We start from the raw sequence: 53,086 nt of genomic DNA, 5'->3' as shown, positions 1-53,086 counted from the left end.
GTGAAAATGGATATAGGAGGTTATTATAAACTTGATATTGAAAAAATCACCAAGGCGATGCGACCCAGCGAAACCTTTAATAAAATACTGGCATCAATTTAAAAATATAAAATTGAGGAGTTGATCAACAAAGCGGTGTTTACCGCTTTATTGATTTCAACCAATTAACATGTATTTGAAAAAAAATTATTATCCTGATTATCAATAGATTGGTTTTAGGTTTGATTTTTCGCAATCGATTGTATTTGTTTTTTATTTAAAATGTTCATTTTCAAACCTTTAAATATTTTGGGGAGCGGTATAAATTTGGTATTTTTACAACTATATAAAGTTTAACTATTTATATAATTCAAATTTTGAGAAGTAAATAATTTCTTTTTACATTATAACCAATACAACAATAAATAAAATAACTATGAGCAAAATTAAAGTAGGAATCAATGGATTCGGAAGAATCGGACGTTTGGTATTCAGGGCAGCACAATCCAGAAGTGATGTTCAGGTAGTGGCGATCAATGACCTTATCGATGTAGATTATATTGCCTATATGCTAAAATATGATTCTACACATGGAAGATTTGACGGAAGTGTGGAAGTGAAAGATGGGAAATTAATAGTTAATGGAAATGAAATCAGAGTTACTTCTGAAAAAAGTCCTGCAAATCTGAAATGGGGTGAAATTGGTGCCGATTATATTGTTGAATCTACCGGTATCTTCCTTACCAAAGAAACGGCTCAAGGACATATTGATGCAGGGGCAAAAAAAGTAGTTATGTCTGCGCCTTCCAAAGACGATACTCCAATGTTTGTAATGGGAGTTAATGAGGACAAATATACCACGGATATGAATTTTGTATCCAATGCATCTTGTACCACTAACTGTTTGGCACCTCTTGCAAAGGTTCTCAATGATAATTGGGGTCTTGAAGAAGGATTGATGACGACTGTACATGCCACTACCGCAACCCAAAATACTGTAGATGGTCCATCGGTTAAAGACTGGAGAGGAGGTCGAGGAGCATCACAAAATATAATTCCTTCATCCACAGGAGCTGCCAAAGCAGTAGGGAAAGTGATTCCTGAATTGAATGGAAAACTTACAGGAATGGCCTTCAGGGTGCCTACTCCAAATGTCTCTGTCGTTGATCTGACCGTAAGACTTAAGAAAGGTGCAACTTATGAGGAGATTTGTGCAAAAATGAAAGAGGTGTCAGAAACAAGCATGAAGGGTATTTTAGGATATACCGAAGATGCAGTTGTCTCAACAGATTTCAATGGTGATCCCAGAACTTCAATATTTGATGCAGGTGCCGGAATCCAATTAAGTGATAAATTTGTAAAAGTTGTCGCTTGGTATGATAATGAATGGGGATACTCAAATAAAACCGTGGATCTTTTGGTCTATATGGCGAAAAAATAATTATTAAAAATAGAGGGGCCTTAAAGGCCCCTTTTTTTATTGTCTTTATTTTTTTGGTAAAAGACATATTTTTTGTTATAATGATCGTTGAAATTATTAAGAGTTAAGAGTTATGTATTTAATATTGCTATGGATTTTCTTTATGGGAAATCCGGAATTACCCCAAAGCCATTCAGACAGTTCTTTTAATCACCCCGATCAAGAAAACCCTGAATCTAATAAAATAGTCAAGATAAAGAATAAGGCAATTCCCTTTGCTATTCTTGATCCTGTTTTAAAAGCCTTGTCTTATTTTCCTGAATTGGATGAAGTAGATATTTCATTTGAATTCAAAGAAAAAATATCCGGTGCAGTAATGCAGGCCCAGCCCAAGATATTTTCATTGTTTGTTGATGGTAAGGAAAACAGGAAGTATAAGGTAAAAATCACAAGGGAATTGGCATTTTATAATGGTGATGTTTTGCCAATAGAGGAAGTCCCTTATGATGCATTGGTAGGATGGATTGGACATGAATTGGGGCATATAATGGATTATCTAGATAGGTCATCCACAGATATGATGCATTTTGGGGCCAGGTATTTTATGTCCAAGCAGAAAGTCACAGAAGCTGAATTGACAGCAGATGGATATGCCATAGGCTGTGGAATGGGCCATCAGATTCTCGCAAACAAAAATTATATACTCGACAACGATGGTTTTGAGGATAATTACAAGGATAAGATAAGAACCCTCTATATGTCACCACAAATGGTTCTCACCCTTTACGAAGCATTATCGAAGGAATAGGCATATGCTGATTTTGAAAGGATTTAGGATTCAAAAGCTTTCCTTCAATCAATTTAGCCGGTTTAGTTTTTAATTTTTATTCATAAGAATTTTCTCTCAAAGGGTAACCAAATAGGTTATGTTAAGTTAATGGAACACATGGAGAACTACATTCCTATATTCCCATTGAAGTTGGTTGCATTTCCTGGTGAAGAGATTAACCTGCATATTTTTGAACCTAGGTACAAACAACTGATCACAGACATTGTCAAAAATAAAACTACTATTGGGATAGCAGTTTATTTGGATAAATTAATGCCTTTTGGGACGGAAGTTGAATTGAAGGAGATTTCAAAAGTTTACGAAGATGGGAGAATGGACATAAAAACCATCGGAAAAAATATTTTTGAAATCATAACATTGGACAATCCTATGCCTTTGAAATTGTATGCAGGGGGAAAAGTGCAGTTTTATGAGAATGATCCAAGAATACCTCAAAACCTTTATTCAGAATTTCTTTTTTATCTCAAAGAATTATTTCGGTTAATGAATTATGATGTTGACTTAATTCCCTTAAAAGTAAATTCCTATACCTATGCACACAAAATCGGTCTGAAACTAGAGGAAGAATATGAACTTTTGAAATTGGACAAGGAGGAAGAACGAGTGAAATACCTCATTAATCACTTGCTAAAAGTAATCCCGATACTTCGCGAAGTAGAAGCGGCCAAGAACAAAATAAAATTGAACGGTCATTTTAAAAATCTTGACCCTTTGGATTTTTAGTTTACAGTTGGGTAATGTTCTCTTTTTTTATAAATCCTTTTTGGTTTTCCCATGTAACTTCATACCAAATGTCTTTAGAGGATTTGATGACAACCCGATGTCCAGGGTAGGCGACTTTCAATAATTTCCCGGCTGCTGTAGGCTTATCCATAACCAAAGTAGGACTTCCGGTTACAATCCCGGTATTTGGTTCAGACAAGAAATTGTTCGCAAAAAAAACCAAAATAAGAAGAAAAAAGCTAGGGAGATAGTATTTTGGTTTGTCTGCGGTTTTACTAAAGACAAACAATAAAATGAGAGATAGTATCAGAAGGAATGATAATACAGATGTGATCTCCATTTGAAGATCTGTTAAAAATTTCAAAAACCTATCCCTGTCATTTAGTTCATAACCGATAAGATTACTCTGTTCAGTCAAAGTTTTGATTTTGGTAATTACCCTTGGGTTTGGGTTTAGGTCATAATATTTAGCTAAGTAAAAACTACCGCTGGAGAAATCCCCAATTCCTTCTGAAATAAAAGCCATTTTTAATAGCATGGCAGGAGAGTATGTTTCATCGTTTTGGAGCAAACCTTCATAGATTATCATAGCTTCTTGATAATTTTTGGTCGCAAACAAAGAATCTGCTTTTTGGAGCTTCGATATATCGGCCTGACAATTAAAGCTTTGTAAAAAGGAGATAAAAAATATTATAAATTTTGCAATAAAGATTCGGATTAGGTTTGGCATTTTAAATACAGTGGCTTAAATTTGCAGTCCAATTACGGCAATGATTTAAAAAAAAGCAAATCAAATCCCCCTCTTGTCGGTAATCAATCTCAATACTTATTGGGAACCAATGTGATAAAATATCTTCAAAAGTGAAGAAATAAGCTGCTCATTCAGCATTGGAAAGTAAGGAGAATTAAGATTCCGTATCCCGATGGTTATCGGGATGGTAGAGCAATAAAATAAGATTCCGTAGCTCAGCTGGTAGAGCAATACACTTTTAATGTATGGGTCCTGGGTTCGAATCCCAGCGGGATCACCAAAAATGAAGTCTGAAAAGTCGGGCTTATTAAAAAATTTAAAGTTCGGGGTGTAGCGTAGCCCGGTATCGCGCCTCGTTTGGGACGAGGAGGTCGTAGGTTCGAATCCTGCCACCCCGACTTAATTTATTTCGGTCCTGTAGCTCAATTGGATAGAGCAACTGCCTTCTAAGCAGTAGGTTTCAGGTTCGATTCCTGACAGGATCACTTTGATACAGAGCATCTCTTTGCTGGGATGCTCAATTTATTAGTAGGCCTTCCTAATTATTTGATTCTGTATCAGGGTAATAATTGGGATAGTAGAGCATAAAAATATGATTCCGTAGCTCAGCTGGTAGAGCAATACACTTTTAATGTATGGGTCCTGGGTTCGAATCCCAGCGGGATCACAAAAACCTCCTCAAAAGGGAGGTTTTACTTTTTATTTGTGATAGATTGATTTAAACTCAAATGCTGACTCATTGAAGTGCTTTTTAATTTTAATTTAAAAGAATTTACCTCTTTCCAAATAAATATTTAAAGCAGGTCTATTTTCTTTAATGGCATCAATGACCTCTTTTTTAGTTGATGTTTCATTTAGATATAATTCTTGGAGAGAAGACATCATCAAGATATTCAGAAGGTATCCATCACTGATTTTGGTTTTTGAAAGATCCAATAATTGAAGATTTTTTAATCCTGTAAGCTGTGACAACCCATCACCTTTTATTTGAGTTTGTTGAAGATATAGTTCCTTTAAGGAGGTCATTTGACCTAGATGATAAAACCCATCGTCTGAGAGATCACTCCCTATAAATGAGGCTTTGGTGATATTTTGGAAAATCGGTTGGAGCTTTAATAAATCATTGTCTCCAAAGGAAGATGGTGGGAATTTCATGGAAAGAAAAATGGATTTTTCATCATAAGGGTCAATCGTTAATTCTACATTCCCAATGTTTCCCAATGACTTTATCAGGTTTTCAGTGCTTAGTTTTTGTAAATATCTATCGCGTTGTTGTTTTTCCAGTTCTGACAAATATACATTAACCACTGATTCTATCTCTGGATTTTGAGATGCCTCCACCACTTTAAGCTCAGGGTCTGCACCATTGTCAATCCACCATTTTAGCAGGGAAACTTCATTTTCGTTTAGGGGAGTTTTACCTTCCGGAGGCATAAAATCATCATCATTGACAGGGAGCGTTACCCTTCGGTACACTTCACTTTCGATTGAGGAATTTTTTACCAATGATGGATGCTCCCCTTTTCCTCCTTTTACAAGATCCTCAAAGGAGGTCAATATCAATCCTCCCTTGGCCTTGTTTTCATTATGGCAACTCATGCATTTTCTATCCATAAATCCCACTATGACATCTTCATAAATCAGCATTTCCTCAACAGGTTTTGGCTCCCATTCAGGTTGTTTTGCTTTTATTGGGGAATATTCTGCCAGATATTCTTTTCCATGAGTCAATGAACCTCCTTGATGGCTTGTATAAACCAAAGTTAGGTTTGCCAAAATCAACACGGCGATATAGGCCAGGTAAATGTTTTGGGATTTTATTTGGTGAAAAGACAAAAACAAAAAAACAGCCAGAGAAACTGAAAATGTTAACAGTACCCCACCCCATAAATGCTGCCACACAATTTCCCCGGTGTAATCACCTGTAAGATATAGCAAGAAACCCAGGGTCATTGAAATCAAACAACTCAAAAGACTTGTTCCAAGGATAAGACCTATCAGGAATTTGGGAACCAATAGGATTTTTGTTTTGGCCAAGACTTCAAATATCAAGACCAATAGGATCAAGACTATAGGAAAATGAATGATCAAAGGATGAAATCTTCCCAAGAAATAAACAGTATCAGAATTAACCGTTTCAAAAGGTTTGATCAAAGGCAAAAAAAGAACTGAGGTTGCAATGACTAAAAAAACAAATCTGTACTTTATGGAAATGGATTTAAGCCTGGTCAAGGTTGGAATTGAACGCATCTTTAATCTTTAATTGACCTACACATGGATTTCACATAATTCCCCAGTGCTGTCTGCAAAACATTCAAGAGGCATGTCCAGCACCCTGGCCATGGAAAGATAAAGATTTGCCAATGGTGTGTTTTTTTCAAAATCAAGATTTTGACCGGGCCTCAATCCTCCTCCACCTTTTCCTCCAACCAAAATAGGTAAATTATAGGGTGAGTGGGCATTCCCGTCTCTTAAACCTGAACAGAACATGACCATTGAATTGTCCAAAAGATTACTATCGCCATCAGGAAGCGATTTTAATTTTTCCAGAAAGTATGCATATTGGTTCACATGCCATTCATTGATGATTCTGTACTGTTCCATTTGGTCTTCAAGATTTTGGTGATGGGACAATTGGTGGTGGCTGCCCTGTACACCGGGAAGAAAAGAAAAATTACGGTTACTCACGGAATTACCAAACATAAAAGTTCCAACCCTTGTAGCGTCAGTCCAAAAGGCCAAGGCCATAATGTCAAGCATCTGTCTTGTCTTTTCTGTAATATCTACCCCAATGAAAGTTTCGTTAAACTCATCAATCCGAAGATTGAGACCTACAAGTTCTTTTTGGATTTCAGGAGTGATCTGTTTTTCGAAAGACTTTATCTTTTCTTCATTGTCAATTCTTTTTTCAATTGATCTGATAGATTCAAGGTACTCTTCCAATTTATCCTGGTCTGCCCTGCCCAATTTCCTTTGTAGGGCATCTGCATCCTCTTTGACAATATCCAGAACGCTTTTTTTCCACTTGTCATTCTTGGGTTTTGAGTCGGGGAGGCTGCTTCTAAACAACCTGTCAAACGCCATTCTTGGCTCAATTTCCCTCGAACATGGCTGGGTGGGAGTTTTCCAGGAAATTGTCGAGCCATAAAGTCTAGTAAAGCCAACTGCGCCGTCAATTCCTGCATTGATCCGTTCCATCCCATACTGAACCGAATCAAGCAAAGTGTCCTGACCTTTGTGTTTCGCTATCAATTGATCAAATGAAATCCCTCCACTGTGTAAGTTGTCCCCCACAGTCTGATATATGGGAAGTCCGGTCAAAAGGTTTGCGGTTTTGGCATAGTGTCCGTCGGCTCCTGGGAAAATTGATCCTTTGTTCATGAGATTGTTCAGAATAAGGATGTCGTTTTTCACATTTGACAGGGGTCTTAAAGTAGAAGTCAATTCAAAATTTCTACCATACTGCTCGGGTGTCCAATGGAATTTATTGACACCATTGGGCATAAACAAACAGGCAAACCGGATGGGTTTTTTTGCCATATTGTAAACACTCATGCCAGGAGGGACCATAGCCTGAAGAAAGGGGAGAGCGATGGTTGCTCCCAAACCCTTTAGCATCCGCCGACGTGAAATATGCCAATTTCCCATGATAAGTTAGTTTTTAGCTAATATTTTGAATTTTTCTGCCCCATCATTGACTTTGTATCTGAAAGGGTAGCTTGTTGCCAAAGCAATAATAAATTCTTCGGTATTAAAATCGTTTTCAATCAGGTTCTTAATAAGTCCTTGAATATAAAGCTCATCTTTGAATTCTACATTTCTGCCAATGGCATAGGTAAATGCTTTTTCTGAAAGTGTCCTGGCAAACAAATCCTTTTTTCCCGCCAATATCTTTTTTAATTCACTAGGGCCATTGAATACTTCTCCACTTGGCAAAGTGTCCCATGCCACTATCGGATCAAGACCATAACTATCTCTCCATCTGCCGACGGCATCAAAATTTTCGAGGCCAAAACCAATAGGATCCATTTTTTGATGGCAATTAATACAAGCAGGTTTGGACCTGTGAAAAGTCAGCAAATCCCGTATGCTTGCATTTTTATCGGCAGCGGCTTCTTCAGGTAATTCTCCTGCATCCGGGGGGGGAGGAGGGGCAGGAGTTCCAAGGATTTCCTCCAAAACCCATTTCCCACGAAGTACCGGGCTTGTCCTGATAGGTAATGAAGTAGCAGTCAAGACACTTCCCATGCCCAGGATTCCTCCCCGGGGATTATTGTGTAGGGCCACTTTTTGAAATCCGGCCCCTTCTACACCTTCTATTTCATAATGATTTGCAAGTTCTTCATTCAAAAAAGTATAATCACTGTCAATCAAGTCCAGGAAGTTTTTTCGATCTGTAAGTACATGGTGAAAGTACTCCACCAATTCATTGTACATGGCCTCTCTCAAAGATGCTGTCATCTCAGGATATCTTTCAGGGTCAGCGGTTACGTCTTCTCTGAACCGGTTTACACCAAACCACTGTGTGGAAAAACTTTCAGAAAAGCGTTTGGATTTTTCATCTTTCAACATCCTTTTTACCTGATTTCTGATCACAACAGGATCTTGCAGGTTTCCACGATAAGCCACCTCGAAAAGCTCTTTATCAGGAAAGGTGGACCATAAAAAGAAGGAGAGTCTGCTGGCCAACTCAAAATTGCTCAAGGCATAGGCATGGTCGACAGGCTGTTCTTCTTCATAACGATACAGGAAATTCGGAGAAATCAATACGGCTTTCAGGGTTTCTTTAATAGCTACATTGAATCGGTCATTTCCTTTGGTCCCATCATAAACTTCCTTGAAAAGCGTTAAATAGGTTTGTTTCTCTTCCGGTTTTAGAAACCTTCTGAAGGCATTACTTGCAAATGGAACAATTACTTCCTCAGCAGCTATTTCATGTTTACCGGTATGGTTTTTTCCTAAAAATATATTGGATAACCAGTTGGTGAAGCGGTTCCATAGACTGTCCTTGTAGGGTTTGGAAACTATCCCTTGCCAGATTTCAGGATTTGCATAGGCAAGGTCCATGATCTCTTCAGCGGCATCATAATATCGTTCCATTTTGAGAGGAGTGACAAACAATGTATTTGGGAAATTATCAAATCCAGCACCTCCCGATCCGTCACTTGGGAATCTTGATTTGGCATCAAAGCTGACTCCGACCAGATTCAATATGGTGTATTCATATTCTGTATGGCTCAATCTTCTGATGACAACTCTGCCCGGGTCATTGGCAGAAAGTGATCTGAGCAAAATGGAATTGACAGAATATATAAATGCTTCACGCTCCTTTTGGGTCATATGGGGTTCTCCGGCAGGCGGCATTTCTCCGGATTGTACTGTTTGGATGATGTGTTGCCATACTTTTCCGCCCCGTACTATTCGTTTCTCAAAATCATTAATGCCCATGAAATAACTTTTGACACTCAAACCGCCTGATCGTTTGGTGTCATGGTGGCAAGAAAAGCAATGTTTTTCGGCCAACGGCATCAAGACTTCTATATGATCTACGTCAGATTCTTCTAACACTAAAGCAATGGTATTGCTCAATGTCGCAAAAATAATAAAGGCTGTGAGGTAGATTTGGGTTTTCATTGCGTGTAAAATTACGTAAAAATAGAATATTTTATCTATTTTATTCAGCGTTCTTATTTATGCGGTTATCCATCCTTATGGGTAGATATAAATACTGGCTAAATTAAATTATAATTGATTTTATTCCTTCGGTTTCTTATTTTAAAAAAAATCAGGCAATTGGAAATCATTTAATATTTTCTCTTTCTTTAGGTTATTTCAATACAAAAAATTTACTTGGTAGAGAATTTCAATTGGAGCAAAGACAGTTGCCGGGTGGCTTCCAATTTGACCTTTATAACCCAAATTGTGCTATGCCTAAAAATGAACCCAAAAACCGAAAGCTTAAAGTTGCTATAATTTTGACTGTAATTATTGTAATGATATTCGGTAAAAATATTCTGGAAAGAAAAAACTTCAATGAGCTTGGCGATACTTTTATCTCATTCTATGAAGATAGATTAGTGGTGGAGAGTTATATTTTTTCTATATCCGAAAAGCTCTTCAGGATCAAGCTTTTGGTAAACCACTGTGAGTTTGAAAGCGATTATAGTCATGTGATAGATGAAATCGGTAATTATGAAAATGAAATTCTTTTGCTGGTGAAAGACTTCGAAAATACAAAATTGACAATTTTAGAGGAAGAATTTTTAACTGATTTCAAAAAGATTATTGAGCAAAATCTCAGGATATCAGAATATTCGCTTTTGTATTCAGATGAATCCGGAATTAATATCAAATCTGTGAAAGAATATAATTCATATATCGAAAGGGCAGTTTCCGATCTGGAAAAACTTTCTCAGATCCAAATGGATGAGGGTCAAAAACTCGCTATGAATTCTGATAAAGTGGTCAACCGCTCCAGAATTTGGGCGCAGTTTGAAGTGGCTGCTTTAGTAATTCTATTGATTATTATTTACCTCTTAATTTATACCTCCAGATCGATAAAAGCTGATTTTATTGATTGATCAAAATGAAAGGAACCAACTGATGAAAGGAGTTGTAAATGAAAAATGGTAAACCCCGGCACGATTTACGGAATCAGTGAAGTATTTTGATTAACTTCAAAAAGCGCCGGGGAATTTAAAGTGAAATAAAAATTTCTAAAACACCAGGTTTTTCATAAAAGCAGCATTTTTCTCTGCAGCCTCCATTGGGTTGGTTCCCTCAAACCTTTCCTGTTCTACAATAAAATATTTCATACCATTGTCTTTACCCGCACGGAGGATAGCGGGGAAGTCCATTATACCTTTTCCGACTATAATAGACCCATTTGCTTCTGAAAAATCCAGATCCCCATCTTTGTCTTTGACATGTCCCAAGGTAAATCTGTTTGGGTATTTTTTGATATAGTCTATCGGATCAAAACCAGCGGTATATACCCAATAAGTATCCATTTCAAAATCCACCAAATCCGGATCGGTGTTTTCCATCAAATAATCTTGTGGGATCTGTCCTTCCAATTCATCGAACGTATATCCATGATTGTGATAGGCAAATCTCACACCGTGCTGTTTACATATTTCACCCTGCTTATTGAAATCATCTGCCAATTTCCTGAATGCATCCATCGATTTTTGTGGGCCAACCCAAGGATTGATAAGGTATTTCATACCAATCGCTCCGGCTTGTTCAGCTATGGTATCCAAATTTTTAAAGGTGTCCACATGGGAAGAAATGAAATCCAGGCCAAGGTCATCTGTTAGGGATTTAAATTCCGTGTTTTTCATTCCCCAGAAAATCCCCTTCCCACCATCAAAACCTTCTATTTGGGTATAGCCGTATGAGGCCACTACTTTGATAGTAGCTACAGCGTCTTCTGCCATATTTTCTTTTACTGAATAAAGCTGTAATCCAAAATCATCCAATATCCCACTGGTAGCCCCCAATAATGCTTCTGTATCCTCTTCTGTTGCTTTTTTTGGAGAAGTACAAAACTGAAAGGGGAGTAAGGCTCCTGTCCCTAATACAGCACTCATCTGAATAAATTTTCTTCTATTTTTCATTTTGGGTTTAAATTAAAAAGAGACTGTTCATGTACAGTCTCTTTAGAATATTGATTCATAATCTAAATGGCATAGGCCTTATCTCCCGGCTTATATTCGATACAGCCATCATATCTTCCGGGAGCTTCGATAAATTTCAATTGTTGGGTAGCACCGATTTCAGAGGTAAAATAACCTAATACAGTCAAATCCTGAAGCATTCCAACCACCGCCGGACCTTTTTCTTCGGTTTTGGCAGCTATTGTTTTTAGCTCATTGAGATATGCTGTCCGTTCTTCCACACCGGCATCCATGAAGTTCTTACCTTTGGAGGACTTGAAATCCTTCTTGATATAATTCAGACCATCTATAAAGGTTTGTTGTTGTTCTGCATTGTAGGTGTCTTTGACCATCATTTGCATGAATTCACCGATCTTGGTTTCTTTTGCCCCTGGGGTATCGGTAGTAGGTATGATTGCCTCTCCGATTTCGTCCAGGAATGCGATGTCTTTCTGGGAAAATTCCAGACCTACGATCTGATCATCGGGCGCACATCCTGTGAGGATGGCATTTGCTCCCACCATTGTGCCTCCCATCATTAATGCGAAGCTTTTTATTGCATCTCTTCTATTCATTGCCATAATTCAATTTTATTAGATTATAGATTTCCTTTTTTTAGTTCATTAACTGCAAAGTCAGCAGCCCTTGCAGTCAAAGCCATATATGTCAATGATGGGTTTTGTGCTGCAGCAGAGGTCATACATGCACCATCAGTTACAAAAACGTTTTTGGCATCCCATACCTGATTGTTGCCGTTGAGTACGGAAGTTTTTGGATCTCTGCCCATCCTTGCGGTCCCCATTTCATGGATTCCCTGTCCGAATGTATATCCTGAATCAAAGGTTTTAACGTTTTTCAATCCTGCAGCTTCCAACATCTCAGCAGCATCGTTCATCATATCCACTCTCATTTTCTTTTCGTTTTCTTTGATCTCCGCATCCATTTCCAGAACCGGAATTCCCCATTTGTCTTTCAGATCTTTGCTTAGTTTGATGTGGTTTTCATGATATGGGAGAATTTCCCCAAATGCAGTCATTCCCATGGTCCACGGTCCTGGTTCACTAAGGGCCTCTTTGAGAGGTGCTCCAAAACTCAATTCGGCTATATTTCTGCTCCAACCCGAACGGCTGGCATTTCCCTGATATCCGAAACCTCTTATATAATCCCGTTTATCACCATTTACATTTCGGAACCTTGGGATGTAAATTCCATTTGGTCTTCTACCAAAATAGTATTTATCTTCATAACCTTCTGCTATTCCATTGGCTCCTAACCTAAAATGGTGGTCCATTACATTGTGTCCCAGTTCACCTGAACTACTGCCCAATCCATCTGGCCAAATGTCTGTCGCGGAACGCATCAGAATGGCTGTAGAATTTAAAGCTGATGCACAGAGGAAAATAATCTTTGCATTGTATTCATAGGTTTTATTGTCCTCTCCATCTACAATTTCAACACCTGTGGCTTTTTTAGTATCTTTATCATAAATCAATCGTGTGACGATTGACCATGGTCTTAAGGTAAGGTTACCGGTTTTTTCTGCAGCGGGCAAAGTGGAAGCCTGGGTACTGAAATAGCCGCCGAACGGGCAGCCCAATGAACACTTATTTCTAAATTGACACTGGGTTCTTCCTTCCAATGGCTGGGTCAGGTTGGCAACTCTGCCAATCGTTACCAACCGTTTGCCATCAAACGCTTTCTTGACCCTTTCTGCTACATCCTTCTCCACACAATTGAGTGGCATGGGCGGCTGAAATTCTCCATCAGGCAATTGTGGCAGACCATCTTTGTTGCCGGATATACCTGCAAATTTTTCAACGTAGCTGTACCAAGGATCCAGTTCTTTGTATCTGATTGGCCAGTCGATAGCAATACCTTGCTTCAAATTAGCTTCAAAATCAATGTCCCCTATTCTATAACTTTGCCTTCCCCAAAGAAGGGACCTACCGCCTACCTGATACCCCCGAAACCAAGTAAAAGGCTTTTTTTCCACATAAGGTGAATCCGACTCATGTGCCCACCAATCTAGGTTCAATTCATTCAATACGTAATCCCTTCTCAAATTTGGATGGTTTTCCATCATCTGAAGTGTTCTTCTGCCGCGATGTGGGATTTCCCATGGAGCCAATGTGGCTGTTTTGTAATCTTTTATGTGTTCAACATTGGGTCCTCTTTCCAGCAAAAGTACCTTTAATCCTTTTTCTGTCAATTCTTTTGCTGCCCATCCACCGCTAATACCGGAACCGACAACAATTGCTTCATAAGTTTGATCTGCCATATTATTTACTTTTTCAATTCATTAATTTTTATAAGTCACAAATTCTGATCGCCTGCTCCAAAGAAGCCATTTTGTCTTCTGCTTTGGGAATAAACTCCTGACAGAAATAGCCTTTGTATCCGGTGTCTAATACTGCCCTGACGACAGCAGGATAATATATTTCCTGGGTTTCATCTATTTCATTTCTTCCCGGATTTCCTGCTGTATGGTAGTGTCCGAAATATTGGTGATCTCTTTTTATTGTTCTTATCAGGTCACCTTCCATGATTTGCATATGATAGATATCATATAGCAATTTGAAATTTGGTGAACCGACCATTTTGCAGAGTTCTACTCCCCAGGCGCTTTTGTCGCACATATAGTCAGGATGGTTCACCCTGCTGTTGAGAAGTTCCATGATGACAGTGACTCCGTTTTTCTCTGCTAGGGGCATGATTTTTTTTAATCCCTCAGCGGCGTTTTTCATGCCTGTTTCATCATCCATACCATTCCTGTTTCCGCTGAATGCGATCAGGTTTTTATATCCTGCTTTGCCAACCAAAGGAATTACCTCTGTATATCCTTTAATCAATTGTGCGTGGTATTGTTTGTCATTGAACCCTTTTTCAATCCCCATGTCAGCACCATTGCACATTGAGCATTCTACTTCATATTCCTTTAGGGTTTTCCAGTTGTTTGGACCGACGAGGTCTATGGCATTAAATCCTATCTTTTTGATCCCAATACATAATTCTTCAAGGGTCATAGGGTTAAAAGGCCAATGGCAGACAGCATGGTTGACGTTACCTTTCAGTTGCGATTTAGATTCTTGGGTACAATTTCCCAAAAGTGGGAAACTTCCTGCAGCAGCCGTACCTAAGAGGATTTTTTTCAAGCTATTTCTTCGACTAAGTTGAGTCATGTTTTAATTGTTTTGGTTATAGGTTTTATGTTTTTTAGTTCATCCTTGAAGAGAATCAGAAAGAATAGAACCACTAATATAGCAATACCCGAGGGAATCATCCAGATTGACTTCCAATCATGAGTACCATCGGATTGTAAATATAAATCAGTAACAAATCCTGCAATGCTAAAACCGATCAACATACCTATTCCATAGGTAGCCAGTGTGATAAGTCCCTGAGCAGCAGATTGGAATTTTATTCCTGCTTTGGAATCTGTGTAAATCTGCCCTGATACGAAAAAGAAATCATAACATATGCCGTGAAGTGCTATTCCAACGATCAACAACCATAATCCCCCACCTGCATCTCCTATTGCAAACAGTGCATATCTTACCACCCAGGCTACCATACCCACGAGCAAGGTTGTTTTGAAGCCGAATCTTTTGAAGAAAAAAGGAAGCAACAAAAGGAAGAAGGCCTCGGAAATCTGTCCGATCGTCATTTTGCCTGTGGGGTCAGTCACCCCGATTTCTGCCAGGAAGGGATTAGCATTTTGATAATAAAACGCTAATGGAATACAAATTAATATAGACGCTATAAAGAAAACTGCAAAGTTTCGGTCTTTCAATAACCTGATTGCATCAAGTCCCAATAGATCGGAAACCTTTACTTTCTCACTTTTATCAGCCCTTGGCGGAGTTTTAGGTAGTGTAAAACTAAATATACCTAAAGCGAGTGAGGCAATTGACGCCATCAAAAAAGTGTTTTTCAAAAGGCCATCTTTCATGCTTTCCACCGAATCCCAATAAAAAAGGTAACTGATAGACAGGCCTGCGGCAATCCATCCAATAGTGCCCCAGACCCTGATCGGAGCAAACTCTTTGGCATTGTCTTTCATTTGCCTGAATGAAATGGAATTGACCAAGGCCAGTGTGGGCATATACAATACCATGTACATAAAAATAAATGGGTAGAAGCTTACGAATGAATCGGAACTATAACAAAAATATAATAGTGCAGCCCCGGTTAAATGAAGGATTCCAAGAATCTTCTCGGCATTAAAATACCGATCTGCTATCAGCCCTATAATAAATGGTGCAATGATGGCACCAAAAGATTGGGTCGAAAAGGCTGCGCCAATTTGAGTTCCGGTTGCGCCGAGATTGGCCCCTAAAAAGGTTCCCATGGTTACATACCAAGAGCCCCATACAAAAAATTCAAGAAACATCATGAAAGAAAGCCGGACTTTTATTCCAGGGAGCATAGGAATTTGATTTTGGTTTATTGCAGGCTTTTTTCAAAGACTGAAGTGACAAACTATTTGATTTTATGTTTAAAATTCAGGCTTTTTCGCTTAATTTTAATTTTTGTGGATTGGATGTACAAATAAGGTAATATGAAATTGAGTTCTTAACCATTCATAACATCTTACTGCAATTGATCATTTATTTCATTTCGTTTTTATGGGAATAAGGATGATAAATTATCTTTCGGGAAAATTAAGTCAAAATAATAAACTTTAAAACCAATATATCTAAAAACCAATGGCAACTCAGAAAAAACTGAAAATGGGAATGGTCGGAGGAGGCCCAGGGGCTTTTATAGGTGCTATCCACCGCAATGCCGCCCTAATGGACGGTCTGATTGAACTGACAGCTGGGGCTTTTAGCAGCAATCCGGAAAAATCAAAACAGGCCGGTGAAGATTTGATGCTTGATCCATCCAGGGTTTACAGCTCTTATGATGAGATGATCGCTAAAGAACTTGCTCTTCCCGAATCAGAAAGAATTGATATCATCAGTATAGTCACCCCAAACAATGTTCATTTTGACCCAACTAAGAAAGCTTTGGAAAGTGGATTTCATGTGGTTTTGGACAAACCCCTGACCCTGAATTATGAAGAGGCCAAGGAATTGTATAAGATCATCAAAAAGAGTGATAAACTATTTTGCTTGACCCATACCTACACAGGTTACCCCATGATCAAACAAATGAAGCAGATGATTGCAGATGGGGTGATTGGGGAAGTTAGGAAAGTTTATGTTGAATATCCACAAGGCTGGCTGTTTAAATTATTGGAACATGAAAACAAGCAGGCTGAGTGGAGAACCGACCCGGCGAGAAATGGCAAAGCAGGCTGCTTTGGTGATATTGGAACGCATGCATTTAACTTGGCGGAGTATGTTTCCGGGATCAAAGTGGCGAAAATCTGTGCCGATCTGGATATCAAGGTTGAGGGAAGGCCGATTGATGATGATGGTGCAGTTTTGATGAGATTTGAGAATAATGCATCTGGAATTCTGACTGCTTCCCAGATTGACGCAGGTTGTGAAAACAATCTCAAAATCCGGGTTTTTGGTGAAAAAGCCGGACTGGAATGGCAGCAGGAAGATAACAATACACTGAGACTGAGATGGCCTGAAAAGCCGGATGAAATCTACAGGGCAGGAACAGGTTACCTTGGATCTTTGGCCAATGAAAATACCAGGACACCCGCTGGACATCCAGAAGGATATATTGAGGCATTTGCCAATATCTACCGAAATTTTGCCCGATGTATCTATGCCCTTAGAAACGGCATGGAGCCCAAAGCGGAATGGTGGGATTTCCCTGGAGCAGAAGACGGCATCAGAGGAATGGCTTTTATCGAAAATGTCCTGAAGAGCTCTGCTTCAGATAATAAATGGACACCTTTTGAGGTTGAATATTGAGAAGCGAGAACCGAGAGGCGAGAACCAAGAAACAGAGAAGCAAAGCCTGCCCCGAATATCGGAGAGACAAGACACAAGAAAAGGGAATTACAAATTTCTATGCACTTTATAATAAGTTAGAGGTTAAATCAGAAGGGAAAAGGAGTAGGTGAGAGCTAAAAATGTTGGGAAGTCGGAAGATTAATTTCCCAATCCCAAAACATCGAATCCATGGCCTATTTATAGGATTGAACTCAGGATCATGAATCTTGAATTTACCTGATCCTAACAAGATTTCAGCTTAAAAACCTCTTAATCTTTCAATTATAAAATCTTTCAATCTAAAATATAAACCTATGAAAAATATAAAAGGACCGGCGATATTTCTGGCGCAGTTTGCTGATGATGTAGCGCCTTTCAATAATTTGAAAAGTATTTGTGAATGGATGTCCAATGTGGGCTACAAAGGCGTACAGATCCCGTCTTGGGACGGCAGGATGATAGACCTTCAAAAGGCAGCTGAAAGTAAGACCTATGCTGATGAGATCAAAGGCATTGTGAATGATGCAGGAATGGAAATCACTGAACTGTCCACCCATCTCCAAGGCCAATTGGTGGCAGTTCATCCGGCTTACAATGAGTTATTTGATGGTTTTGCTCCTTCCAATCTTGCCGGAAATCTTAAAGGAAAAGCGGAATGGGCTACACAGCAATTAAAATTTGCAGCCAAGGCCTCAGCCAATCTTGGTTTGAATGCCCATGCAACGTTTTCAGGTGCCTTGATGTGGCATACGGTATATCCTTGGCCTCAGCGTCCAGCTGGTTTGGTCGATACCGGTTTTACTGAATTGGCTAAAAGATGGATACCAATTTTGGATACTTTCGATGAGCATGGTGTTGATGTCTGCTATGAATTGCATCCAGGAGAAGACCTCCATGACGGGATTACCTTCGAGATGTTTTTGGAAAAAGTGAATAACCACAAGCGGGCAAATATCCTGTATGATCCAAGTCATTTCGTGTTGCAATGTCTGGATTATCTTCAATTTATCGATTTTTATCATGATAGGATCAAAATGTTCCATGTAAAAGATGCGGAATTCAATCCAACCGGTAAACAGGGAGTATATGGTGGTTACCAAGGCTGGGTAGAACGTGCCGGAAGATTCCGTTCTTTGGGAGATGGACAAGTAGATTTTAGTAGTATCTTTAGCAAACTTTCCCAATATGATTTTGACGGTTGGGCAGTTTTGGAATGGGAATGTGCCATCAAGCATCCTGAACAGGGTGCCATTGAAGGTGCTCCATTTATTGCAGATCACATCATCAGGGTTACAGAGAAAGCCTTTGATGATTTTGCAGGCAGAGGGGCAGATGAGGCATTCAATAAGAAAATATTAGGAATTTAAATTAACAACAACCTTTATAACAATTATGAAAATTATTCGAACATTAACCATTGGCTTAGTTGCCATTTCAGCTTTGACTTACTCTTGTGGTGGCGGAGGTTCAAGTTCTTCCACCGAAACCAGTACATCAACTCCCCCTCCCGCAGCAGCCCCTGTTAGCTTGGAAGAGAAATATAAGGACGATCCTGTTTTTGTAACAGGTTCAGCCAAAGCCAAGGAAGCAGGCTGTACTGCTTGTCACATGATTCAGAGAAAAATTGTAGGGCCATCCTATGCGGATGTGGCAGCCAAGTATGAAAACAATGCCGAGAACGTCGAAATGCTCACCTCACATGTAATCAAAGGTAATGTGGGTGTGTGGGGTGAAGTGCCAATGCCTGCACATCCTCATTTAAGTAAAGAAGATGTAGAAACTATTGTTAAATATGTCCTGATTCTGAAATAATGAAAAACTGTAAACCTGCATATATATTTTTGGCAATGGCTTTTTCCGCTTTAGCCTGTGGAGAAGGAGAAAAGCAAGTTGAAGAAACTACTGAAACAGTTGTGGAGGAAAGCGATTGGGAAAGCCTTTTTGATGGGCAGACATTTGAAGGTTGGTCCAAATACGGAGGTGGTGATGTAGGGAATGCTTGGAAAGTCCAGGAGGGGGCCATTTACCTGGATGCCAAAAACAAAGCTGATTGGAACGAAGGAGATGGGGGAGACATTGTAACTGATGAGGAATTTGATAATTATCACTTGCAAGTGGAATGGAAAATCGCCAAAAACGGTAATTCGGGCATTATTTTTTTTGTAAGTGATAATGGAGAATATCCACAATCATATATGACAGGGCTTGAAATGCAGGTTTTGGACAATGATGGCCATCCTGATGCAAAAATCACAACCCATCGTGCCGGTGACCTCTATGACCTGATCGAATCCAGTGAGGAAACAGTCAAACCGGTCGGTGAGTGGAACTTAGCTGAAATCATCGCCAGGGACGGAAATCTTGAATTGCATTTGAACGGTGTGATGGTGGTCTCTACCACTTTGTGGACTCCGGAATGGGAAGAGATGGTCGCCAATTCCAAATTCAAAGATATGCCCGGCTTTGGGAAATACAAAAAGGGGAAAATCGCCCTTCAAGACCATGGGGATGAGGTTTGGTTCAGGAATATCAGGATCAAGAGGTTATAATTCTTTAGAAATTTAAAACACAAAACCCGAGCCTAAGGCTTGGGTTTTGTGTTTTAAATACATCTCAAATAATCATTAATTATTTTAAGACTTTTCAGGCCCATTATGTGGTCAATCAATTTTGAAACTGTTTCAACTTCACTAATCCTTATTATCCATTTGACATATTCCCCGTCAATCCCACTCATTTTCCATTGATAGATTTTGGACTGGTATAAAATAAATTTCCCTGATTAATGCCCTATATTAAGGGCCTGAAAACCCCCTAATAACCTAATGGACAGAAGAAAATCACTTAAAATCCTCGGAGGTACAGCCGCTGGAATTGCCGGTCTGGTTCTCGTGGATTGGAAATGGCAACTGGTAGATCAATTGTCCCACAAAGGTTTTTTTACCTTAAGGGAAGTAGAGATGATCTCAGCCATCGTAGATACTATTATACCGGCTGGCCTTCCACCTATAGTACCAACGCTTTCAGCACGGCCAATTGGGGCCTTGAGTACCGGTACTGATAAATATTTAATGAAGGTATTTGAGCATTGCTACGAAAAAGAGACTCAGGATATGATCAAATCCCAGTTGGCATTATTATCTGAAAAAACCAAAAAAGAATTGGGTAAATCATTCGATAAAGCACCACAGGAAGAAAGAGAGAAATTACTTTTATCATTGGCTGAGTCCGACAATGAAGATGAAAAGAAGTTTTTTGACCTGATGAAATCCCAAACCATCACAGGATTCACCACCGTCAAAGAAGTAATGGTGGATTATAGGGGATATCAAGTTGCCCCCGGTTTCTACAAAGGATGTGTGGAAGTAACATCTCAAGCCTAACAAAAAAAAATCATGTTACAGGATTCAAAAGAAAAACGCACCTATGATGCCATTGTTATCGGTTCGGGCGCAAGCGGTGGCTGGGCTGCCAAGGAGCTTTGCGAAAAAGGCTTAAAGACTTTGGTTTTGGAAAGAGGAAGAATGGTCCGCCATGTAGAGGATTATCCAACTGCTTCCAAGGCTCCATGGGAGTTTAAATTCAGAGGTGCAGTCCCAATCGAGCAGAGGTCTGGATTAGGTGCATCGAAATGGGTAAGGGAAGAGACCCTGCATTGGGCAATGGCCGAAGATGAACAGCCAATTATTGAGGAAAAACCTTTCAGGTGGTTCCGTGGATACCATGTAGGTGGGAAATCCCTACTTTGGGCAAGGGCAACCCAGCGGTGGTCAGATTATGATTTTGAAGGGCCAGATAGGGATGGTTTTGCTGTGGATTGGCCTGTACGGTACAAAGACTTAGAACCTTGGTTGGATTATGTGGAAACTTTTGCGGGAATAGCAGGAAGCAGGGATGGTTTGCCTGAATTGCCTGATTCCATTGTGCAGCCGGGATTTGAACTGAGCTGCATAGAGAACTATTACAAAGAACAGTTGAGGGAGAACTTTGTAGATCGGCACCTCATACAGGGCAGGTGTGCCCATCTTACAGACCCACAGGAAATCCATCAAAAGCAAGGCAGGTACAAATGTCAAAATCAGGGCATGTGTAATAGGGGCTGTGTATATGGTGGCTATTTCTCATCAAATGCATCCACACTTCCTTGGGCTGAAAAGACAGGAAATCTGACCATCAGACCGGATGCGGTTGTGGAATCCATCATTTATGATGAGTCCAAAGGTCGGGCCATTGGTGTGAGGATAATTGATAGGGAGAGCAGGGATTCCATGGAGTTTTATGCCAAAATTATTTTTGTCAATGCCTCCACTATTGCCTCCAATGCGATTTTGTTGCATTCAAAATCTTCCCGTTTTCCCAATGGCATCGGTAATGACAATGGTCTGATGGGTAAGTTTCTGGCTTGCCATAATTATAGGGGCAAAGGGAACGCCACTTTTGAAGGGTTTTTTGATAAAGCAACAGCAGGTCGCCATGCAGGACATGCTTATGTTCCGAGATTCAGAAATGTTTTCAGACAAGATACGGATTTCCTGAGAGGCTATTCTATTGGGATGGCCGGCGGTAGGGGATTGGGTTCGGATACCGGCATGATAGGTCATGAATTGAGGGATAATCTATTGAACCAAAAATATGGAAACTGGCATTTGGCGGCTTGGATGCAGGGAGAAACCATTCCCATCGAAAGCAATCATATCCGCCTTAGTATCGATCAAGTGGATAAATACGGAATCCCAAAGATTATACTTTCAGTGGAATGGACGGATAATGATGATAAGATGACGGCGGATTTTCTGGAACAGCAAACAGCCATGTACGAAAAAGCTGGATTTACCAATATCAAAGTTGAAGATAGCAAGGCACCTCCGGGATCAGATATCCATGAAATGGGCGGAGTACGTATGGGCAAAGATCCTGAAACCTCACTATTGAATAAATGGAACCAGTTGCACAGTTGCAAAAATGTCTTCGTGACGGATGGTGCGAGCTTTACGAGCACCAGTACCCAAAACCCCACGCTGATGTTTATGGCTTTTACAGCCAGGGCGGCCAACCATGCTGTGGAGGAATTGAATAAGGGGAATTTGTGAAAATGTCAGAATATGAGATAAGAAAAAATCCGGATTCTCATCCGGATTTTTTTTAAAAAAGGTTAGGTAATCAAATCGACTTTCTATATTTCTGAACCAAGTGACCTAACATTGGGTTGGTTTCTCATTGTCCCAAATTTTTCTTCACGGCTTTCTTTATCCGCATTTACATTCGGATCCTCATGAGGAGGTAGTTCTCTTTCTGTGTTCTCGTAGTCTCTGTTAGTATCTTGAGACTGAGAATGAGAGGTGATATCAAGGTTTCTCTCTTTATCCCCATCCAGATCAAATTCCCGCTCAGTTTCTCTTTCGTCACTGTTATTTGGATTCAGGTCATTCCTTCCGCTTTCTTCATTGGTCTTCTGATTTCCCCTATCCTCATCTTGGAAATTGCGGTTTTCATTTTCTTGTTGGTTCATGTTTTCTTGGATTTATATATATAAATAATTGATAATCAAAGTTACGTTAACCAAAAAATCATTGCATTACATGAAGTTTCCTAATTTATATGAAATTCACTGATGATATTAAAATAGGGCTGCTAGCCCCTAACGAAGCATGCCTGTCAGGCTTCTATGCCCAATTGACCGATCCCTTGAAATCCATATCCCAAGAGGCAGGCTATGTTTAAGGAAAGAGTTGGGTTTTTCGGCAAAAGAAGCATAAAAAAACAACCCTCCTTTAGTGAGAGGAGGGTTGGGTAATCAGATCGATATTGTATTTAGCGGAACCATCTGACATGTTATCGCGCAGGTATTTTATCGATCGCTTTTTTGACGCTGTTGGTCTTGCTGACGCTGTTGGTCTTGCTGACGTTGCTGGTCTTGCTGACGTTGTGGATCTTGCTGACCTTGTTGGTCTTGCTGACGCTGTTGATCTTGCTGACGCTGTTGATCGCCGCCTGATTTCTGGTCTTGTCTATTCCTGTCTTGGTCAGAATTACGATTTTCATTTTTCTGCTGATTCATGTTTTCATGGGTTTAGTTTATAAATAATTGATATTCAAATTTACGATTACCAAAAAATCATTGCATTACATGATATTTGAATATTTATATGAAATTCACTGATAGGGTTAATTACAAACTATTTTGATGCCTTCCTGATGGACTAAAGTGGCCATTTGCCCGATTAAGACATAAAAAAACAACCCTTCTTTATTTAAGGAGGGTTGGGTAATCAAATCGACTTAATATTTATCTGAACCAACTGACATAATGCCTATCTGGATTTTCAGAATGCTTTTATTTTACTACTTTCATTTTTTTTGGGCCTTGGCACCTTGCTGACGCTGTTTGTCGCCACCTGATTTCTGGTCTTTTTTATTCTTGTCTTGGTCAGAATTCCCTGATTTGGAAGAAACATCTTGGTTTCCCTTTTTATCCTGATTCTGAGGATTGCGATTTTCATTTTTCTGTTGACTCATGTTTTCATGGGTTTGGTTTATGAATAATTGATACTCAAATTTACCTTAACCTAAAAGTCATTACGTTATATGAATTATCAAAAATTATATAAAAATCACAGTTAGATAAAAAAATCTGGCTATCTAGAACTTTTCGACCGGCTAAAAACTCTTGGAAGAGAGCATTTAATCCAATATAAAATAATACAGCATTTTTTGCTAAATAGGTTATGTATATTATGCCTCCAATCTTTCAAGTCTTTGGAGCAAAGGAGGATGGCTGTAATTGACAAAAACGTAAAGTGGATGTGGGTTGATGTTGCTGAGGGTGTTCACAGAAAGTGTTTTCAGTGCTTCCGCAAGAGGTTTTCCATCATAAGTTTCCTTAGCAAATGCATCCGCTTCAAACTCATTTTTCCGGCTCAACATATTCATGCCAATACCCAAAATGGATGAAATGGGAGAAAAAAGAATGGTAAAGCCGATAATATTCAAATGGATGGCCATTTGAGTACCTCCCAATGCAAGACTCATGTTTTCACTGTGAATGAATTGAGCCAAAATAAAAAGCAATGCACCCACCTGTAGTACAGATGCCAACATTCCCCAGACAATATGTCTTTTTTTATAGTGCCCGATTTCATGGGCAAGTACTGCGACCAATTCATCAGGAGTATGCTGCTCGATCAATGTGTCATACAAGACTACTTTTTTTCTTTTTCCAAACCCGGAAAAAAATGCATTGGCTTTAGAAGAACGTTTGCTGCCGTCCATTACCAATATATTATTCAAAGGGAAATTGACTTTCTTGGCGTAGTTGACAATCATGTGTTTGAGCTCCCCATCTTCCAAAGGTGTCAGTTTATTGAATAAGGGCAAGATCCATGCGGTATAAAATAAGTTGACGATAATCATAAAACCTGCCGAAATCAGCCAAAATTGCCACCAAAAATCTTTTCCCATTTGATGGATAAGCCAAAGCAATACGCCAAGCAATCCACCACCGACTATAATTGAAAGGGCATAAGCTTTCAATTTATCCGAGAAATAGGTTTTTGTTGTGGATTTGTTGAACCCGAATTTTTCTTCGATTACAAAAGTATGGTAGTAATCAAAAGGAATGGAGGCTAGGTCTGAACCAATAAAAACTATTCCGAAATATAGGATAGAAAGTAGAATGGGTTGTGAAACTACTTCTCTGAGCAAAATGTCCAGCCAGCCAAAAAAACCAAAATAGATAAAGGCAAAAGTAACTAAAAACGCAACTGTACTTGTCAGAAATCCAAATCTAAAATTGGCCCATTGATAGGATTTGGATTCATTTAATTTTTGGCTGCTGATATATTCTTCCAATGATTTTGGAATGGCAGGTACAGGTCTTTTGATATTGAGGTAGCTGATTGTTTTTTCGAAAAAGAAACCAAAACCAAGAATACCTAAAATCAGGTATTTAATCCAAATCGGCTCCATTGCTTTTAAAATTTAGGACAAGGGAGCAATGTATCTCTTTTTCTGGTTTTTGATTGGTTTCTGTCTGCCAAAAGGAAAGCGACACTTACCTCATGAGCTCCTCCTGACTGTATGCCCAATTGTGAAACGGTATAATCGAAACTATAACCCAAGCTCATACCTGTAGGAAGGTTGAATCCGACCATAAATACAATTGCATCCCTGTTACTTTGTTGTTCGACAGGTTTATAAGGAAGTCCCCGATACCATAACCCCAAGTTCAGAGGCTCCATATGTAAATAAGCTCCGACGTCCAATTGTTCAAAAGGTCCCTGTCTTTTGTAATTTATGGTAGGCAATAAGTATCTTTCTTTTCTGAGATGAGTAAAGTCTCTTCTATATCCACCTGTACCCAATGCAATTCTAAAGCCGGTATGAACCGAAAATTTCGTGGGAAGTCTGCTTACCCCATCAATAAATGATTGGTTGGGTTCGTTTACATGATGGGCAGAAACACCCAACCAGAAATTGTTTGTAAAAAATAATCCCCCGAAGGAAAGTGACAATAAATTAACCGGTTCCCCAGCACCGAGAAGATCAGTGCTAGGTAAAAGAGGGCCAAAGGGATCACTTTGATCTATTTGATTTGCAAAAATAAGGTTGTCATAGTATCCTATATCTCTTCTGATGTAGGCAGCTTGAAAACCCGGTCTGAAGTAGGCATTTTCTCCAACCCGCAATTCATAGGAGTATAATGCTGCTGCCGTAAAGGAGTGAAGTTTGGCACCTCCTTCCACATCATTCATGACCAAAAATCCAACACCACTGTTATAGTCATCCAGATAAGTATCAAAATATGCGGAAAATGTTGTAAACTGCGCATCCAATCCCGGCCACTGATTTCGGTAATTTGCCCCAATCCGAGGCATCAGTTCAGAGCCGGTAAACGCAGGATTCAGATATAAAGGTGCGGCATAATATTGGCTATACTGCGGATCCTGGGCCGACAAAAAACCAGTTCCAATGATCAGAATCAAGGGAATTAAAAAAAGACGAAGTAAATAAGACCTTTGCAAGTAGTTATTCGTTATGTTAGTGTTAAAACCCAGCTTCTAAACGTATTGAAGGAATTGTTGTTTAGTTAGCAACGTGTAAATTATGAAAAGCCTTATAAATTCCATAAGTTTTATTTTATTTTTTAGGTTAGTGTTTTTACTAAGCTTTTTCCTGTATTCAAGCAACTCTTTTTCACAGGGATTCAACAACAACGAATGGATATTTGGAGAGTGCCCAACAGGTGAAATCAATTATTTGTCATTTGGTAAAGGCGGCGACCCCATTGTCAGGAATCTTCCGCAGGGTACTATCGTCGGACAAAATAATAACGCAGTTGCCATTGATCCTATTTCCGGCAACATTATTTTCTATACCAATGGTGTGCTTGTCTATGATGCCAACAATCAGCCACTCGAAGGAATGGCACCGGGAATAGATGGAAATATTGACGGGAGGCAGGAATTGGCCATTGGAGTGTTGGATTATGATCCTGAGGGTGATAGGCTTTACTATGTTTTTTATATCAGCCCTTCAGGTCAGTTGCAATATTCAGTAGTAGATATGAATGCCCCCGGTCAGGCCATGGGCAACGAACCGCCTTTAGGAGAAATGATCACCAAGGATATTACCATAAGTAATGCTGAAGGGGCGATACTGGTAGTGAAAACACCACAATCACCCACTTATCTGATAAGTTTTGAAGGAGGTAACTTGGTCTCCAGAAGGTTGGGAGATACTGAAGGGGAATTTATTCAGACTTCTATTACAGGTCTTGCTTTTACTCCAAAAGCAATGATTTTCGATGAGTCTTTACAAAAAATACTTCTGATTCCTGAAAATCCGGGTCAAGATATTATAGTTGTAGATTTTGATGCTTCAACAGGCACGTTTGGGACTTTGTCTGAAATTTCGCAATCAGGTGGGATTGATTTAATTGTAGGAGCTTCATTTTCGCCTGATGGTGATTACATCTATTTTTCAAGAGGAGATCAATTGTTCAGGGTGCCGTCTGATGATCTGGGGGCGGATCCTGAGACCATTCCTCTCGAGAATGATGTGTTTAAAATCTATGATGTCAAAGTAGGTCCTGATGGAAAACTCTATTATATATATGAGGAAGTCGATGGTGGGCCACAATTAATCGGAAGGGTAGAGAATCCGGATGAAGATGATTTGGATGAGCTTGAATTGGAGGAGGATCCATTTGATGGCATAGATTTTTGCGGCAGGATTTTCCCCCAATTTGCTCCCAACCAGGATATCAATCCAACAGTTGATTTTACATGGACTCCCGAGCAGCCTTGTGGTAATAACCCAATCCAATTGACCAGCGAGATTACTCCCGCTAACTTTAGACCTGTCAGTTTTGAATGGACGTTTACACCGCCATTGGTTGATGAGGATGGGGACCCTATTGATATGGATTTTACCCAAGAACATCTTCTTATTCCCGAAGAGGCTACAGGTGAGGAAAGTATTGATGTGACTTTAACAGTTACATTTGCGGATGGGTCAACTTTGACTGTCAATAAAGTAATTGAATTAATACCCAATGACCTTCAGGTACAGTTCAGCGCACAGGATACTACAGTCTGTGAGGGGCCTTGTGTAGATATTGGTTCTTTACTGGAAGTCCAACAAGGGGATGGTCAAGGAGGACAACCAGGTCAAGTAGGACAACCAGGTCAGGGCGGACAACCAGGTCAGGGCGGACAATCCGGAAATTATGAATACTTCTGGTCCAATATCAGGGAATGGCGACCAAATAAGGACAATTGTGTAGAGCTTCCCGGTCTTTACTGGGTATTGGTAAGGGAGCCGGGCTCCGAATGTTATGCTTATGGCAGTATCAGGGTCAGGATATGGGATTTGGATGATCAGAGTAATAATGTTTGGTATTTTGGCGATGGTGCAGGATTGGATTTCAATCCTGATCCAAATGATCCGAACGGACCTACCCCAAGACCGGTTGGCCACAACCAGAATATCCCCGCTGGTACAACCACCATATCCGATGAAACCGGGCAGGTGTTATTCTTTACCGATGGAGAGTCTGTTTGGGATCTCAATGGTAATCTGATGGAAAATGGGGATGATATCGGAGGAAGTAACCAGTCAGCCCAAAGTGTCATAGCAGTTCCTGTCCCTCAGGACGAGACTATCTTCTATCTTTTTACTACCCAACAGGCTTCTGACGGTACCAATGAAGTCAAATTCTCCGTGGTGGATATTAAAGTTGAAAACCCGACAGGAGTTGGGAATGTAGTTTCCAAAGATAATTTTCTTTTTAGTCCAAGTACTGAGCATTCTGCTGCTTTGGCTTCAGGAGATACTACCTGGGTATTATTTCATGAGTTGGGTAACAATACCTTCAGAGCGTATCCAGTATCAACCTTTGGTATTGGAAGTCCTGTTTTTTCCTCGGTGGGTTCCAATCATGGATTCAATACAGGTGTTGGTACAATGAAATTCAGTCCTGACGGAAATCAGGTGGCAGTTACAATACAGGACGGTAGCTGTAGCAGACTGGAAATTTTTGACTTCGACCAAAATACCGGAAGGATGACAGAATATGCTCTTCTGGATTTGGGTTGTAATGGTGAAGAAATTTATGGTCTTGAATTTTCCAATGATGGAAGCAGGGTATATGTATCTTATAGAGGTGGTGGAGGTAAGGTAGAAGAGTTCCTGATCAAAGCACCTGATAGCGATGATGATGATGCTTTGGCATGTGCAACATGTATTGAGAATGCCGGCAACAGGGCTGCCAGAGAAGCTTGTATTTTGAATTCCACAGTAAGAAATGTATTGACTTCATCAGGGCCTTTTGGAGCTTTGCAAATTGGACCGGATGGGCAGATTTATGTTGCCCGGCCTGGACAAAATGTCTTGGGGTCTATTAATACAGGTCAGGATTGTAATAATAGTACCTATACCGAAAACGGAACATCCACACTTTTAGGAACAACAAATCTCGGTCTTCCTTCATTTGTACAACAGTCAGGAAGCAGTATTCCTGATCCCGCACTTGCGGGACCTGACAGACTATGTCTAGACACGAACAGTGCTGAAGCATTGTTTGAAGGAGGGGGAGAACCTGATATCGATAGCTATTTTTGGACGATTACCCATGAAGATGGCACTTCTGATCTTTCCAATTTTGGTGGTCCAGGAGAGGATTTTCAGGATCTTGAGCACACATTTACAAGACCGGGTAATTATAGGGTGACTCTTAGAGTGGACCGTTGTGGTGATCCGAATTATTATGAAGCTTTTTTGGAAGTTTTAGTAGTAGCGCCACCCGAATTGACCTTGCCACAGGCAGAAACCCTTTGCTTAGGCAATCCGATAAGTCTGACAGCTATTGATGGATATGATCCTGCAGAAGGGTTGTATGATTTTGAATGGAGAAATGCTGCAGGTCAGCTATTCGGGGATGAAGATTCTAATACGATTTTTGTCAATGAGGAAAGTGTCTTCACCGTCACTGTTTCTTATAGAAGGCCGGCAGATGTTCCTGAGGATTTCTTCAATCCCTGCCCTGCGAGTGCTTCTGTATTTGTGGGTCCGGCATTTGAATTTGAACTTACCCAATCCGCCGGGGAAGTTTGTTATGATGAATCTTTGGTTGTTTTTTCTCCTGATACCCCGATTTCAGGTGATTGGTTTTATCAGGTTCAGGGTTCAATGAACAGGGTGCCATTAGGGGAGTTTTATGAGCTTCAATTGATCCCAAGTTCATTACCTTCTCCAGGAATTTATGATATTATTTTTGTGACCGAAGACCCAATTTTGGAAGGTTGTCTCGTGGAAAAAATGCTGGAGCTGCTGGTATGGCCACTTCCTGCCATGGAAGCTGTCATTTTGACTGATGCAGATGACTGCCTCGCTTCCAACGGTAGTTTTGAAATTACAATGCTAAGTGATGCTGACCTTGTTTCCATTATAGAAACGGGCCAGTCCTTTATGAATGTTTTCGCAGGCGATGTTTTAGCGGTATTCACAGATCTTGAACCCGGAATTTATTCTGTCAGGGCTACCAGTGATTTTGGTTGTGAATTTATTCTTCCTGTAGTAATCCAGAATTTAAATCCACCTCTAGGTATTTCCGAATATGAGGTTGACCTGTCGCCTGAAACCTGTTCAGATACCGGAGTCAACAATGGGGAACTGACCATCACATTTACCGAGGGACCACAATCAGGGTCTTATAGATTGATAAGGGAAGAAGACGGGCAGCAATTCTCCGGTACATTTAACAATATCACTTCTGTGAGTATCCCATTGGAAGGAGGAACTTACTTATTGGTACTGGAAGATGAGCAGGGATGTGCAGTCACGGATACCGAATCCTATGTCATTGAAATTGCAGAAAGGGTGACGTTTTCGGTACCAACAGATTTAAGTGCCTGTGGTAGATTTATTTATACTCCCGAAGGACCTGATAATCTTGATTTCACAGTAATCGGTCCAAACGGCAATACAATTCCACAGGAACAGGACGGAACATTTATTCTGGAGTTTACCGGAATTTACACCTTTCAGGCATTTGATCCTGATGGGATTCTTTGTCCAAGTGAGATTGTTTTGGTACAAGTAGAAATTTCTGATCCCATTGATTTTTCTTTGACTGATCCTGAGGTGGATTGTGATTTGGGTGTTTCTTACAGTGTGGTATTATTCGGTTTTAATTCTAACGATGCCAATTTCTTTTGGAGAGATGATTCGGGACAAATTATAGGAAGAGAACAGCGGTTTTTTCCTCCCGGTCCCGGCTTGTACTCTATTGAAGTCCAGCCAAGAAGTGGAGGACTGTGTCCGACTAGAATTGTTGAATTTGAAGTTGAAGAGTTTATTGACAATGTGGATGTGGCTATGGAAGCTTTACCATTCTGTGCCGAGGATGCTTTTACAGTCATTACTACAGAGGCAGATTTCTCATTGGTAACCGAAATAGATTGGTATAGAGTGGAGGGAAATAACCGAATTTTCTTGCCTGATTTTGAAGGTTCGGAATCGGTTACAGTTTTTGAAGATGGAATATATCAGGTAGTGCTTACGAGTGTTTACGGATGTGAGCTTGCAAGGGAGCAAGTTCAGATTACCCAGTCTCTTGTCGAACCACCTGTACTGCTTCCAAGTTATACAATTTGTGCTGTTGAGGATGTGGTTGTACAATTGGACCCGGGTGCATTTGAAAACTATTCATGGACTTTAAATGGCAATGAACTGTCTGTTGCTCCCACGTTTACTCCAACTCTGCCGGGAGAGTACGAGCTGACCGTTTCCGATGACCTTGGTTGTGAGTTTGTCATCAATTTCTCTGTGGTAGAAGACTGTAGGTTAAGGGTAATCTTCCCTGATGCAATGGTTCCAAGTAATCCAAACAAACAGTTTATCATTTATACCAATGATTTTATTGATGATCTGGAGGTATTTATTTTCAACCGATGGGGAGAGCTTATTTTCCATTGTGAAAGATCGAATATCAATGGAGAGGTTGGTGTATGTTCTTGGGATGGTATTGTTTACGGGCAAGTTGTACCTACGGGTGTGTATCCGGTAGTAGTGAAATACACAAGCAGAAAACAAAATGTAACCGGTAAAATCACCAAGTCAATATTGGTGATCAATTAAAATTTAAAATATGATTACGCTTATATCGCCTGCAAAAACTTTGGATTTAAGTACAACAAATTTTGATTCTTATACTTTTCCCGATTTTCAAAAAGAGACCATGGAACTCGTTTCCATTATGAAAAAGAAATCAGTGGAAGATCTTAAAAAACTCATGGATATCAGTGATAATTTGGCTGAATTGAACAAAAAAAGATATAGTGATTTTCAGAAAATTTTTGATACAAAAAACTCTAAACAGGCTTTGCTGGTTTTTAATGGGGATGTTTATACCCATATAGATGTCGAGGGATTTTCTGAGGAAGAATTCAATTTTGCGCAAAAGCATTTAAGAATCCTATCGGGACTTTATGGTTTGCTAAAACCTCTTGACCTTATGCAGCCATATCGTCTTGAAATGGGTATAAGTCTTAAAAATAAAAGGGGTAAAAATTTATATGAGTTTTGGGGAAAAAGGATCGCAAAAGCTATCAATGAAGTTGCTTTGGGTCAGCCAATCATCAATTTAGCTTCAAATGAATATTTCAAAGCGGTTGATGAAAAAAAGCTGAAAAGTCCAATCATTACTTCGGTTTTTCAAGAATTCAGAAATGGCAAATATCAGGTCATTGGCTTTTTTGCAAAACAAGCCAGAGGAATGATGGTAAATTATATTATAAAGAATAAAATCAATGAACCTGAATTGCTCAAAGGTTTCACCGATGAGAGATATGAATTTGCAGGAGAAGATTCAAAAGGGATCTGGAGATTTGTCAGGTAAAAATTTTTTTGAAAATCAATTGCTATATTCTATTGAACAGCAATAGGTTAATCGTACACGGTTTAGGTTAAAAATTAAGTATTTATATATTTTTATGTTTTTCAAATAAAAAAAAATGTATTTTACATTAAAAAATATTTTTTTCAATCGTCTTAATAGTGTAGATTTGGAATCTAATCTCGTAAGTATTCTCTTTCCAAATCAGCATGAAAAGGTCAAGTTTCATATTAGTCTTCTTCTTATTATTCTTAAGTAGATGGAATAATTCTCTTTCTATTTCGGGATTAGATTGGGATAATAACATATTGGAAATAAGTCTTCCGGCCCACTTTAATGAAGGATTTTTGATTTCAGGACCTGATGAGCTGTGTATATATTTTGGAAGTGTTATTGGTGAGTTTTTTGGTGGTGGCAGAAGTACTGATGTTTTTAATTGGAAACTACTTAGTACTGACGGTATTTTAGTTGTAGAAAGAGAGGGAGGGTTTCAAACATTTAGCCATACATTTTCAGAACCGGGAGACTTTGAACTACAATTGACAGTAAGAAGAGGTATTAATGAAGTGTTTTCGGGTTCCAAATCAATAAAGATCAATCAAGGTGCAGATATAGTATTGGAAACCTCCTATTTGCTTTGTGAAGACGGGAAAGCAACTCTTACATTGATCAATCCAAATGAAAGTAATATTGATACTTATCAAATTGAATGGTCTGATAGTAATGGGGGAATTGTGGGATACGGAAATACCATTACCGTAGATAAGCCGGATTTATACACTGTAAATTTTTTTACTTTAAGCCAGGAAGTGAAAGGAACCTGTCAGCAAAGATTCAGTATGCATGTTTATTTACCTAAGGATTTTTCGATCGATATCAGTTCTTCGCAAGTATGCAATTCTGGAACAGATATTACCGTTTCTGCTACTCAGGGTGTTTTTGGGAATTGGTATTATCAGAAAGAAGGATCTATTGACAAGCGGTTTTTGGGAAATGGAAATATTTTGGTTTTTAGAAGAAATAATCTTGATGGCCCAGGTGACTATCAGGTTATTTTTGAAGTCGATGATAGCGATAACCAGTTTTGTAAACTGGAAGATTCTATTCCTTTGACAGTTACCGTTGCACCAAGTTTTCAGTTTTATTTTGAAAGCGGAGCAGAAAGTTGTGATAGTGAGGATGGGGTATTAGTCATATTGCCAAATGTAGATTTGGACTATGTGCAATTGAGTTACGACAACAGAAACATGACACGGTATTTTGATTTAAAACAAGGGGTGGAAATAAGAATCCCGGGTTTGAAATCAGGGATTTACCGGGCCTCAGGTGCTGTTAGCACCTGTACCTCTGGAAGAACAGCCATAGTTCCACTGGAAAACACTCCCTCTGTCCTTAAATTTTCGATAGAGGAGGTAATAGGAGAATCCTGTAATGATATAGGTAAAATTGATGGAATTGTAAAAATTAGGATGCTTGAAGATAAAACAGGAAGGAGTTTTTCTGTTCATAATACTGGTAGTGGCATTCCGTATATTATTAGAGAACCAATTAATGAAAATGAATTTCAGTTTTCAGTTCCTTCAGGCAATTATTTCATAGAAGTATTTAATGAAGAAGGGTGTGCCAATCCACATCCTGAAGCTATCAACATCCAAAGCAAAGGTCAGGTCTCATTTACAGCACCGAACAGGATTACCGTCTGTGAGACATTTGATTTTATTCCCGATACCAATGAGGATCTGATCTTTACTTTAACATATCCTGATAATTCCACTGAAGTCAAAAGATCAGGTGAAGGATTTGTCCTCGATCGGGAAGGCAGTTATACTTTAATTGCTATTGATACTGATTTGGAAAGGGCTTTTTGTCCAAGGGAGGCAACTTTTGTTGTCAATATGACTACTCCTATTAATTACCAACCCGAATTGGAGTTCAGAGACTGTTTTGGTAACCAAGAATATCGCGCCAACCTTTTTGGTGCAGACCTTGGAAAAGTGGATATTAAATGGTACAATGAAAATAATGAAGTTGTAAGCACAGATCCTGTCCTATTCCCCACATCATTCGGTGAATTTAAGCTGGATGTTCAGCCAAGAAACAGTCAGTCCTGTCCATATCCTCCAAAATCATTTATTGTAATAGAACCAATTGTTAATGTAGATGTCTTACTAGAGGCAGATCCAATTTGTTCAGGAAGTGGTTCAAAAATTAAATTTAACTCCAATTTCGCCAATACTGGGAAGATTATATGGTACTTTCTTGACAGCGATGGGACTGTAACCAAGCTGGATGAGTTTGAAAACCAACGTCAGATTGAAATGGACATTGCCGGTGTGTACGAAGCAGTGGTTTTTAATGACATAGACTGTGAGTTGGGCAGGGGGCTTATATCAGTTGGAGAGACTTCTGATTTGGCTTTATTTGAAATTCCTGAGGAAATTATTGTCTGTGATATTTTTGAATTAAATCCCGAAACTTTGTTGTATCTAAAATATAGAGTGGTGCTGCCAGATGGCTCTGAGATTGTTTTTGGACAAGGAGAAACTATTCTATTGGATCAAAATGGAATATATACCATCACATCTTCATCCCAGATTTCGGATGTTTTACTTTGTCCTGTCACAAAAACAATAACCGTTGAAAAAAGTAACCCGGTAGACTTTGAGGCTGAGTTATTTGAACAGGATTGTGATGGTAGATTGGTCTATAAAGCGAATATGCAAGGGGACATTGATGAAGTAGATGTTTTTTGGTACAATGAATTAGGGGATCTAGTTGGTCAGGAAGAATTTTTAACGCCGCAGTCCTATGGTGAGTACTCTCTGGAAGTCAGACCTAAAGGGAGTCAGGTATGTCCTCAACCAAACGTCAAATTATTTGAAGTAATTCAGCCCGTTGTTGAATTGGATGGAGGATTAGCAGTTACTCCTTACTGTCCTGGGGATGAAAATGTAACCATTACTTTGGAAGCTGATTTGAATCAAGTACATAGAATCAATTGGTATTTCACTGGCTTAAATGGGAATAAGCTGTTTTTAGACATGTTTGATAATTTGGATGTGATTACTGTAAGTGAGGAAGGAACCTATGAGGTGGAAGTCTTCAATAAAATAAATTGTCTTTTGGGAAGTGACATGGTCATTGTCATCAAAAGCATGGATGAAATCAGGCCAGTAGTCGAATCTGTCTATGAGATTTGCACGAAACTCGGTAAAAATTTTGAGATTGATCCAGGTAATTTTAGAACATATCAATGGTTTTTGGAAGGAGATTTGGTTTCTGAAGTTCCTGTTTTCAGCCCAATGGAAGCGGGCAATTATTCACTGACAGTGACAAGTGCGGAGGGATGCCAATTTTCTACTGAATTCCTGGTAAATGAAGCCTGTGAGCTATTGATTCAGAGTACTACTGGAATGAAAGTCAATAATGTCGAAAAGCCTTTTTTGGTGTATACCAATTCATTGGTTGACCGATTGGATATATGGATTTATAACAATTGGGGACAGCTGATTTTTTCTTGTTCCAAAGAAAACCTGACCGAAGGAGAGAGCTATTGCATTTGGTATGGGGACTTCAACGGAAGCTATATTCAGCCTGGAACATACTCCGTAAAGATGTCGATAAAAAACAATTCCGAAAATGTCCCTAAAAATATTTACAGGTCATTGATGGTGATAGATTGAAATGGTCATGTGCTTTTAGGCCAGTTAGGTATATTTTCTCTCCTTGTAGTACCTAAGACCGAGATAACGGACTTTGAAGCAATTTTTCTTAATTTCTTTGATCAGGCTTCCTTATATTGAAAGGTAAAGATTTGGGTTGATCAAGGTAAATTTCCGGAATATGCCTGTACTCCATTGATTTAGAGGTAGATTATTTGGGATTGGATTTAATTGTAACAATTTTTTTATGAAAGGGTAAGCCTATCCTTGATATTTTTTTTATATTTTCCGAATGTTTTAAAAATCGACCCTTAAATAAACGACATTAACCTCTTAAACCCCAACCAACATGAACGAAAATTTGAATAAAAGTGCCCTGTTTAATGGGAGCTGTTTTGCGTTGATCACCACAGCATTCACCTTTGCTATCAGGGCCGGAATACTGCCCCAACTTGGTCAGGAGTTTGGCCTTACAGCCGAGCAACTAGGATTTATTAATTCCATGTGGTTTTTGGGATTCCCCATTTCCATGATACTGGGAGGATTGGTTTACCACTCCTTTGGCCCTGCTAATATTATGCGTGTGGCTTTTGTAGCCCATACTTTGGGTATCATTCTAACCATTTATGCAGGAGGATATGTCACCTTACTGATATCCACACTTTTTATTGGATTTGGAAATGGCTGTACAGAAGCAGCCTGTAACCCAATGATAGCGGATATGTATTCCGGAGTAAAAATGAACAAAATGCTCAATAGATTCCATATGTGGTTCCCCGGAGGGATTCTTCTCGGTGCTTTGATTTCCAAGTTCATGACAGATGCAGGAGGATTTTTGGCAAACTGGCAGACCCAGATGTGGGTCTTGATGATCCCGACTGTTATTTATGCAGTATTGTTTTTTGGTAAAACCTTTCCAAAACCGATTGTGGAAGGTGTTACTTCGCTCAGAAATAACTTTAAAGCTATGTTTAGCCCCGTATTTATATTTTTGTTTATCTGCATGTCACTGACAGCGATTTCGGAATTTGGTCCCAATCAGTGGGTTGTATTTATCCTGGGAAGCAGCGGTGCAGACCCTATGTTGATAATGGCATTGACATTTGGTGTGATGGCACTTGGAAGGTTCTTTGCAGGTCCTGTAGTCGAAAGATTAGGTCAGACCGGAGTTTTGCTCTTTGGGGCAATACTTACTGCAATCGGAATTTATATGTTCAGTACCGTTACCGGTCCCATTTCATATTTAGCGGCCTTTATATTTGGAATAGGAATCTGTTACTTTTGGCCTGTGATGATAGGTGCAACTGCACAAAGGGTCCCATTAAGTGGAGCAATAGGCATGTCAGTAATTGGTGGGGTGGGCATGTTTGCCAATTCCATTTTTAATCCGATTACAGGGAGGTGGATTGATAGTGCCAGAGAAGTTAATGTTGCGGCTGGACTTCAGGGAGACGCTTTAGAGTTGGCCATCGGTCAGGATACTCTGGAGAAGATGTTGATTTTCCCGATTATTCTAATAGTTTTATTTACGATATTCTACTTTTGGCAAAAAAACAGCAAATCAACAGAAGCTGTCCCAACAGTTCATTAATAACTTAAGGCAGCCAAATGGCTGCCTTTTTTCTTTCCTTCCAATGAAAAGAATATTCATATTTCTCCTAACACTAATTGTCCCCGGGATATTGCTTGGACAAATTCAGGGACCTATAAAAATCTCAGAAAACCAAAGATTTTTGGCTCAGTTTGACGACAGCCCTTTTTTTTGGATGGCGGATACAGCTTGGGAGCTTTTTCATAGAACCAATATCAAGGAGGCTGAATATTACCTTTCCATTCGAAAATCTCAAGGATTTAATGTGATTCAAGCAGTGGCTTTGGCGGAAATAGATGGTCTGAATGATCCCAATCAATATGGTGAAAAGCCTTTTGAGTCAAATGATCCCATGAAATTCAATGAAAAATATTGGAAGTATGTGGATGATGTGATCAGTATTGCGGAGGAAAAAGGAATCCATATCGCACTTTTGCCTACTTGGGGTGACAAAGTTTTTAAGAATACTTGGGGAGTGGGACCGGAAATTTTCGATGCAGAAAATGCATTTGAATTTGGAAAATGGATCGGGGCGAGGTATGCGGATAGAACGAACCTGATCTGGGTAATTGGTGGAGATAGAAACCCAAGGAAAGATTCAGATGATGCAAACATTTGGAATCAAATGGCAGCAGGCATTAAATCCTCTTCCAAAAAGGATAATCCAATACTGATGACATTCCATCCCCAACCCAATAGACCGGGAGGATCTTCAACATGGTTTCATCAATCCGACTGGTTGGACTTCAACATGCACCAAACCGGCCATTGTCCAAATCAACCTACATACAGAATTATCAGTCATGATTATGAATTGAATCCGACAAAACCCACACTTGATGGTGAACCCCTGTATGAGGAGCATCCCAATTGTTTCAATGCCAAAGAGCTAGGCTATAGCAATCCTGAGGATATCAGGAGGATCATGTATTGGAATGTTTTTACCGGGGGAGCTGGACAGACTTATGGCTGTCATGCCGTGTGGCAGATGTATACACTTGATAGAAAACCGATCAATGGGCCTCTGAAACCTTGGCAGGTCTCCTTAGAACTGCCGATGGCCAATCAGGTCAAACACCTCAAAAACCTAATGTTATCCAAATCATATTTTAACAGAATTCCTGATTATGAATTGGTGGTTACCAAACAGGAAGATGATGAACATTTTGTGATAGGGACAAGGGATGTTGAAGGAGGTTATGCCTTGATCTATTTCCCAACTGGTAAAAGTGTAGATGTAGATTTCTCCAAATTGAAAAATCCAACATTGAAAGCTAATTGGTATGACCCAAGGACCGGTGTGAGTTTCCCATATTCAGGATCTCCGTTGATCAAAGGGAAAAACAAAGTTAGCACACCTTCAAGTGGCAAGGGTCAGGATTGGGTTTTGGTAGTGGAGTAACTTTAAGATGGATTTTACACTATCACCCCATTTGATTTTTTAAATTCACATCAACCCCGTACCTTCCTCCAAACTCACCTCATAAAACTTTGGAGTAACGTCATATTTGGATTCAAAAGCAGGTTTGATGCTGTCTCGAAGGGTTTTGACTTTTGATTTTTCCACAATGTTGATCGTACAGCCGCCGAAACCTCCACCCATCAACCGGCTTCCCAATACATATTCGAGATCTTTGGTTAAGTCAACCAAAAAATCAAGTTCAGGACAGGAAACTTCATATAGCTTGCTGAGACCTTCATGTGACAGGTACATCTTTTCACCAAAACCTTTCAGGTCATCTTTGTCCAATAATTCGGAGGCAGCTAAAACCCTGTTATTTTCTTCAATAATGTACTTACATCGGTTATAAACTATTTGGGTGATATCTGACCCAATAGCATCCAAAACCTCCAAATCCATATCTCGGAGTGATTTGATTTCAGGATTCAGTTTTTGGGCAGCCGCTACACCAGTTTGACATTCTTCGCGCCTTTTGTTGTAGGCTGAGTCGGCCAGTGAATGTTTCACACAGGTGTCAATCAATAAAATACTGTGATTGGGAAGGCTAAGGGGAAAATGCTGAAAATCCAGTGATCGGCAATCCAACCGGATAACATGGCCTTTTTTGCCCATTACTGAAGCAAACTGATCCATGATCCCGCATTGGACTCCGGCAAAAACATGCTCTGCCATTTGGGCATAATGGATTAAAGACCGTTTCGGTATATGAAATCCAAATAGTGTGCTCATCGCAAATCCAACGGCAGCCTCCAAAGCCGCAGAAGAGGACAATCCCGCACCTACAGGAATATCACCTCCAAATGCCATGTCAAATCCCTGAACAGCATATCCGGCCTGTTGAAGTTGGGCTGTGACTCCCATGATGTAAGTCGCCCAATGACCTTTGTAAGGACCAAAAGAATCCAGATCGAACACAAATTCTTCTTCAAAATCCATGGAATAAATCCGCCCCTGCCGACTTTGGTTTGCAGCTATGGCCACAATCATTTTCTTGTCGATTGCAGCAGGCATGACAAACCCCTCATTGTAATCTGTATGTTCTCCTATAAGGTTTATCCTTCCCGGAGAATATACTACTAGGGGTTCTTTGGAAAATGTTTCTTTGAATGTGGATTCAATAGTTTTCTTCATAGATGATGCAATAAACAAATAGATTTATTGAAAAAAAATATCTTTCTTGGCTATTAAAGAAGTTAATCCATTCTCAAATACGATGCTTCTTTTTTAAAATAACCTAAACCATAAGAAACCCTGATGGCATCTCCCTTATTCCACTCAATCTTTTTATTTCCTGATCCCAGACGATTTTTTGAACAGGGAAGTACTCCGGTTAATTGATTTGAATACGGAGACTCCTTCTTTAGCCGAACAGAAATGCTTTGTCCTTGCTCATTTTGAATATGCACAGTAACATGTTCTTCCTTAGTTGGATCAAAATTCAGAGGGGCTTCTAAATTGATTCTCAACTCCTTTTTGGAATCCATCGACAACTCCAACCGAGTGTAATAATTAGCCAAATAGGCCATACTTATATTAAAAGCAGTATTGAACTGAACCCAACCCTCCGTCCAACCCAAGTTTCCCACTTCAGGATTGTTGGGGTAGTGGAAAGATTTTGGAGAACCATCAAATACAAACTTCACTTCCTCAAGCAACCCAATTCCACCTTTGTGGGCATCATACCAACCTACATCCACGCCTTCAATTTCTTCAGGAGCTCTGTGGGAAAAATGCCTTCCCACAGGATTTCTTCCAAAAGCATTGTCAAAATGTGACCAGGCCAAAATTTCTAATTTTCCATTCAATTCCTGATCCTCTAAAATCGACATAGCAGCAAATAATGCAGCAGGAAATCCCAAGACATTCCCGGTTTCATTCCAGCTTGGCGGTACCCAATCTTCATCATCGGAATATTTTCGAAAATCCCAGTAATTGTCTGATCTGGAAATAGCAACTTTTGCCCAGTCCTTCACTTTTTCCTTTAATCCCTCTGGGGCCCGATCAGGAAAGCTGTTTTGGAAATAGGCAAATGCCCTCATGGTCATGTGTTCGGACACCCTTTGGCCTTTAGTCACAATTGGATCCTTCCAGTCCAGGTTTTGAATCATCCATTTCATTTGCCTGTATGCTGCTTCAAAGTACTTCTCCGCATCTTTTTCACCTCTTTTTTTGGTGACCTCATACATCATCAAATTGGGAATGACAGAATATCCGGGAGGCATTTCACCTTTTGTAGTCCCCATTTGGGTTTTTAGAGCCAATAAATTATGCTCAGGACTTAGGTCGTATTGTGAGGTTGAACGTGGATTGACAGTGGTTTTTTCCCATTTATCCTTTGTGTATTCATAGACGCGATCAAAATTTTGCTGAGGGAGCCACTTTTCCAAATAAGGCCAGGCATACAGAAAATGAGCGAGTTCAGCCTTTTGCATCTCATGTTCCAATCCTTGCGATATCTTCACATCCACATCCCAATGAATAAGTTTGAGAAGATCAGGAACATCTTCTTTGTAAGGTTCCAACGCTCCCCAAAGTCCTTTATATTGGGAAGGAAAAGAGGAATTTGGCACATAGGAAACAGTTTTCTCCATCCGTTCAAAAGCTTCAGGGTTGGAAAGGTATAGGGCCACCAACCCTTGCAGTGCCCAATTGAAAAAATCCCCATCCCGCCATTCAAAGGACAAGGGTCTGATCAAATTGGTAGTGCCAACATAATGTCTAGCCCCGATCATAAATTCTATCATATTTCGATAGGTTATCCTTTCAAGCCAATTTGGACCTATTCGGAAAGGGAACGATTTATGATCGTTGGCGATAACAATGAATTCTTCTTCAGACTCCGGATTGAAGTCTGAAAAATCTCCAACACCGTTTTCAATATATCCGGTGAAGACAATTTTCTCATTACTTTGCTGTTCAAGCACAAAGGGTGTTTTTTCCTTTATTTCAGGAGCAGAAAAGCGCTTTGGCCTATATAGATTGTAACCGCTTTGGTTGACAAGGATTTTCTTGACTTCTGTGGCTGTAGAATCCACGTACTGCCGACCATAAACCTCAAACTCAGAAACTGCCACTTGACTGCGTTTTTCTATCCAAAGCCGAAGTCGGTCGGTCAAAATAGGCTTTTCGAAGGTGAGTGTTACCTGATGGTTTTGGTTAGCGCTGATTTCTTTTACATTTCTCCAAGAACCATTCAAGATGGTTTGAATTTTAAAATCTGAAATAACGGAGGACTCAATAGGAGTTTTAATGGAGAGTTCTACTATCTCAGTTGCACCCGGCAACTTGAGCATAAACCAAGATTCATCTTCACCAGCCTTATTCCGCCATGAGCTTTCCGAACTTGTTTTACCATCAATTGCCTTGTCAGGTTCAAAACCTTGGCTAAATGAACTTGCGGTTGCTGTTCCGGTGAGGGATAGGTTATTCTTTTGTTGACTCCAAGCCGATTGAACAAACAGACCGATTGTGATAAAAAAAACTGATGTTACCTTCTTCCAATGACGAGTTTCCATTTTTCTCTTTTAAAATTTGTATATGCTTTTGAGGTATTTCTTGTAGCGTATTTATAAAAGAACTCTATTTCTTCAAGGTATCCACTCTGATAGCTATTTCCCTTTGATTTGATAAGTCTTTCCCGGTTCAATTTTGAAATAGAAAGCATATTTTTCTTCATCGAATTTCATCACACTTTCCTGATTACCTTCTAAAACCATGTAGTTTTTTGAGCCTTGGGTTGGTGGAGTTACTGTTGAACGGGAAGTGCCGTCAGGAAAGATAAACTCAAAGGTCTCCCCTCTAAAATTGAGCGGAAAATAGTAGAGGTACAGACCATCTTCCTTTCTAAGCACCACGCAATCTTTTCCGCCCACAAATAGCGGTATTTTATCATCAGCGAAACTGTAGTCGGGATAGAATCTGCCCCCCTCGAGTACCGATCCGCTCTCCCAATCCATCCATTTACCCTCCGGGAGATAAATTTCCCTGGAAGTTGCTGTTGCGTAATCGTTCCCATATATAGGGGTGGCAAGCAATGATTCTCCGATCAACCATTCATACTGCCGCTTGGTGGTGTCCCCAAGCCAATAGGTATTTTCGTCCTTGGGAAATGCAAGGGGCAGAGGAGTAAGTGCATAAGGGTAACCTGTTTCATGTCCCCGGACTACCTCGCTGTAGATATATGGGATCAACTGCGAGTGTATATCCACTGCTTTTTTTACCGTTCGTTCATAATCAGGATTTTCCAGATGCCATGGCCCAAAACCCATGGACATCACCGGCATCACCGCAGCAAGCATCGAATTTCGCACGAAGTACCGTTTTTGATCTTCAGATAGCGGAGTGATCAGGTATTTCCCTGCTACAATATCAGGATAGATATTTCCCGCCCCGCTAAATGCATAATTCAGTGCATTGATTACCGGACGGTCTTGGTCGAATCCATACTTGGTGTCCTCCAGTCTGAGTATATCCCCGGGAACCCCGTAAGCCGCATTTCGAACCATCACTAAGGCCCCCTGATCTATAAATTCTTCGTTTATAGGATTCTGTTTGGCATCATTGGCAAGTGCGACACCATCCTGAAGCATCATATCTTCCTTAATACCATCGGCACCCCAACGACTAAACTCATCGACGAACCAGCGAACTGCCCCGAGATTATCGGTGTCTAGCAGGTAGACATTCCCTGTTGGAAAGTTGACTTTAAATACTTTTGGAGATCCATCTTGGTCTTTAAGAAAATAGCCCTTTTCCAGTCCTTCGGTTGAAAATTCTCCGTCATTTTCCAGAAAATAATTCCCATTATCGCTTAATAAACTCTTAAAATTGATTCTGCTGCCCAAGATCAGCTTGATATCCCGGTTATTGAAAAATTCCTTCATTCCCATTGGATCCGGGTACCGGGGATTCGGAAGGCCATCGTTTCGGTTTGGAGCAGCAATACTATCCCAAATCCCAAAAGAAGTAGTACTCCCTTCCTGTGGCGTTCTTCGTTCTCCTTTCCAAAAACCGCTTCCCACTACTGCCCATTTAAGAGGGTAGCCGCGTTCCAAATATGCATCTATATCCTGTTGAACAGAACTTTGATAGGTATTCCAGCCAAGAGAGCCGAATGCTTCGTAACCCAGTTCGAAGAACCTGAACTTGGGTTTTTTGGACGGATAACCCTCTTTCTCTCTTACCAATCTGTAGGAATTGAATAGCTGCTGAGATTCCCCAAAAAAGTAGTATGCATTGAGTCTTTCCCCTGCAATTACCCCGATTCTATTTTCATTATTATCAATGACCACTTGCTTCTCGCCCCGGTCAAAAACAACCTGAGCTACCCCTTGCGCTGGAAACACGGCAAATGTGGAAATAAACCGGTAGTGGTTCCAGTTGTGATCATCTGTTTTGTCATTGATGAAATGTTCATTGCTAAATCCGGTAAGCTCGGTCTTTCCTTCATACCCCCCATGGTCACCTAGACCGTAGACAGGCCCCATCGGGCCGGTTCGGATGCCCATATCCAGCTTTTCGCCCTCTGTTTTGGGTTCCATGGTCACCTGCAGGTAATTTTCCTTAAGTGAAAATGTGACCACGGCAGTAATTTCTGTCTCGGTTTGAAGTTCTGCTGTGAATCCGCTTTTTGTAATTTGGGGATTGATCAAGCCTCCGGAAATGGGTTTCCTACTCCCCCCAACAGCAATAAGAAGGCTGGATTCCGGATGTGGGGGAACAAGTATCACTCCCTTGCTATCTTTTATTGTGAATGTCGTGGAGACAGGATCCACTTCTACGCTAAACTGACTATTTCCGAATTGGATAATACTCTTGGAAGTGTTATTGCAACTTATGGTGAAAACCAGAAGGAATAGAATGGGCACAAAACCAATAAACTTTTTGAATGCTCCGATTTTGCTTTTCTGTATCATTAAGATTTTTATCAAAGGTTTAGGAACAACAGCTAATCCCAAATACACTTAAGGGAACAGATTCCACTCTTTTTTCAAATTCGAAAGTCAAACTACTGGTGATAACAGGCTCTTGGAATCTGACCTTTTGGATAGTCTGATGATTTTCCTTTTGCTGGTAAACCTCCCTACCTGAATTATCTGTAATCTTAAAAGACTTTGCACAAAATGGAATTTCGCTTTCCGGGTGTCCCATCAAAGTGGATTCCATTGGGTGATCAAAGTCTGTATCAAAACAAATTTGAACCTCAGAAATCGCCTGTTTTAGAGACCATTCTAAGGTGATGGCAGGATTGGGATCTTCTAAAGAAGCTACCCAAGCATTAGGCTGAGTAGTGGGTCTGAAAATACCGTTCCTGATATTTTCCTTTATAAATGGAAAGAGACTTTGTCCTAATTCAAAAGCCAGGTTATGCCCTTTAGGCCTACGATCCGGTACCCAAAACTCAAACGAATCAATTCCGATTCCCTCAGGGGGATCTTGCCGACTGCTGGTTGCTACAGATTTATTAAACTTATTAAAAACGGTTAACAGTCCTGTAATGCGGGTGTTGGAGCACTTTAGCATCAGATCGGTATTGGCCACAAAAGTGACAAAAGTATATTGGGGAGATAGGATCTCTTTTTGAAAGTCAAAAGAATAAAATTTTTCTCCAGGCTGTATATCAAGTTCCAACTTTTCCAAAATGACCTCAGGGGTGTAATTTCCCGGTTTCTTGCTAATTCTTAACTCTACACATAGCTTTGATTTCACTTCAGATTTCACTTGGATTTTCATTTCAGGTACAGCGCCCGCACTGATCGGTATCATTTGGGCCATAGAAAAATCCAAGGAATGCCAAGGTCCATCAAAGGGAAGGCCCGTCAATTCCAATTCTGAGGAACTTATTATTTGGGCACTTTTAGCCAAGTCCAAATCATCTTCCAAGCGGAAATTTGGAATATATTGATCGGTTTTTATCAATCTCATTTGCAATTCCCTTATTCGGTCTTTTTCCAATATATCTGCAGGAAGCAAATTCTGAGACACACAGATTGCTGCGGCCATGGCTACTGCCTGCCCATTGTGGGCACAGGTAGCCATCACTCTTGATGAACCAAAAGCCACGTGAGATGCACTGATCAATCTACCTCCAAGAAAAAGATTTTTGATGTTTTTGGAATACATGGTACGGTAAGGTATCTGATAAACACCTTTACTATGCCATTGCGTGCATCCCGGTTTTTCTCCATATACACCATCTGCAGGATGAAGGTCCAAGGCCCAACCACCAAAAGAGACTGCATCGAAATACGGTCTTTGCTCAACCAAATCTTTTTGGGTTAGCATGAAATCCCCTTCGAACCGACGGCTTTCCCGTTTACCTGGAATTGTCCCAACCCATTCAAGGGTTAGGTTTCCTGAGTCAGGATATTCTCCGGAATTTTTGATATGGTGCCATATACCATAAATGACTCTCCACAATTCCCATTTGATCTCTTCACTTTCATGGATGGTATCCTTGCGACCACCATACTCCACCCACCAAAGGCTGCATCCCTGTTCTTTGAGGTTGAAACTTCTGAACCTTGGTAATTTGGAGATTTCCGTATTGGCATAGGAGGGAGGTACAAACCGAACAGGTTGGCCTGTATCCTTGCTGTAGAAATACAGGGAATGGCCCAATAACTCGCCGTAGGTTTGATCAGGTGCAAAACCTTCATCAAATTCCTCTTTGGATTCGGCACCCATTCGAAAGGCTGCACCGGCAAGGAAACCCAAAATACCATCGCCGGAAGCATCTACAAAAAGAGGTGCTTTGAGTAGGTACTCTGTTGAATTTTGACTGCAAAAAGCCAGGACGGACTCAATCTGATCATTTCCTTTTTTGGTGAGATCATAAGCAACTGTATTCAGCAATAATCGGATGTTAGGTTCTAAGCTTACCTTTTCTATCAAAATTGTATCTAAAATCAAAGGATTACCCTCAGGATTTCTGTAAAGGTTTTCGACCAAAATTTCATCCACTACACCACCTTCTCTTGCCCACCGGTTGTTATTTCCCATGTGGGAAGTAGCTCCCAGAATCCACAGCCTGACTTCTGAAGATCCATTTCCTCCAAGGACAGGTCTATCTTGGATCAAAGTTACTTTTACGCCTTGCCTTGCAGCAGTGATGGCACAGCATGTTCCTGCCAATCCACCACCGACAATCACCAAATCTGAAACAATGGTATCTGTTTTTAACTTTCTTTTTCCGACTACAAAATTTTCCTTTTTCATATTTTCAATGTGTCGTTGTTGAATAGGATATGTTTTTTTTGAATTTATTAATGACATATCTGTTTAAAAAAACCCCTAATCCAATAATAAGAGCTCCTATGATGATCAGATAAATGGTGGAATTTCCTCCCCAAATGGATAGCACACAAAACAAAAGGCCAATTGCTATGAAAGAAAATCCCAAAACCTTGATACCATATTCATTTTGTCCATTATCATCGATTTCCTCAGATTTATCAAATACAGATGCTTTCCTTGTAGGAATTGGGACATCTTTCTTTTGAGCAAAAATCTCATAAAGTAGCAGGAGTGTAAATGGTATGCCTATTCCAAGAATGAGTTCTTCTGTTCTGTTTAGGGCAAAATCCAATACTTTAGGACTGATAAATTTGAAGAAAACATTAATGACCAAGCTTATTGCTGTTACTCCCAAGATTGATTTTCCTGTTTGCTTTTTGGAAAATAAAGCCCAAATCGCAGGGCCATAAAGGGCACCGCCCGTAATGGCAGCGATACTCAATACTACTTCGACTATACCACCTGCCATAGGCACCATAAATGCCACTAAAATTGTCCCAATTCCAAAAATAGTTGTAGCCAATCTTGCTACTTTCATTAAGGTTTTGTCTGAAGAATTTGGTCTAAGCGGCTTGTAAACATCATTGGTCAAAACCGCCGCCGCCAAATTGAGTGAGGTATTCACAGAACTTGCTGTGGCGAATATCATCCCGCCAAGCATCAACCCCAAAACCCCAACAGGAAGTACCTGCTTACAGATCATCAGGTAAGCACCTTCTGCTTCCAATCCCAGTAAATCAGGATTAAGTACCCTGTAAATCATAGGAGGCAGCATCCAGATAAATGGGCTGATGAGGTACAAAGCCCCAAATAAATAACCCACTTTGCCGGAGGATTTACTATTCTTAACTGAGGTGTACCGCTGTACATAAGCCCAGTTCCCGCCTATAAATACTATGTTGTAAAAAGTAAAAGCAATGATAAATGCAAATGTGTATTCCCCACTGAAAATATTGAAAAACTGCTCCGGAGCCTGATCTATAAAATTGTCCAAGCCATTTGCTTCCTTAATTGAAAGCGGGATTACCAGCAAAACCGCTGCTGTTAGAATTACGAATTGCAGGACATCTGTCACCACTACAGCCCATAATCCCCCAACAGCAGTATAAATCATGATCATTCCCCCAAGCAGAAGAATGGCATAATTGATGTCAAAGCCTGTTGTCACATTTAGGATTTTGGCTACAGGATAGAGAAATGCACCTGTGTAGCCAAGGGAAAGAAACAGGAAGATGTAAGTGTAATATTGTTGGATTCTTTTTCCAAATCTGTTTGTCAAAAACTCAGCAACAGTAAGGACTTTGGAATTCCACCACCTAGGGGCAATAAAATACCCGATTACAAAACCTGCAATGCACATTGCCATTTGAATGGTAATTGCTACCAGGCCATACATGTATGCAATGGAACCCCAAACCACAAAAGTACCGGCCGAAAAAAAACTCATAAATAGTGACAAACCATTTATGGACCAAGGGACTGATCCCCCTGCAGCAAAAAAGGACTTCATATCAGTTCCTTTATTGCCAAAAGAGAGTCCTGCTACCAGGATAATCAGGGTAAATACAATTATGGTGATATAGTCGAGTTGTTCCATTTCTTGGTTTTTAAAAGCGAAAGGTTTTTGCCATGCAGTCAATAAATTGATCAAAGTCGGCAATATGACTGCTTAAACTGCGGCTTCAATAGTATATTCATATTGTTACTATTAATAATCAAGTTAGTCTATAAAAACCGGCCCGGAATGATTGATTTTGCAAGCTTTTGTGGCCTCCCCTGGCGTTTCTCCCCTTTCCCATTCCAATAGATCCCCATATAATGTGGCTTTATTTGGAGTCGGCTTATCCGGAATATTATCTCCGGTTTCATTTGTCCACCTGGTGAGCAACAAACGCATTTGTGCCAAAACTTCCTTATTCTCGGATTCATGTACCACATTGACCAAGTTATGCGGGTCTTTTTTGAGGTGAAAAAGCTGTTCCGCAGGTTGCGGCAATTTGGTGATAAATTCCTGTTCCTGAGTAAGTTCTCCCTCATCTAGCATAGCCCATAATTCCTGAGCGGCCAGATACATGTGTGGATCCGACTCCCCGGAAAGGTTGATCTTATTGGGCCAATTGTTTCGAATATATAACCAATCGCCCATCTTTACCATTCGTTCATGCGCACTGTACCGGTGCCAATTGCGTTCTGCAAATGCCACTTCCCTGACCACTGCGTGGTGATCCTTTAATATTTCCATGAAGGAGACACCCTGAAAGCTTTCCTGAATTGGGATGCCGGCTAAATTTAAAATGGTAGGGGCCAAATCCAACGAACTCACCAATGAATGCGTGTTTCCTGCTTTCACGTTGGGTCCGAAAATAATCAAAGGAGTACGGCTGCCATTTTGATAAAGGTATGTTTTGCTTCGTGGAAAAGGCCTGCCATTGTCGGATAAATAAATAAAATAAGTGTTTTCCAAAATGCCCTGATTTACCAACTCTTCAAATACCAATCCTGCGTAATGATCACTACGGCTGATTTCATGATAATACGCTGCAAGGTATTCCCTGGTCCTAGGTCCATCATACATATATGGCGGTACGCTTACTTCTTCCGGATCGTAAACCCTGCCCTTATCATTGATCTGCCAGTCCCGATGTGCATCGTGGGAAGCAAACCAAAAGAAAAAAGGCTTGTCCTTGGGACGTTCCTTTAGATGTTGCACCCAGTTTTCACTTCCCGCAGGCTGACTGTCGGAAAACTCCGAGAAACCCAATTGTTCAGGAGGGGCCATATGATTCTTTCCCGAAAGGACAGTATGGTAGCCTACCTGTTTTAGCAATTGGACAAAAGTAAGTTGGTCTTCCGGCAATTCCATATGGATCTCCGGTGCTCCGGTATTATGGGGGTAACGGCCTGTAATAATAGAGCACCTACTTGGGGAGCAGGAACTCGTGGTCAAAAAAGCATTGTCAAAGACCAAACCTTGGCCAGCAATTCTGTCCAGGTTTGGTGTATGAATATGTTTATTTCCATACATCCCCAAATCTTCAGCAGAAATATCATCAGTAAGAATGAAAACAAAATTAGGACTGTTTTGAGCTAATGTTCCCTGGCAATAGGGTATTAATAGGAAAAAGGCCAAGTAGGATAATTGAGGTAATCTAAATCTTCTGGATTTTACCTTCATTATCAATACAAATAGACTTAGTAAATTTTTTTTCATACTACCTGTAAATTTGGCTGAACATCTATTATTATTTTTAAAGTACACAAAATTTTATATCAATGATATAGATTATTTGCCTAATACGGAAATTATAAATTAATAAAAATCGATATTTTATTCCGTAAACGTTATCGAAAACGTTTACAATTAAAAAATCATCAATATAATGGTGGATTTGTTGATTATTCCATAATTGGAGACTAGGTTAAAACAGTTGGAAAATCTTCCTCTTATTTCAGCAGACAATGCATGTTAAAACTTAGGGGAGAAAATATGAAGTGATAAACTTTGCGATTTCTTATATTAGACGCCAATTGATCTTCATAAAAATCAGAATGTAATTAGTTTATCACATGTTAATTATGCCGGATATATATAAATGGATGCTTATCTGTATGATTGTTATTTTCGATGTAACGATATCCGCAGGAAATACTGATTCAGTAAAAGTATCATATAAAAGCGTTGACTCGACTTAATTGTACTTAAGGATATTTTATCCATCTCAATTTGAATCTTCCAGACAACATCCGGCAATGGTTTTTTTCTTTGGTGGAGGCTGGTCTAGAGGGAATATAAATCAGTTTAAACCTCACTCAGAGTATTTTTCAAAATTAGGAATGATTACCATTCTAGTCGATTACAGAGTAAGTGAAATGTATGGAACCACACCCAAGGAGGCTTTAAAAGACGCTAAGTCTGCAATGAGGTTTCTAAAAGCCAACGCTTCCAAGTACGGAATCGATTCAAATAATATTACGGCGGCAGGAGGTTCTGCGGGAGGCCATCTAGCTGCTGCTACAGTAATGTCTAAAAATATAAATGACTATCAAGATGATCTTCAGATCAATCCGGCTCCTAATGCATTGGTTCTTTTTAATCCTGTTTTAGACAATGGTCCGGAGGGATATGGATATGAACGGGTAAAAGATTATTATTTAGATTTTTCACCATTCTATAATGTCAGAGAAAACCTTCCTCCAACAATTATTTTTATAGGTACTGAAGACCATCTTATTCCCATAGAAACCATCACAACCTTTCAAAATAAAATGAGAGCATGTGGGAATATATGTGAAGTGATTCAATATGAAGGTCAAGGGCATGGCTTTTTCAATATAGTTAATAGGGAATTATATGAGGATACCATCGAGAAAACTGTGGTTTTTCTTAAAAAGAATAAGATTCTAGATTGATTAATGGTTAAGGATTGTAATTATATTAATTCACTATGAAACCCATAAAATAGATCCATGAAAAATTATTTTCAATATCAACTATGCCTATTCATCGCAATTTTAACTGTACTTGGCTGTAACACCAAAAGCAGAACCAATCAGAAAAATCAATCATTATCGAAACCGAACGTATTGTTTATTGTGGTAGATGATCTTCGGCCTGAAATTGGAATTTATGGAGCCGGTCATATAAAAAGTCCTTTTATGGACGATCTCGCAGGTCAAAGTCTGGTCTTTGACAGGGCATACTGTAATGTTCCGGTTTGCGGGGCTTCCCGGGCCAGTGTATTGTCCGGGGTTCGACCTGGAAGATATCGTTTTCTGGATTTCAAAACTTTTCTGGATCAGGATTATCCCGGTATAACTTCTTTACCCAAAAATTTCAAGAACCATGATTATACCACTATCTCAAATGGAAAGGTCTATCATCATATTAAGGATGATTCTCTTGCTTGGGATGAAGTATGGCAACCTACCACAACCAATCCATGGAATACCAGAAGGGATTATTCTACAAAAGAAAATCTCAGGATTGAAATGGATTCAACTGCAAGAGGCTATCCCTATGAAAAAGCAGAAGTACACGATACAGTCTATTTGGATGGAAAAACTGCACAGAAAGCCATCAGCGATTTGAAAAAGCTGAAAGCTTCTGATAAACCTTTCTTTCTGGCGGTAGGATTTTTAAGACCTCATTTGCCATTCAATGCGCCTGCCAAATACTGGGAAATGTATGATGCTGAAAATATTTCATTGCCGGCCAATTATCAACAGCCTGAAACTACCCCGCAGGAAGCCTATCACAACTTTGGAGAATTAAGAAGTTATTCCGGTATTCCTAAAAATGGACCTGTTTCTGATGAAATGGCCAAAAAATTAATACATGGTTATTACGCCAGTGTAAGTTATGTAGATGCACAGATTGGCAAAGTATTAGAGGCATTAAAAGAGCAAG

39 protein-coding genes and 4 tRNA genes are annotated in these 53,086 nt (G+C 39.8%); 23 read left to right on the top strand and 20 right to left on the bottom strand.

The window, feature by feature from the left end; all coding sequences use genetic code 11:
- Nucleotides 1-6 precede the first annotated feature (6 nt).
- From ACEW8O_RS06805 to ACEW8O_RS06790, 4 genes are all read left to right on the top strand, one after another.
- Complete coding sequence (locus tag ACEW8O_RS06805; RefSeq protein ID WP_373493869.1) at nt 7-102, top strand: NADP-dependent isocitrate dehydrogenase; 96 nt, start codon at nt 7-9, stop codon at nt 100-102.
- A gap of 313 nt (nt 103-415) precedes the next feature.
- Nucleotides 416-1,420 (top strand): type I glyceraldehyde-3-phosphate dehydrogenase, encoded by a 1,005-nt coding sequence (gap, locus tag ACEW8O_RS06800; RefSeq protein WP_373493868.1) that lies wholly within the window; start codon nt 416-418, stop codon nt 1,418-1,420.
- 112 nt (nt 1,421-1,532) lie between these two features.
- Nucleotides 1,533-2,207, top strand: a complete 675-nt coding sequence (locus ACEW8O_RS06795; RefSeq protein ID WP_373493867.1) for a hypothetical protein — start codon at nt 1,533-1,535, stop codon at nt 2,205-2,207.
- 138 nt (nt 2,208-2,345) lie between these two features.
- Entirely contained in the window at nt 2,346-2,972 is a 627-nt protein-coding gene (locus ACEW8O_RS06790; protein ID WP_373493866.1) for an LON peptidase substrate-binding domain-containing protein, read from the top strand.
- A 1-nt stretch (nt 2,973) separates the two neighbouring features.
- Here the strand turns inward: ACEW8O_RS06790 and ACEW8O_RS06785 are convergent, their stop codons facing one another.
- Nucleotides 2,974-3,561 (bottom strand): hypothetical protein, encoded by a 588-nt coding sequence (locus tag ACEW8O_RS06785; RefSeq protein ID WP_373493865.1) that lies wholly within the window; start codon nt 3,559-3,561, stop codon nt 2,974-2,976.
- 366 nt (nt 3,562-3,927) lie between these two features.
- Between ACEW8O_RS06785 and ACEW8O_RS06780 the strand changes: the two genes are divergently transcribed.
- The 4 genes from ACEW8O_RS06780 (at nt 3,928) to ACEW8O_RS06765 (ending at nt 4,390) form a co-directional block, all read left to right on the top strand.
- Nucleotides 3,928-4,003: transfer RNA gene (locus ACEW8O_RS06780), tRNA-Lys, on the top strand.
- A 44-nt stretch (nt 4,004-4,047) separates the two neighbouring features.
- Nucleotides 4,048-4,121 (top strand) — tRNA-Pro (locus tag ACEW8O_RS06775).
- A gap of 13 nt (nt 4,122-4,134) precedes the next feature.
- A tRNA-Arg gene (locus tag ACEW8O_RS06770) sits at nt 4,135-4,208 on the top strand.
- 109 nt (nt 4,209-4,317) lie between these two features.
- Nucleotides 4,318-4,390 (top strand) — tRNA-Lys (locus ACEW8O_RS06765).
- 95 nt (nt 4,391-4,485) lie between these two features.
- Here ACEW8O_RS06765 and ACEW8O_RS06760 read toward each other — a convergent pair.
- From ACEW8O_RS06760 to ACEW8O_RS06750, 3 genes are read right to left on the bottom strand one after another with little or no spacing between them, the layout of a single operon-like run.
- Nucleotides 4,486-5,973, bottom strand: coding sequence for a c-type cytochrome domain-containing protein (locus ACEW8O_RS06760; protein WP_373493864.1), 1,488 nt, complete (start codon nt 5,971-5,973; stop codon nt 4,486-4,488).
- Nucleotides 5,974-5,991: 18 nt separating this feature from the next.
- Nucleotides 5,992-7,371 carry a DUF1552 domain-containing protein gene (locus ACEW8O_RS06755; RefSeq protein WP_373493863.1) on the bottom strand — a complete coding sequence of 460 codons (1,380 nt, stop codon included), beginning with the start codon at nt 7,369-7,371 and terminating at the stop codon, nt 5,992-5,994.
- 6 nt (nt 7,372-7,377) lie between these two features.
- Nucleotides 7,378-9,357, bottom strand: a complete 1,980-nt coding sequence (locus tag ACEW8O_RS06750) for a DUF1592 domain-containing protein (protein WP_373493862.1) — start codon at nt 9,355-9,357, stop codon at nt 7,378-7,380.
- A gap of 293 nt (nt 9,358-9,650) precedes the next feature.
- On the opposite strand from ACEW8O_RS06750, the gene ACEW8O_RS06745 reads away from it, so the two are divergent.
- Nucleotides 9,651-10,304, top strand: coding sequence for a hypothetical protein (locus ACEW8O_RS06745; protein WP_373493861.1), 654 nt, complete (start codon nt 9,651-9,653; stop codon nt 10,302-10,304).
- Nucleotides 10,305-10,439: 135 nt separating this feature from the next.
- Here ACEW8O_RS06745 and ACEW8O_RS06740 read toward each other — a convergent pair whose 3' ends face one another.
- The 5 genes from ACEW8O_RS06740 to ACEW8O_RS06720 all read right to left on the bottom strand — a co-directional run bounded on the left by ACEW8O_RS06740 (nt 10,440) and on the right by ACEW8O_RS06720 (nt 15,807).
- Entirely contained in the window at nt 10,440-11,342 is a 903-nt protein-coding gene (locus tag ACEW8O_RS06740; protein WP_373493860.1) for a sugar phosphate isomerase/epimerase family protein, read from the bottom strand.
- A 62-nt stretch (nt 11,343-11,404) separates the two neighbouring features.
- Entirely contained in the window at nt 11,405-11,962 is a 558-nt protein-coding gene (locus tag ACEW8O_RS06735) for a gluconate 2-dehydrogenase subunit 3 family protein (RefSeq protein WP_373493859.1), read from the bottom strand.
- A gap of 17 nt (nt 11,963-11,979) precedes the next feature.
- Nucleotides 11,980-13,659, bottom strand: coding sequence for a GMC oxidoreductase (locus ACEW8O_RS06730; protein ID WP_373493858.1), 1,680 nt, complete (start codon nt 13,657-13,659; stop codon nt 11,980-11,982).
- Between the two features lie 28 nt (nt 13,660-13,687).
- Nucleotides 13,688-14,560: a hydroxypyruvate isomerase family protein gene (locus ACEW8O_RS06725; protein ID WP_373493857.1), complete on the bottom strand. Its 873-nt coding sequence runs from the start codon at nt 14,558-14,560 to the stop codon at nt 13,688-13,690.
- Nucleotides 14,557-15,807, bottom strand: coding sequence for a nucleoside permease (locus ACEW8O_RS06720; RefSeq protein WP_373493856.1), 1,251 nt, complete (start codon nt 15,805-15,807; stop codon nt 14,557-14,559). The genes ACEW8O_RS06725 and ACEW8O_RS06720 overlap by 4 nt, the downstream gene beginning before the upstream one ends.
- Before the next feature lie 280 nt (nt 15,808-16,087).
- Here ACEW8O_RS06720 and ACEW8O_RS06715 point away from each other — a divergent pair, with 280 nt between their 5' ends.
- The 6 genes from ACEW8O_RS06715 (at nt 16,088) to ACEW8O_RS06690 (ending at nt 22,365) form a co-directional block, all read left to right on the top strand.
- Entirely contained in the window at nt 16,088-17,254 is a 1,167-nt protein-coding gene (locus ACEW8O_RS06715; RefSeq protein ID WP_373493855.1) for a Gfo/Idh/MocA family protein, read from the top strand.
- Nucleotides 17,255-17,589: 335 nt separating this feature from the next.
- The gene (locus ACEW8O_RS06710; RefSeq protein WP_373493854.1) at nt 17,590-18,642 is read left to right on the top strand and encodes a sugar phosphate isomerase/epimerase family protein; all 1,053 of its coding nucleotides are present in this window, start codon (nt 17,590-17,592) and stop codon (nt 18,640-18,642) included.
- A 25-nt stretch (nt 18,643-18,667) separates the two neighbouring features.
- Nucleotides 18,668-19,087 (top strand): c-type cytochrome, encoded by a 420-nt coding sequence (locus tag ACEW8O_RS06705; RefSeq protein WP_373493853.1) that lies wholly within the window; start codon nt 18,668-18,670, stop codon nt 19,085-19,087.
- Entirely contained in the window at nt 19,087-19,824 is a 738-nt protein-coding gene (locus ACEW8O_RS06700) for a DUF1080 domain-containing protein (protein ID WP_373493852.1), read from the top strand. Before ACEW8O_RS06705 ends, ACEW8O_RS06700 begins: the two co-directional genes overlap by 1 nt.
- Before the next feature lie 276 nt (nt 19,825-20,100).
- Nucleotides 20,101-20,658 carry a gluconate 2-dehydrogenase subunit 3 family protein gene (locus tag ACEW8O_RS06695; RefSeq protein WP_373493851.1) on the top strand — a complete coding sequence of 186 codons (558 nt, stop codon included), beginning with the start codon at nt 20,101-20,103 and terminating at the stop codon, nt 20,656-20,658.
- Nucleotides 20,659-20,670: 12 nt separating this feature from the next.
- A complete protein-coding gene (locus ACEW8O_RS06690) occupies nt 20,671-22,365 on the top strand; it encodes a GMC oxidoreductase (protein ID WP_373493850.1) in 1,695 nt (564 codons plus the stop codon).
- Between the two features lie 83 nt (nt 22,366-22,448).
- Here ACEW8O_RS06690 and ACEW8O_RS06685 read toward each other — a convergent pair whose 3' ends face one another.
- A complete protein-coding gene (locus tag ACEW8O_RS06685; protein WP_373493849.1) occupies nt 22,449-22,784 on the bottom strand; it encodes a hypothetical protein in 336 nt (111 codons plus the stop codon).
- 89 nt (nt 22,785-22,873) lie between these two features.
- Here ACEW8O_RS06685 and ACEW8O_RS06680 point away from each other — a divergent pair, with 89 nt between their 5' ends.
- The gene (locus ACEW8O_RS06680) at nt 22,874-22,996 is read left to right on the top strand and encodes a hypothetical protein (protein WP_373493848.1); all 123 of its coding nucleotides are present in this window, start codon (nt 22,874-22,876) and stop codon (nt 22,994-22,996) included.
- Nucleotides 22,997-23,107: 111 nt separating this feature from the next.
- On the opposite strand, the gene ACEW8O_RS06675 is transcribed toward ACEW8O_RS06680, so the two are convergent.
- The 4 genes from ACEW8O_RS06675 to ACEW8O_RS06660 form a co-directional block, all read right to left on the bottom strand.
- Nucleotides 23,108-23,317 (bottom strand): hypothetical protein, encoded by a 210-nt coding sequence (locus tag ACEW8O_RS06675; RefSeq protein ID WP_373493847.1) that lies wholly within the window; start codon nt 23,315-23,317, stop codon nt 23,108-23,110.
- Between the two features lie 306 nt (nt 23,318-23,623).
- Entirely contained in the window at nt 23,624-23,791 is a 168-nt protein-coding gene (locus tag ACEW8O_RS06670) for a hypothetical protein (protein ID WP_373493846.1), read from the bottom strand.
- A gap of 216 nt (nt 23,792-24,007) precedes the next feature.
- A complete protein-coding gene (locus ACEW8O_RS06665) occupies nt 24,008-25,240 on the bottom strand; it encodes a M48 family metallopeptidase (protein WP_373493845.1) in 1,233 nt (410 codons plus the stop codon).
- Between the two features lie 5 nt (nt 25,241-25,245).
- Nucleotides 25,246-26,295 carry a type IX secretion system membrane protein PorP/SprF gene (locus ACEW8O_RS06660; RefSeq protein ID WP_373493844.1) on the bottom strand — a complete coding sequence of 350 codons (1,050 nt, stop codon included), beginning with the start codon at nt 26,293-26,295 and terminating at the stop codon, nt 25,246-25,248.
- Nucleotides 26,296-26,377: 82 nt separating this feature from the next.
- Here ACEW8O_RS06660 and ACEW8O_RS06655 point away from each other — a divergent pair, with 82 nt between their 5' ends.
- The 5 genes from ACEW8O_RS06655 (at nt 26,378) to ACEW8O_RS06635 (ending at nt 39,324) form a co-directional block, all read left to right on the top strand.
- A complete protein-coding gene (locus ACEW8O_RS06655) occupies nt 26,378-31,912 on the top strand; it encodes a gliding motility-associated C-terminal domain-containing protein (RefSeq protein ID WP_373493843.1) in 5,535 nt (1,844 codons plus the stop codon).
- Between the two features lie 10 nt (nt 31,913-31,922).
- Entirely contained in the window at nt 31,923-32,672 is a 750-nt protein-coding gene (yaaA, locus tag ACEW8O_RS06650; RefSeq protein ID WP_373493842.1) for a peroxide stress protein YaaA, read from the top strand.
- 206 nt (nt 32,673-32,878) lie between these two features.
- Nucleotides 32,879-36,352 carry a hypothetical protein gene (locus ACEW8O_RS06645; RefSeq protein WP_373493841.1) on the top strand — a complete coding sequence of 1,158 codons (3,474 nt, stop codon included), beginning with the start codon at nt 32,879-32,881 and terminating at the stop codon, nt 36,350-36,352.
- A gap of 328 nt (nt 36,353-36,680) precedes the next feature.
- On the top strand, nt 36,681-37,922 hold the full coding sequence (locus tag ACEW8O_RS06640; RefSeq protein ID WP_373493840.1) for a sugar MFS transporter: 1,242 nt from the start codon (nt 36,681-36,683) through the stop codon (nt 37,920-37,922).
- A 43-nt stretch (nt 37,923-37,965) separates the two neighbouring features.
- Nucleotides 37,966-39,324, top strand: coding sequence for a glycoside hydrolase family 140 protein (locus ACEW8O_RS06635; protein WP_373493839.1), 1,359 nt, complete (start codon nt 37,966-37,968; stop codon nt 39,322-39,324).
- Nucleotides 39,325-39,369: 45 nt separating this feature from the next.
- On the opposite strand, the gene galK is transcribed toward ACEW8O_RS06635, so the two are convergent.
- From galK to ACEW8O_RS06605, 6 genes are all read right to left on the bottom strand, one after another.
- Nucleotides 39,370-40,515, bottom strand: a complete 1,146-nt coding sequence (gene galK / locus ACEW8O_RS06630) for a galactokinase (RefSeq protein ID WP_373493838.1) — start codon at nt 40,513-40,515, stop codon at nt 39,370-39,372.
- Between the two features lie 62 nt (nt 40,516-40,577).
- Complete coding sequence (locus ACEW8O_RS06625; protein ID WP_373493837.1) at nt 40,578-42,899, bottom strand: discoidin domain-containing protein; 2,322 nt, start codon at nt 42,897-42,899, stop codon at nt 40,578-40,580.
- Between the two features lie 93 nt (nt 42,900-42,992).
- On the bottom strand, nt 42,993-45,299 hold the full coding sequence (locus tag ACEW8O_RS06620) for a TIM-barrel domain-containing protein (RefSeq protein ID WP_373493836.1): 2,307 nt from the start codon (nt 45,297-45,299) through the stop codon (nt 42,993-42,995).
- Between the two features lie 19 nt (nt 45,300-45,318).
- Nucleotides 45,319-47,601, bottom strand: coding sequence for an FAD-dependent oxidoreductase (locus ACEW8O_RS06615; RefSeq protein WP_373493835.1), 2,283 nt, complete (start codon nt 47,599-47,601; stop codon nt 45,319-45,321).
- 4 nt (nt 47,602-47,605) lie between these two features.
- Nucleotides 47,606-49,276 carry a sodium:solute symporter family protein gene (locus ACEW8O_RS06610; protein ID WP_373493834.1) on the bottom strand — a complete coding sequence of 557 codons (1,671 nt, stop codon included), beginning with the start codon at nt 49,274-49,276 and terminating at the stop codon, nt 47,606-47,608.
- Between the two features lie 123 nt (nt 49,277-49,399).
- Complete coding sequence (locus ACEW8O_RS06605) at nt 49,400-50,890, bottom strand: sulfatase (RefSeq protein ID WP_373493833.1); 1,491 nt, start codon at nt 50,888-50,890, stop codon at nt 49,400-49,402.
- A 482-nt stretch (nt 50,891-51,372) separates the two neighbouring features.
- On the opposite strand from ACEW8O_RS06605, the gene ACEW8O_RS06600 reads away from it, so the two are divergent.
- Nucleotides 51,373-52,089, top strand: a complete 717-nt coding sequence (locus tag ACEW8O_RS06600; protein ID WP_373493832.1) for an alpha/beta hydrolase — start codon at nt 51,373-51,375, stop codon at nt 52,087-52,089.
- 57 nt (nt 52,090-52,146) lie between these two features.
- Nucleotides 52,147-53,086: sulfatase-like hydrolase/transferase (locus tag ACEW8O_RS06595; RefSeq protein ID WP_373493831.1), on the top strand; the 940-nt coding region annotated here is incomplete at its 3' end.

The sequence above is a fragment of the Aquiflexum sp. genome (assembly GCF_041749095.1).
Taxonomy (GTDB): domain Bacteria; phylum Bacteroidota; class Bacteroidia; order Cytophagales; family Cyclobacteriaceae; genus Aquiflexum.
Note: the sequence above shows the minus strand (reverse complement) of the source record. Positions and strands in the feature narration are given on the sequence as shown.

Excerpts from the sequence above, each read along its gene's own strand:
- ACEW8O_RS06720 (WP_373493856.1), bottom strand. The coding sequence starts at position 15,807 with ATGCTCCCTGGAATAAAAGTCCGGCTTTCTTTCATGATGTTTCTTGAA.
- ACEW8O_RS06620 (WP_373493836.1), bottom strand. The coding sequence starts at position 45,299 with ATGATACAGAAAAGCAAAATCGGAGCATTCAAAAAGTTTATTGGTTTT.
- yaaA (WP_373493842.1), top strand. The coding sequence starts at position 31,923 with ATGATTACGCTTATATCGCCTGCAAAAACTTTGGATTTAAGTACAACA.
- ACEW8O_RS06685 (WP_373493849.1), bottom strand. The coding sequence starts at position 22,784 with ATGAACCAACAAGAAAATGAAAACCGCAATTTCCAAGATGAGGATAGG.
- ACEW8O_RS06730 (WP_373493858.1), bottom strand. The coding sequence starts at position 13,659 with ATGGCAGATCAAACTTATGAAGCAATTGTTGTCGGTTCCGGTATTAGC.
- ACEW8O_RS06705 (WP_373493853.1), top strand. The coding sequence starts at position 18,668 with ATGAAAATTATTCGAACATTAACCATTGGCTTAGTTGCCATTTCAGCT.
- ACEW8O_RS06750 (WP_373493862.1), bottom strand. The coding sequence starts at position 9,357 with ATGAAAACCCAAATCTACCTCACAGCCTTTATTATTTTTGCGACATTG.
- ACEW8O_RS06755 (WP_373493863.1), bottom strand. The coding sequence starts at position 7,371 with ATGGGAAATTGGCATATTTCACGTCGGCGGATGCTAAAGGGTTTGGGA.
- ACEW8O_RS06695 (WP_373493851.1), top strand. The coding sequence starts at position 20,101 with ATGGACAGAAGAAAATCACTTAAAATCCTCGGAGGTACAGCCGCTGGA.
- ACEW8O_RS06745 (WP_373493861.1), top strand. The coding sequence starts at position 9,651 with ATGCCTAAAAATGAACCCAAAAACCGAAAGCTTAAAGTTGCTATAATT.
- ACEW8O_RS06700 (WP_373493852.1), top strand. The coding sequence starts at position 19,087 with ATGAAAAACTGTAAACCTGCATATATATTTTTGGCAATGGCTTTTTCC.
- ACEW8O_RS06725 (WP_373493857.1), bottom strand. The coding sequence starts at position 14,560 with ATGACTCAACTTAGTCGAAGAAATAGCTTGAAAAAAATCCTCTTAGGT.
- ACEW8O_RS06795 (WP_373493867.1), top strand. The coding sequence starts at position 1,533 with ATGTATTTAATATTGCTATGGATTTTCTTTATGGGAAATCCGGAATTA.
- ACEW8O_RS06640 (WP_373493840.1), top strand. The coding sequence starts at position 36,681 with ATGAACGAAAATTTGAATAAAAGTGCCCTGTTTAATGGGAGCTGTTTT.
- ACEW8O_RS06715 (WP_373493855.1), top strand. The coding sequence starts at position 16,088 with ATGGCAACTCAGAAAAAACTGAAAATGGGAATGGTCGGAGGAGGCCCA.
- ACEW8O_RS06690 (WP_373493850.1), top strand. The coding sequence starts at position 20,671 with ATGTTACAGGATTCAAAAGAAAAACGCACCTATGATGCCATTGTTATC.
- ACEW8O_RS06785 (WP_373493865.1), bottom strand. The coding sequence starts at position 3,561 with ATGATAATCTATGAAGGTTTGCTCCAAAACGATGAAACATACTCTCCT.
- ACEW8O_RS06680 (WP_373493848.1), top strand. The coding sequence starts at position 22,874 with ATGAAATTCACTGATGATATTAAAATAGGGCTGCTAGCCCCTAACGAA.
- ACEW8O_RS06665 (WP_373493845.1), bottom strand. The coding sequence starts at position 25,240 with ATGGAGCCGATTTGGATTAAATACCTGATTTTAGGTATTCTTGGTTTT.
- galK (WP_373493838.1), bottom strand. The coding sequence starts at position 40,515 with ATGAAGAAAACTATTGAATCCACATTCAAAGAAACATTTTCCAAAGAA.
- gap (WP_373493868.1), top strand. The coding sequence starts at position 416 with ATGAGCAAAATTAAAGTAGGAATCAATGGATTCGGAAGAATCGGACGT.
- ACEW8O_RS06625 (WP_373493837.1), bottom strand. The coding sequence starts at position 42,899 with ATGGAAACTCGTCATTGGAAGAAGGTAACATCAGTTTTTTTTATCACA.
- ACEW8O_RS06740 (WP_373493860.1), bottom strand. The coding sequence starts at position 11,342 with ATGAAAAATAGAAGAAAATTTATTCAGATGAGTGCTGTATTAGGGACA.
- ACEW8O_RS06670 (WP_373493846.1), bottom strand. The coding sequence starts at position 23,791 with ATGAGTCAACAGAAAAATGAAAATCGCAATCCTCAGAATCAGGATAAA.
- ACEW8O_RS06760 (WP_373493864.1), bottom strand. The coding sequence starts at position 5,973 with ATGCGTTCAATTCCAACCTTGACCAGGCTTAAATCCATTTCCATAAAG.
- ACEW8O_RS06635 (WP_373493839.1), top strand. The coding sequence starts at position 37,966 with ATGAAAAGAATATTCATATTTCTCCTAACACTAATTGTCCCCGGGATA.
- ACEW8O_RS06790 (WP_373493866.1), top strand. The coding sequence starts at position 2,346 with ATGGAGAACTACATTCCTATATTCCCATTGAAGTTGGTTGCATTTCCT.
- ACEW8O_RS06805 (WP_373493869.1), top strand. The coding sequence starts at position 7 with ATGGATATAGGAGGTTATTATAAACTTGATATTGAAAAAATCACCAAG.
- ACEW8O_RS06605 (WP_373493833.1), bottom strand. The coding sequence starts at position 50,890 with ATGAAAAAAAATTTACTAAGTCTATTTGTATTGATAATGAAGGTAAAA.
- ACEW8O_RS06615 (WP_373493835.1), bottom strand. The coding sequence starts at position 47,601 with ATGAAAAAGGAAAATTTTGTAGTCGGAAAAAGAAAGTTAAAAACAGAT.
- ACEW8O_RS06655 (WP_373493843.1), top strand. The coding sequence starts at position 26,378 with ATGAAAAGCCTTATAAATTCCATAAGTTTTATTTTATTTTTTAGGTTA.
- ACEW8O_RS06645 (WP_373493841.1), top strand. The coding sequence starts at position 32,879 with ATGAAAAGGTCAAGTTTCATATTAGTCTTCTTCTTATTATTCTTAAGT.
- ACEW8O_RS06675 (WP_373493847.1), bottom strand. The coding sequence starts at position 23,317 with ATGAAAATCGTAATTCTGACCAAGACAGGAATAGACAAGACCAGAAAT.
- ACEW8O_RS06735 (WP_373493859.1), bottom strand. The coding sequence starts at position 11,962 with ATGGCAATGAATAGAAGAGATGCAATAAAAAGCTTCGCATTAATGATG.
- ACEW8O_RS06710 (WP_373493854.1), top strand. The coding sequence starts at position 17,590 with ATGAAAAATATAAAAGGACCGGCGATATTTCTGGCGCAGTTTGCTGAT.
- ACEW8O_RS06610 (WP_373493834.1), bottom strand. The coding sequence starts at position 49,276 with ATGGAACAACTCGACTATATCACCATAATTGTATTTACCCTGATTATC.